Source organism: Streptomyces sp. SKN60 (assembly GCF_026236535.1).
In the GTDB taxonomy this organism is placed as follows: Bacteria; Actinomycetota; Actinomycetes; order Streptomycetales; family Streptomycetaceae; genus Streptomyces.
Genome location: NZ_JAHTMW010000031.1, coordinates 1 through 57,671, shown reverse-complemented (window position 1 = coordinate 57,671; position 57,671 = coordinate 1). Strand labels below are relative to the sequence as shown.

The window sequence follows — 57,671 nt, the reverse complement described above, 5'->3', positions numbered from 1 at the left end:
GGGTCACCCGGGCCACCGGAGCCTGCTCGCGCAGCCGGCGGAACTCCTCCGGCGGCTCGAACGTGTCCGGCGCCGGGAAGGGGAAGGCCGGCGGTGCCTCGTCGATCGACATCGGAATCCCTTCGGGGTGGTGCGCGGATCGGTGTGGTGCGCGGGGGTGGTGCAGGGAGATGCACGCGCAGGCAGCCCCTCCGCCGCGGGATCGCGGAGGCGCCGCCCGTGACGCGTGGGCTGTGAGAAGCGGCCTTACTTCTTGCGGCCGATCACGAGGATGTCGTTGGTGTCGAGCAGCTCGGCGGAGGTCTCCGCGAAGCCGGCCTCCGTCATCCAGGCACGGCAGTCGTCGACCCGGTACTCGGAGCCGCCGTGCGTGACGACCAGCATGGTGAGGCTGGTCAGCAGGTTGTTCAGCGGGCTGAGCTCGTCGTCCAGCATGGGGTCGTAGACGAGCAGGGTGCCGCCCGGCTTCAGGGCGTCGAACGCCGACTTGATGAGCTGCTTGCGGCGCTCCGGCGACCAGTCCTCCAGGACGTGCCCGATGATGACGACGTCCGCCTCCGGGACCGGGTCGGCGAAGAAGTCGCCGCCGTGGAAGGCGATCTTGTCCTTGAGGCCGAGGCCGCCGATGTGGTCCTCGTACGCCGGCTCGACGGCCGGCAGGTCGAACACGGTGGCCTTCAGGTGCGGGTGGGCGTCGATCAGCGTCGCGGCCAGGTTGCCCCGGGCGCCGCCGACGTCCGTGACGGTCTTGACCTTGCTCCAGTCGTACGCCTTGGCGAGCTCCGGGCCGACCGCCCAGTTGAGCGCGTCCATCATGGCGACGAAGTCCCGCATCTGCTCCTCGGAGCGGTACAGGTGCTTGAACATGTTGTCGTCGCCGTGGCCCTCGATCTGGGACTCACCGCTCTTCAGCGACTCGGTGAAGCCGCCCCAGGCGCCGTAGAGCACGCTGTTCGAGCGGCTGAGGAAGCGTCCCACGTACGTCCGCCGGCCCTTGACCAGGTGGGTGTCGGCCGCCTTGGTGTTGCCGTAACGCCCGTCCTCCCGCGCCAGCAGGCCCAGCTTGACCAGGGCGTTGAGGAACTCGCGGGCACCGCGCTCGTGGAGCCCGAGCTTGCCGCGGATCTCCTCCTCGGTGGCCGGCCCGCTGTCGCTCAGCACGGTGAACAGGTCGAGCTCGTTCGCGGTGAGCAGGATCTTCGCGCTGCCGAACGCCATGCCGAGCTGGATGATGCCGTTCAGGTCCAGTGATCCCTGCTCTTCACGGGTCTTGGTCATGCGCCGGTTCCTTTCAGGTGGTTCCGGTGGTGTCGAGGCCGCGCCCGGTCTGGTGAGCACGCCCGGTGAACTATCCGGACCGGACCTCAATCCGAACTGGATTCCCGATGGACCGGCGCTCGCGGCGCCGTGGCCCGCGTCTCGCGACCGGTGTTCGAGGGAGCGTCCCGGCCGCTCAAGTGACACTCCAGTCGCGATCTCCAAGCTGGGGTGCGGTGCCCGCGTGTGCGCGAGCGGGCCTGACGTGTCGACACCGGCGCACCGCCGGAAAGGACGGGAGTTGCCATGGAACTCGGCCTGAAGGACAAGGTCGTACTGATCACCGGCGGCAGCGGCGGCCTGGGCCGCCCGCTCGCCCGCGCCTTCGCCGACGAGGGCGCCAAGGTCGCGCTCACCTATCTCAGCCGGGTGGAGAACGCCAGGGCCGTGGCCGCCGAGATAGCGGAGGTCGGCGGCGAGGCGCTGCCGGTCCGCCTCGATCTGACCGACGCGGACTCCGTGCGCGCCGCGGTCGCGGAGGTACGGGACGCGTGGGGCGGCATCGACGCCCTGGTGGTCAACGCCTCGGCGTCCGGCGGCCCCAGCCCGCACGCGCCCGCCTTCGACGAGATCCCGGCCGAGCGGTGGCTGCCGCCGCTGCGCGCCGAGGTCGAGGGCGCCTTCCACACCGTGCAGGCGACCCTGCCGGCGATGAAGCCGCGCGGCGGCGGCCGGATCGTGTTCATGTCGGCGGCCATCGTGCAGCGCGGGCTGAAGGGCGCGGAGGGGTACGCGGCGAGCAAGTCGGCCCTGCACGGCCTGAGCCGCACCCTGGGCACCGAGCTGTTCGAGCACGGCATCCTCTCCAACTGCGTCGCGCCGGGCCCGGTGGTCACGGAGGGGCTCCTGGAGAAGCTGCCCGAGGAGGTACGCGACCGGGTCGCCGGCCTCGACGCCGAGGGGGCCCGCGCCGCGCTCAACAAGGCGATGCCCTTCCTGCACTTCTCCACGGTCGCGGACGTCGTCAACACCACGCTCTTCCTGGCCTCCCCGGCCAACGGCAACATCACCGGCAACGTCGTCTACGTCGACGGCGGGCACTGATGACGCCGGGGAGCCGGGAAGCGGCGTTCAGCCCGCTGCGCGAACTGCAGACCCTGCAGCCCTTCCAGTGGTCGGCCGGCCTGGTCGCCCGCGGCATGGCCGAACTGCGGATCGCCGACGCGCTCGGCGACGGCCGGCGCACCACGGAGCAGATCGCGGAGGCGATCCGCGCCCACGGGCCCAGCCTGGAGCGCTTCCTGCGGGTCTGCGAGCTGCACCGCCTGGTCACGCCGGCCGCCGACACCGCGGACGGAGATGTACGGCTCTGGGAGCTCACCCCGGCGGGGCACCTGCTCCGCTCCGACGTGCCGTCCCTGCGCGGCTTCAGCATCGCCGTCAACGCGCCCGGCATGACCCGCCCCTGGGAGCTGGTCGCCGACGTGGTCCGCACCGGCTGCCCGGCCACCCGGACCGTGTGGGGCATGGACCACTGGGAGTACTACGCCGCGCACCCCGACGAGGCCCGCAGCTACGCCGAGACCTGCGCCTCGCTCTCCGTCGAGGCCGCCGAGGCGCTGGTCGCCAGCGTCCCGCTCGCGGGGGAGCGGGAGATCGTGGACGTCGGCGGCAGCCCCGGCACCGTGCTCGCCCGGGTGCTCCGGGAGGTCCCCGAGGCGCACGGCGTGCTGCTCGACCTGCCGTGGGCGATCGGCTACGCCCGCGAGACCTTCGAGCAGGCCGGTCTGACCGGCCGGGTGGACCTGGTGCCCGGCGACTTCCGGGCCGAGGTCCCGGCCGGGGGCAGCCTCTATCTGCTCAAGAACGTGCTGTGCGACCTCGACGACGAGGCCGCCGCCCAGCTGCTCGCGCACTGCGCCAAGGCGGCGGAGCCGGGCAGCCGGCTCGTGCTGCTCGACTGGGAGTACACCGAGCACTCCTCCCACGTGCACGCCAACGACGTGGAGTTCATGGTGCTCACCGGCGGCCGGGCGCGCACCGAGGACGAGTACCGGCGGCTGCTCGCCGCCGCGGGCTTCGAGGACTGCCGCCGGCTGCCGCTGGCCGGCCACGAGCGGGCCCCCATCGCACTGATCGAATCCGTCCGGGCCTGACAGGGCACCGGTGAGTCAAGGTGGTTGAGGATGTCGGCTGAACTGACACAGGACAGGACCGGCGACCGGTCCGACGACCGGGCGGACGACCGGGTGGAGGCCTGCGAGGGCGCGCCCGTGATCGGCCCGCCGCCCGCGCAGGCGGTGGCGGAGCTCGGCTGGGGCATGTGGGCGAGCGCCGTGGTACAGGCCGCGGCCCAGCTGAAGCTCGCGGACGCGGTCGGCGACGAGCCGGCCACGGTCGAGGAGATCGCCGCCGCCGTCGGCGCGGACGTCCCCGCGCTGAAGCGCCTGATGCGGGCCCTGGTGGGCTTCCGCATCTTCCGGCAGGCGGCGCCCGGGAGTTACGCGCACACCCCGATGTCGCGGGCGATGCGCTCGGACGCGCCGGGCTCGGTCACGGACATCATGCTGACCGGCTCGCACTGGGGCTGGGAGATGTGGGGCAAGCTCGCCGAGAGCGTGCGTACGGGCGGCTGCGCCTTCCAGGAGACGTACGGCAAGGACCTGTTCACGTACTTCCACGAGGACGACAACGCGGCCGGCGAGACCTGCCTGAAGGGGTACGCGGCGCAGTCCCGGGCCATGAACCCGGGCGTGGTCGCGGCCCTCGACCTGGCGGGCGTGGACACCCTGTGCGACGTCGGCGGCGGCCACGGCAGCCTGCTGAAGTCGCTGCTCGAAGGCAATCCGAGCGTCAAGGGCGTGCTTTTCGACCGTCCGCACGCCATCTCGGCGGCGCTGCCCGAGCTGCGCGCGGGGGGTGCGCTGGGCGACCGGACCGAACTGGTGACCGGCGACTGCTTCGAGGGGGTGCCGGAGGCGGACGTGTACGTCATCCGCCAGGTGCTGCACATGTGGGACGACGACGCCTGCCACACGGTGCTCGCCAACTGCCTCAAGGCGGGCCGCCCGGGCGGCCGGGTGGTGCTCCTGGAGCAGCTGGTGGCCGATCCGCCGGAGACGCCCTGGGACGCCCTGATGGACCTGCACATGCTGCTCGTCATGGGCGGCTGGGAGCGTACGGCCGAGGAGTACGGGGCGATGTTCGAGCGCGCCGGACTCGAGTACGCCGGGGTCGTGCCGAGCGGCACTCCGCTGCGCCTGGTGGTCGGCCGAATACCCGGGTGACGGGGCGGCGGCTGGTGCGTACGCTCGTTACGCACCAGCCCGCAACCGCCCCCGCCCCAGGCTCACTTGGCGGCGGCCGCCCGCTTGGAGCCCTTGGCGGCGCTCTTGCCGGCCCGGAGCTTCACCGCCTCTTCGTGGGTGATCGGCGCGGCCGACCGGACGAAGTCGAGGACCGTTTCCAGCTCGCTCTCGGTGAACCGCTCGCACAGCTCGGCAAGGGAGCTGCCGAGCGATTCGAACAGTGGGAAGACCTTCGCCTCCAGGTTGGGCATCGGCGTGACGAGGACACGCCGACGGTCCTTCGGATCCCGATCGCGACGCACGTGGCCGGCCGCCTCCAGGCGGTCGATGACCCCGGTGATGGCTCCGGTGGTCACCCCGTTCTCCTCGGCCAGCTGCCCGGCCGCCATCGGGCCGCGGGCCACCAGCGCCCCGAGACAGTTCAGGTCGAGGACGCTCAGCCCGAGGCGGTCGGCGACCGCCTGGTGGAAGAGCACCGACTGGCTCACCAGACCTCGCAGCTCCTGATCCACGGCCGCGGCCAGTTGTGCGCGTTCCGCACGTTCCGCGCTTGACATACGTCCCGTCCTTCCAGTTACCTTGCCTCATCGTTATCTCAGCAACTAAGATAACGAGTCGAAGAGACTCCTGCCTAGTAAGCATCCGAGTTGCTGATTGTCTTGGTCAGTCTAGATCAAAGAGAGGTGCACCATGTCGAACCCGTCCGCGGCTGCCCCGCCCGTCGAGGGGGACCCGAAGCGCAAGGTCGCACTGATCGTGGTGCTCTTCGCCGCGTTCATGGACCTGCTCGACTCCACGATCGTCAACGTCGCCATCCCGTCGATCCAGGCCGACCTCACCACCGGATACGCCACCGTGCAGTGGGTGGTCGCCGGCTACCTGCTCTCCTTCGCCGTCCTGCTGATCCTCGGCGGCCGGCTCGGAGACATGTACGGCCGCAAGAAGCTCTTCCTGACCGGCGTCGCCGGCTTCACCGTCGCCTCCGCGCTGTGCGGCTTCGCCGGCAGCCCGGAGATGCTGGTCGCCGCCCGGGTGCTGCAGGGCGCCATGGCCGCGCTCATGGTGCCGCAGGTGCTCTCCATCATCACCGCCGCCTTCCCGCCCAAGGAGCGCGGCGCGGCCCTCGGCGCCTTCGGCGGCGTGGCCGGTCTCGCCACCGTCGGCGGACCGATCATCGGCGCCCTGCTCATCGACGCCGACCTGTTCGGCCAGGGCTGGCGCATGGTCTTCCTGATCAACCTGCCGGTCGGCATCCTGCTGTTCCTCGCGGCCTCCGCCGTCATCCGCGAGTCGCGCTCCACCGAGTCGATCAAGCTGGACGTCACGGGCACCCTGCTGCTCACCGTCGGGCTCCTGCTGCTGCTCGTCCCGCTCGTCCAGGGCCGCGAGCTCGACTGGCCGCTGTGGACCTTCGTCTCGATGATCGCCTCGGTGCCGGTGCTCGCGATCTTCTGGGCCCACCAGCGCCGCCTCGGCGACGCGGGCCGGCCCGGCCTGATCGTGCCCTCGATGTTCCGCAGCCGCTCCTTCACCGCCGGCATCGTCGCCAACACGGTGTTCTTCGCGGTCACCATCGGCCACTTCCTGATCTTCATCCTCTTCCTGCAGAACGGCCTCGGCTTCTCCGCCCTGCGGGCCGGCCTCACCGGAGTGCCCTGGTCCTTCGGCGTCAGCTTCGGAGCGGCCTTCTCCGCCACCGTCCTCACCGCCAAGCTGGGCCGCAAGGTCATGGTCATCGGCGCGGTCCTGCTCGCCACCGGCCTCGCCGGCATCGCCCTCACCATCCAGCTGCGCGGCGCCGAGATCGGCTCCTGGTCGCTGCTCCCGACGCTCCTCGTCGGCGGCCTCGGCATGGGCATGATCATCGCGCCGATCCTGGACTTCATCCTGACCGACGTCCCGCCGGAGCACGCCGGCGCCGGATCCGGCGTGGTCAACGCCTTCCAGCAGGTCGGCGGCGCCCTCGGCATCGCGGTCATCGGCGCCCTCTTCATCGGCTTCCTCGGCACCGGCGCCGACACCGCCGCCAAGGACGCCGGCGGCCAGCTGCGCACCGCACTCGTCCAGACCCACGTCTCCCCGGCCGACCAGGCCAGGCTGACGGAGACCTTCCAGACCTGCTTCACCGAGCGCACCAAGTCCAAGGACCCGACCGTCGAGCCCGCCAGCTGCGCGCCGCTGACCCAGGTCACCGACCCGCAGGCCGGCGCCGCCATCGGCGCGGCCGCCAAGGACGCCCGCCGCGAGGTCTTCTCCTCCGCCCTGCAGCGCACGATCCTCGCCCAGATCGGCCTGACCGCCCTGGTCCTGCTCCTGGTGCTGCTCCTGCCCAAGCAGGCCAAGCACCACGACGAGGCCTGGGAGGAGACCGCGGAGCCCGGCACCGAGCCCGCCGGCCCCGGCGTGGCGGAGCCCCGCACCGCCTGAGCCCGACCCGTACGACCCGAGCACAGCCCGTACGACCAGGGCTCGACCCCCGTACGACCCGAGCCCGACCCGTACGACCCGGACGGCCGCGAGCAGGCGGCGGCCGTCCGGGCGGACCGGGCCACCGGCCCGCACCGCACCGCCCCCCCCCCCGCCCCGCACCTGACCGAACGTCCCGAACGGAGAGGTACCCATGACACCCGCTCCCACCGAGCAGACGCCCGTTCTCATCGTCGGCGGCGCCGTGGTCGGCCTTTCGACCGCGCTGTTCCTGGCCCGCCGGGGCATCCGGCCGCTGCTCGTCGAGCGCCACCCCGACGCCCTCGGCCACCCGCGCGCCCGGATCCTCAACCCGCGCACCGTCGAGGTCTTCCGGGCCACCGGCCTGGAGGAGGAGATCTTCGCGGACCGCTCCCTCACCTCCGAGCTCAGCGAGAAGCTGATGGTCCGCGCCGAGACCCTGGCCGGCCCGGAGATGTTCTCCGCGCCCATGCAGGACGAGGCCCCCGAGCTCACCTCCGAGGTCACCCCCTGCACCTGGTGCTCCATCGACCAGGACAAGCTGGAGCGGGTCGTCGCCCGCCGCGCCGCCGAGCTCGGCGCGGAGCTGCGCTGGTCCACCGAGCTCGTCGGCTTCGAGCAGGACGCGGACGGTGTCACCGCAACCCTCCGTGACACCACGACCGGCGCCGAGTCGACCGTCCGCACCCAGTACCTGATCGGCGCCGACGGCGTCCGCAGCGCCGTGCGCGAGGCCGCCGGCATCGCCGTCGAGGGCCCCGGCACCCTGATCCACACCGTCAGCGTGGTCTTCAAGGCCGACCTCACCGAGCCGCTGCGCGGCCGCGACCTCGGCCTCGGCTACTTCGACCAGCCCGACACCGGCACCCTGCTCATGCCGCTCGACGGCTCCCGCTGGGTCTTCTACACCCCCTACCACCCCGAGCGCGGCGAGCGCATCGAGGACTTCGACGAGGCCCGCTGCGTCGAGGCCATCCGCGCCGCCATCGGCGTGCCCGACCTCGCCGTCGAGGGCCTGGAGGTCCAGGTCGAGAAGACCGGGCAGAAGATCCTCGGCTTCGAGATCTCCGCCGGGCTGGCCGAGCGCTACCGCGCGGGCCGGGTCCTCCTGGTCGGCGACGCCGCCCACACCATGCCGCCCACCGGCGCCTTCGGCGCCGCGACCGGCATCCAGGACGCCGACAACCTCGCCTGGAAGCTCGCCGCGGTCCTGCAGCGCACGGCCGGACCCGCGCTGCTCGACTCGTACGAGGCCGAGCGCCGCCCCGTCGCCCGCTTCACCATCGACTACGCGCTCGCCGAACTCCAGGAGCGCTCGCACGACCAGGACGACGACGGCCGGCCCAGCTACGCGGCGGCCATCCTCGGCCAGCTCTACCCGGCCGGCGCCCTGCTCCCGGAGGGCACCGACACCGGGGACGCCTCGGACGCCTCGGACGCCGAGGCGGCGCTGCCGCCCGCGCTCGACCCGCGCGTGCTCGGCCGGCCCGGCACCCGCGCCCCGCACACCACCGTGCGCTGCCGCGGCAAGGAACTGTCGACCCTCGACCTGTTCGGCGAGGCGCCGGTGCTCCTCACCGGCCCCGAGGGCAGCGGCTGGGAGCACGCCGCGGGACCGGCCGCGCAGCGGCTCGGCATCGATCTCGACGTCTACCGGATCGGCGGTGAGTTCGTCGCCGACCCGGCGGGGGACTGGGCCTCCCGTTACGGGGTGGACGCCGACGGCGCGGTGCTCGTGCGCCCCGACGGCTTTGTGGCCTGGCGCTCGCCCGGCGCCGCCGCCGAGCCCCAGGCCCGGCTCGAAGAGGTCCTGGCCCAGGTCCTCGACCGCGCCCCGGGCGCCTGAGCCGTAACCGACACACCCGTACCACGCGTACCACCGGCACCACCAGCAACAGATGCGTGAACCGCACGAACGGAAGGAATGACCGATGACCACTCAGGAGAAGACCTTCAGCGACGCGCTCGGCGCGACCACCACCGGACTGCTCAAGTTCGTCGGCGGCGCGTCCGAACTCACCCTCGCCGCCGAGCCCAAGGACAGCGACCACCTCTACCAGGGCAGCTTCTCCGGTCTCGTACCGGAGATCGACACCACCGGCGGCGTCGTCACCGTCCGCTACCCGCGCCGGCTGCACCCCTTCTCCGTCCGCCGGCACAGCGGCAGCCTCACCCTCCACCCCACCGTTGCCTGGGCGATCGAGGTCGACGGCGGCACCGGACGGCTCACCGCCGACCTGTCCGGCCTGGTCCTCACCCGGCTCGACCTCGGCAGCGGCGCCAGCCACGTCTCCGTCTCGCTGCCCCGGCCGCGCGGCACCGTGCGCATCCGGGTCGCCGGCGGCGTCAGCAACGTCAGCCTGCGCCGCCCCCAGGACGTCGCCGCCCGGATCGCCGTCCACGGCGGGGTCTCCCAGCTCACCTTCGACGCCCAGCACCTCGGCGCCGCCGGCGGCGGGGCCACCTTCGCCGGACCGACCTACGAGACCTCCGAGGACCGCTACGACATCGAGGTGCTCGGCGGCGCCAGCGCCCTGACCGTCGACCGGGCCTGACGGCCGTCGACCGGACCTGACGTCCCGTCACCACCCCACCCGTCGAGGGACCTGCCCGAGGGCCGTGAGCGCCCCGGGCTCGTCCCGCTGATCGGAGCAAGGAATGTATTCCAATCTCGCCATCTTCGATTTTCTCGTCTCGCTGATCCTCTTCCCGGTCTGGCTGTTGGCCGCGCTCACCGTCCGGCGGCTCGCCACCCGCCCGGACACGCGGCGGCTGCGCCGCGGGGCCCGGATCGCCGTCCCGTTCCTCCTGCTCGGTTTACTGCTCGCCGCCGGGCGGCTGCTGCTCTTCTCCCAGATGGCCGGCCTCAACTGGGCCCTGGTCGGTGACCGGCGCGCCATCACCACCCTGCTGCTGCTCCTGCCCGGCGTCCTCGCCACCCTGGTGCTCAGCCTGCCGAGGGTGTGGTCGGCGGCCCGCCGCAGCGGCCCCGAGGAGCCCACGGCCCTGGCCGCGCCGCGGATCGCCGTCCCGCCGCAGCTCGCGGCCTTCGGCGCGGCCGGCGGCTTCTTCGAGAAGTTCCTGCCGCCGGACCGTTCCGCCGCGCTCAACTACCTGGTCTACGGCCTGATCCTGGTGGCCTTCGCCGGCTGGCTGGTGTTCCGCAACCGCCGCCGGGCGGACCGGCTGACCGGCCGGACCACCGCCCCGCAGCGCACCCGCGGCCGGCGCGTCGCGGTCCGCCTCGGCACCACCGTCGTGATCCTCGGCGTGCTCGGCGCCCTGGTCACCCTCGAATCGCAGCGCAGCCGCTTCCCCGAGACCTTCTCCATGATGAAGGGCACGATGGACTACGGCGGCGGGACGACGTTCGCCGCCGACCACTCGGGCCACGGCGGAGACGCCGGACACGCCGACCACGCCGGGCACGGGTCCGCCGCCACCAACGCACTCGGCACCACGGGCACGCACGGCACCGGCCACGCGGCCGGCACGCCCGCCGCCAAGCCCGTCGGCGTGGACTCGCTCAAGGGCCCCAAGACCGGCACCCCGGACCGCCGGTTCACCCTCACCGCGCAGGAGGCCGAGCTCAAGCTGTCCTCGGGCCGCACGGTCGACGCCTGGACGTTCAACGGCCAGATCCCCGGCCCCGAACTGCGCATGAAGCAGGGCGAGCTCGTCGAGATCACCCTGGTCAACAAGCTCAAGGACACCCCGGTCAGCACCCACTGGCACGGCCTCGACGTCCCCAACGGCGAGGACGGCGTCGCCGGTGTCACCCAGGACGCCGTGGCCCCGGGCGGCACGTACACCTACCGGTTCCGCGTCAAGGAACGCGGCACCTTCTGGTACCACTCGCACCAGTCCTCCTCCGAGCAGGTGCAGCGCGGCCTCTTCGGCCCGATGATCATCGACCCGGCCGAGCAGACCCGCCCGGTCGACCAGGACGTCACCGTCCAGGCCCACTCCTGGGAGACCTCGCAGGGCGACACGCTCGCCCTCGGCACCTCCGACACCCTGGACCGCCGCACCGCCCGCCCTGGGCAGAAGATGCGCCTGCGGCTCGTCAACAGCGACATCCTGACCAGGACGTTCACCCTGACCGGCGTCCCGTACAAGGTCACCGCGATCGACGGCATGGACATCAACGAACCCGGTGAACTGACCGGCCGGCGCCTCGTGGTCGCCGGCGCCGGACGCCTCGACGTCGAGTTCACCATGCCGAACACCCCGGTCCGACTGGCCGCCGAGGACGCCCCGAACGCGGGCATCGCCTTCTCCGCCGACGGCCGGGGCAGCCTCGAACCGCGCTTCGACGGACCGGAGTTCGACAAGACCTCGTACGGCAAGCCGGCAGCCCAGCCGTTCGACGCGAACAGCCGCTTCGACCGCACCTTCGACCTGACCCTCGACGAGTGGCTGGGCTTCTACGACGGCGGCTTCGCGCTCCGCATGACCATCAACGGCAAGGTCTTCCCCGACGCCCCGATGCTCATGGTCAAGGAGGGCGAGACGATCCGCGTCCGCTTCCTCAACCGCGGCCAGGAGGACCACCCCATGCATCTGCACGGGCACCACGTCCTCGTCCTCAGCAAGGACGGCAAGCCGGTGACCGGCAGCCCGATCTGGCAGGACACCGTCCTGGTCCGCCCGGGCGAGGCCTGGGAGATCGCCTTCAAGGCCGACAACCCCGGCATCTGGATGGACCACTGCCACAACTTCACCCACGCCCAGCTCGGCATGGTCATGCACCTCGCCTACGAGAACGTCACCACCCCGTACACGGTCGGCGGCAAGAACGGCAACCGCCCCGACTAGTACGTCGGCGGGCCGGCGCCCCGGTGCCGGCCTCTCCGCGGGCGAGCCGGACCCGAGCGAGCCGGACCCGAGCGGGCTCCGAGGGCGGCCCGGTTTCCTTCCCCTTGAGAGGGAGACGGCTTCCGGCGCGTGCGCCGGGTCGCCCTCGGGCCGGGTTCGCAAGGACGCGCTCCTCCGGGCGCCCTCGGGAATCCGCCCGGGGCAGGACCGGCTCCCCGGGGGCCGGGGTGCGGCCCGGCCCCCGGCGCCGCGGGAACCTGCGACCCCTGCGCGACGGCCCGCCCCCTCGAACCGCGGCGCCCGGTACCTCCCCCGGCCGGGCGCCGCGCCCTTTCCTCCTCCCGCCCCGTCTCGTACGCGCTCCCGCGAGCGATCCTCGAGCCGTCCCCGAACCGGCGCGGCCAGATTCGGCGGGCGACCGTCCGAGACATCCGCGTCCGCAGGGAGGAACCCATGGCCGCCCCGATCAGACCGCCCGCCACCGGCGAGCGGGTCCAGGAGACCAGCACCGCCCCCGTCCCCGGCCCGGCGGCGACCCGCCCCGCCCGCCGCTCCGTCCTGCCCGGCCGGCCGCGCTGGTTCACCACGCTCTTCCTCACCGACGTCTGGGAGCGGTTCAGCTTCTACGGGATGACCGCGATCCTCGTCCTGTACGCGACGGAGGGCACCGCGCGCGGCGGCCTCGGCCTCGCCGCGGGCGACGCCGGCATCCTCTTCGGCGCCTACATGGCGGCCGTGTTCCTGTCCTCCCTGCCGGGCGGCTGGATCGGCGACCGCGTCCTCGGCGCCCAGCGGGCCGTCCTGTACGGCGGGGTCCTCATCGCCCTCGGCCATCTGACCATGGCCGTGCCCGTCACCGGCTCCGTCTACCCCGGACTGCTGCTCGTCGCCTGCGGCACCGGACTGCTCAAGCCCAACATGGCCGGGCTGCTCAGCGCGTTCTACGACCGCGAGGACCGAGCCGGGCGCGACGCCGGCTTCGCCCTCTTCTACATGAGCGTCCAGGTCAGCGCCCTGATCTCGCCGATCGTCGTGGGCCTGCTCGGCGAGGGCGTCAACTGGCACCTCGGCTTCGGCGTCGCCGCCCTCGGCATGGGGGCCGGGCTGCTCCAGTACGCCCGCGGCCTGCGGCACTTCGGCGAGGTCGGCCGTACGCCGGAGCGCGCCGCGACGCCCGCCGAACGCACCCGGGTGCTGCGGGTCGCGCTCGCCGCCGTCGCCGTGGTCGTCCTCGCGTACGGCACCGACATCGCCCTCGGCGCCTTCCGGCTGCCCCATGTCATGATCCTGGTCGGCCTGTTGGCCGTGGCGTCCCCGGCGATCTGCTTCTGGCGGCTGCTGCGCAACCCGGTCCTGACGGCCGTGGAGCGCATCCGGGTCCGTACGTACATCTGGCTGTTCCTGGTCTCGTCGGTGTTCTGGGCGCTGTTTCTGCAGGCCGGGTCCGCCTTCTCGCTGTTCGCCAAGCACGCCACCGACCGCGAGGTGTTCGGCCGCACGCTGCCCGCCAGCTGGTTCCAGTCGGCGATCCCGTTCTTCGTCCTGGTCCTCGCCCCGGTCTTCGCCTGGCTGTGGACCCGGGCCGGCGACCGGCTCTCGACGGCCACCAAGTACGCCGTCGGCATGGGCGCCGTGGCCGCCGCCTACCTGGTGATGGCCTCCGCCGCCGGGCTCGCCGCGGGCGGCGCCCAGGTGTCGCCGCTCTGGCTCCTCGTCGCCTTCCTGCTGCTCGCCGCCGGCGAGGTCTCCTTCGGCCCGGTCGGCATGAGCGCCTCCACGGCCATCGCCCCGGCGACCTTCGTCAGCCAGATGGTGGGCCTGTTCTGGCTCTCCGGCGCGCTCGGCGGCGGCATCGGCGCCAACGCCCTGAAGGCGTCCGGGGATCAGGTCCCCGGCCCCGGCTTCTTCCTCGGCCTCGCCGCCGCGGCCCTCGTCACGGGCACGGTCCTGCTGCTCCTGCGCCGTCCGCTCACCCGCCGCCTCGGCGTCTGAGCACCTTCGCCTTCGGGGCGCCTTCGCCCCCGCCGCGTCGCCTGCCTGGCTGGCGCGGGCGGGGGTTTCGCGCGCTCCCTCTCGGGAGTGGAACGGCGGGGCCAGTGGGACGCAGCGCGGCACGGCCGCGGGTGCGGGGGAGGGCGAGTCAGGAAGGTGTGGGTGCTTCCCCGTTCCCCGCGAGACGGAGGTTCGTACCCGCATGACCCCCCACCCCCACCCGAGGCCCGCGCACCGGCGCCGCCGCCGACCGGGCACCACCCGGGCCGCGGCCCTGGTCGCGTTCGGTCTTGCGGCCGCCCTCTTGCTGCCCGGCGCCGCGCTCGCGGCACCCGGAGACCTGGACCCCGCCTTCGGCACCGACGGGCGGGTCACGACGCCCGTGACCGGTTACGCGGAAGGCCACGACATCGCCCGGCAGCCCGACGGCAAACTGGTCGTCGCCGGCACCAGCGAGGCCGGATTCGTCCTCGCCCGCTACGACGAGGGCGGCGCCCTCGACCCCACCTTCGCCGGCGACGGCATCACCACCAGCGACTTCGGCGGCGGCACCCACTCCGCCAACGGCGTCGCCCTCCAGCCGGACGGCAAGATCGTCGTCGCCGGCACCACCGAAGTCCTCGGCGAGGAGGGCGGCGGCTGCTGCTTCTTCTCGGTGGCCCGCTACAACCCCGACGGTTCGCTCGACGCCGGATTCGGCGAAGCCGGGCTCGTCCGGGTCCAGGAGTTCGGCGGCTCCGCCGACGGCGCCGACGTCGCCCTGCTGCCCGACGGCCGGATCGTCGCCGCCGGAAAGGGCGGTGGCGGCGGCTTCGCGCTCGTCCGCCTCACCGAGGACGGCAGCCTCGACCCGAGCCTCGGCGGCGACGGCGCCGTCGTCGCCGGCTTCACCCCGGCCTCGCCGCAGGACGCCGGCGGCATCGCCCGCCGCATGGCCGTACAGCCCGACGGCAAGATCGTGTCCGTCGGCTACGTCGGCAGCACCGCCTTCGACATCGGCCTCGTCCGCTACAACCCCGACGGCAGCCTCGACACCGCGTTCAGCGGCGACGGCATGGTGACCGCCGACTTCGGCGGCACCGAGTTCGGCAACGACGTCGCCGTCCAGACCGACGGCAAGATCGTCGCCGCCGGCTCCGGCGGCGCCGGAGCCGCCCTGGTCCGCTACAACGCCGACGGCACCCCGGACACGGGCTTCGGCACCGCCGGCCGCACCTCGGTCGCCTTCCCCGGCGACGGCGGCTTCGCCAACGCCCTCGCCCTCCAGACCAACGGCAAGATCGTCGTCGCGGGCCGCGCCGACGACCCGAACAGCGCCGAGGCCAACGACTTCGGCGTCGCCCGCTTCCACCCCGACGGCACCCTCGACACCGGCTTCGCGGGCGACGGCTTCGCGGTCACCGGCTTCGGCGACTTCGACGAGGCCCGCGCCGTCCTCGTCCAGCCCGACGGCAAGACCGTCGCGGCCGGTTACGGCGCCGGCTACGCCCTGGCCCTCGCCCGCTACCAGGGCGGCGACGACACCCCGCCGCCCCCGCCGCCGACCCCGCAGGCCGACCTGGCGGTCACCGAGACCGGCCCCGCCACCGTCAGCATCGGCGACCGCGCCACGTACACCGTGACCGTCACCAACTCGGCGAGCTCCACCGCCACGGCCACCGGCGTCACCCTCACCGACACCCTCTCCGGCGCCGGCGTGACCCTGACCTCCGCCACCCCCTCCCAGGGCAGCTGCACCACCACCGCGACCGGCGCCACCTGCGCCCTCGGCTCGCTCGCCGCCGGCGCGAGCGCCACCGTCACCGTCACGGCCGAGCCCCGCACCACCGGCACCCTCACCCGGACGGCCACCGCGAGCGCCACCGAGCAGGACCCGGCCACCGGCAACAACACCGCCACCGGGACCACGTCGGTCAACAACGCCCGCGGCTGCACCATCGTCGGCACCAGCGGCACGGACACCCTCACCGGCACCTACGGCAACGACGTGATCTGCGCGCTCGGCGGCAACGACACCGTCCGCGCCGGCTACGGCGCCGACACCGTCCACGGCGGCTACGGCAACGACAACATCGACGGCGGCTTCGGCGACGACAGCCTGAACGGTGACCAGGGCAACGACACCCTGACCGGCTACTACGGCAACGACCGCCTCACCACCACCGACGGCGTCTCCGCCAACGACACCGCCAACGGCGGCTACGGCGTCGACTCCTGCACCACCGACCCCGGCGACATCCGCATCAGCTGCCCGTAACCCCTCTCGATCCAGCGGCACCCGGCCCCCGGCCCCCGGTCCTCGCTCTGCGGACCGGGGGCCGCGGCGCGTACGGGCCTCAGCCCCGCCGGGGCGTCGTCAGCAGCCACCGCCAGCGCGGCAGTTCCGTCACCAGCGTCGTCGCGGCCAGCACGGACACGACGACCGCCGCCCAGACCGGCCACGCGAGCCACGCCGACACCACGGCGGCCACCAGCTGGAGCAGCACCAGCAGAATCGTCACCGCGCCCGGCGCCGGCACCATCACCTGCGCCTTGTCGCCCGGCGTGGCGAAGACCGTGGGCAGGCCGATCAGCACGACGATCGAGACCACGGCCAAGAGCCACGACGTCCCGGCCAGCGCCCACGGCGTCGCCACCCAGGCGACGAGCTCGGTCGCGAACCGGAAGACGGAGGCGCGCCGGTCGTCCGGTCTCCCGTCAGATCTCTCATACGGTCGGTTCATCAGATCCCCCCCAGGGTCGCGGTCCGCAGCGGGAGATCATAAGGCGGCCGGAGCCGAAACGAGTGAGACGGTTCGTGTCGGTGTTGGGCCGAACGGGTGAGTAACGGGAGGATGGGCGCATGAGTAGGTACGAGAGGTACGACGTCACCGACGAGCAGTGGGAGGGCCTGGCGCAGGTCGTGCCCCTGCGCGGTCGGGACGAATGGCCGTCCAGGGTGGACCACCGCACGATCCCCGACCAGTACGGAGCCGCCGAGAACCGCCGCATGGTCGTGCTGCGGGTGCAGGTGTTCGCCGATGCCCGCGAGGTCGCCGAGTACCTCATCGCCCAGATCCCCGTGCTGCTCGATCTCACCAGCGCGGACACCGAGGTCGCCAAGCGCATCCTCGACTTCAGCAGCGGTGTCGTCTTCGGACTCGGCAGCGGCATGCACCGCGTCGACCGCAACGTCTTCCTGCTCGCCCCGGCCGGCACTGAGGTCGAGGGCGCCGCGGACGAGAACGCCGGGGACCTGGAGGCGGGGGCGGTCCCCCGTTCGTAGGAAGGTCGTTCAGCCGTAACGGTTCGGCGTACGGGCGGCTGCGTACGGTCCGGGCATGACCACCACCGGCGGCACCGCCCCCGACCGCACGTACCGCCCGCAGGCCCGGCCGTCCGGGTTCGTCCCCGCGCAGGGCCGCACCCGCGGCCCCGACCGGATCGTCAGGACCGCCCTCGCGGCCCCCGCCCCGGCCCCCGCCGCGGCCCCCGCCCGGCCCTTCGTCACCGAACTGCGGCTCTCCGCCTTCGGACCGCACCGCGGCACCCTGCTGCCGCTCGGCCCCGTCACCCTGCTGCGCGGGCCGAGCGGCAGCGGCAAGAGCACCGCCCTGGTCGCCTACGAGGCACTGGCACGGCTCGCCTCCGGCGCGGGTCTCGCCGAGGCTTTTCCGGACGCCGCGGACCACGTCCCCGAACGCTCCCGGCCCGACCGGCAGGGGCGGCGCGGCTTCCGCATCGGATGCACCGTCGACGGCCCCGCCGGACCCGTCGCCCTCGACCTCGCCGTCCAGGTCGAACCCGAACTGCGCATCGCCGGCGAACGCCTCACCAGCCGGGGCCGCACCCTCCTCGCCACCGCGCTCCGCGACCCCGGACGCGGCACCGTGCACGCCGAATGGCACACCGCCGGCAGCACGAAGGTCACCCGCGCCCCGCTCCCCGACGATCTCCTCGCCACCGCCCTCCTCCCGCTCCGCGTCGCCGGGCGCACCCCGGGCCAGCGCGATGTCCTCGCCGCCGCCGAGCAGGTCGTCGTCGGACTCCGCTCGGTCTTCCCCTGCGACCCGCGACCGCGCCGGATGCGCGAACCCGCACCGATCGGCGCGAGTCCCGGCCGGCTGCGCGGTGACTGCCGCAACCTCGCCGAAGTGCTGCACCGCACCGCCACCGAATGCCCCCGCCGGCACGCCCGGCTCGCCGCGTTCGCCGCCGCCGGCTGCGCGGGCCCGGTCACCGGTCTCGGATTACGGGAGTCGGTGGACGGCTCCCTCGTCCAGGCCGTCCTGGAGCGCACCGCCCGCGGGACGGCCCCCGCCACCCCGTTCGGCCGCCTCGGCGACGGCGAACTGCGCTACCTCGCCCTCGGGCTCGTCCTGCTCACCGGGCCCGCGGTGCTCACGGTCGACCCGGTCGACGAGGTCCCGCAGGCCATGCAGACCCTCACCGTCCTCGCCGACGGCCTCGACCGCGGACTCGACGCCCGGCAGGTGCGCGCCCTGCTCGCCCTGGCCGGCGAGATCTGCGGGTCCGGCCATCTGCGCCTCGTGGCGACGTCTTCGGCGACAGCTTCGGGTTCGGCATCGGCTTCGGCTCCGGCTTCGGAGGCACCGGTGGGGCCGGAGGTGCCCGGGGTGACGGTGGTAGACCTGGGGCGTGACCGAACATGATGTGCCCGGACTCCAGCGCCGCCTCGCGGAGTTCGCCGCCGCCCGCGACTGGCAGCCCTACCACACGCCGAAGAACCTGGCCGCGGCGCTGAGCGTCGAGGCCGCCGAACTCCTGGAGATCTTCCAGTGGTCGACCCCCGAGGAGGCCGCCCGGGTGATGACCGACCCGGACAGCGCGCACCGGGTCCGCGACGAGGTCGCCGACGTCCTCGCCTATCTGCTGCAGTTCTGCGAGGTGTTGGGGATCGATCCGCTGGAGGCCCTCTCGGCCAAGATCGACCGCAACGAGCTCCGCTTCCCGCCGCGCCGGGGCCCGTCAGGGCCCGCCGGCGGGACCGATCGTCACTCTTCGGAGTGATCGGGTTTTCCCCAACGAGATTCCTGTCCACAGATTTCCGAATTCCCCTGGTGTTTGGGCTCAGGCCGTCTCACGCTGGGTAATGGAATGAATGAGCGGTAAGTCCGGGGAACGGGGGCGGCGTTGATGGAAGCGGAGAGGTTGATCGCGACGGGGCGGCACGCGCTGGCCGAAAGCCGGGTGGCGCTGGACATCGTGGCGGAGGCCTGGCAGGCCCAGACCCTCGCCCAGGCGATAGGGAGTCATCTCGCGCTCTGCGGGCCGATGGAGCTGCGGAGCGAGGCGCGGGGACTGAGTGAGATAGGGGGCGGACGCGCAGTGGTGGAGCACCCGGCCCTCCGCACCGGCGGGCCGCGCGCCGCGCAGCTCACCACCCTCGGGGACGCCCGCGCGGCCCTGACCGCGCTCGGCGCGCTTCTGGGCGAGGTCGGCATCGCCCTGGTCGGGGTGGCCTGTGCCACCGACGAGGAGGGGCTCTACTGGCAGTGCATCGAGGCCATCGACGCGGCCGACGAGGCGGGCGACCGGGTCCGCGCCATGCTCCGCCGCCTCGCGGTGCGGGAGCGCGAACGTGAGCGGGACCGCCCGCCCGACCCGGCCCGCGGCCGGGCGGGCCCGGGCCCGCGCTGAGCGCCCCCGGCCGTCAGGCCGGCGTGTCCTCGGGCCGGCCGGCCGAGGACTGGAGGTCGGCGTCGAGTTGGGAGAGGTCGGCGGTCAGCGCCGCCATCAGTTCCTCCATCTGCTGCAGCAGCCCCTTCGGGGCGCCACCCGACGGCCCCTGCGACGGCAGGGGCTGCTCCGGCGCGGCTTCCTGGGACATGGCGGCCTCCTCGGCCCGGGGCCCCTCCCTACGGAGAGGGCCACAAGAGAGCGACGCACCGGCAACATCCGCCGGCACGCGGGCCGGGCGGTCCGGCTCCGCCCGAGCCAACGACGCCCGCCCGGCCCCGGTCACTGGCCCGGCCGGACGCCGCCCGTCAAGTGGACGGATATTCACCCGACCGTGCCGACGGAGATCATCCGCTGACGAATCGGTTGACGGAGGGAGGGGGAGGCCCCCGGCGGGGCCCGGGAGGTACCGTGCTGGTGGGAGCCGTGGTCCGGGCGGTTTCCGAGCTGGGACGACGCCGCTGGGGTGAGCCGATGAGACCCGAACGCACGCTGGCCGCCGCCCTCGCCGAGGGCACGCTCGTCCTCGACGGCGGGCTCTCCAACCAGCTGGAGGCGCAGGGCTGCGATTTGTCCGACGCGCTGTGGTCGGCGCGGCTGCTCGCCGACGCGCCGCAGCAGATAGAGGCGGCGCACGCGGCCTATGTACGGGCCGGAGCCCAGGTGCTCATCACCTCCAGCTACCAGGCCACCTTCGAGGGCTTCGCCCGGCGCGGCCTCGGGCACGCCGAGACGGCGCGGCTGCTCGAACGCAGCGTCGCGCTCGCCCGGGAGGCGGGTGAGCGGACGGACCGCGAGGTGTGGGTGGCGGCCTCCGTCGGGCCGTACGGGGCGATGCTCGCCGACGGCAGCGAGTACCGCGGGCGGTACGGGCTCTCGATCGCCGAGCTGGAGCGCTTCCACCGCCCCCGCGTCGAGGTCCTCGCCGAGGCCGGGGCCGACCTGCTGGCCCTGGAGACGGTGCCGGACGTGGACGAGGCCGAGGCCCTGCTGCGGGCCGCCGGCCGGTGCGGGGTGCCCGTGTGGCTCTCGTACACGGTCAGCGGGGTGCACACCCGGGCCGGGCAGCGGCTGGAGACCGCCTTCGGTCTCGCCGAGGGGATCGACCAGGTGGTGGCGGTCGGCGTGAACTGCTGCGACCCGGACGACGCCGGGCCCGCCGCGGAGATCGCCGCCGCGGCGACCGGCAAGCCGGTGGTCGTCTACCCCAACAGCGGCGAGCGCTGGGACGCCGGCACCCGTCGCTGGCACGGCGGCGCCACCTTCACCACCGCCACGACCTCCGCCTGGCGCGCCGCCGGCGCCCGCCTCGTCGGCGGCTGCTGCCGGGTCGGCCCCACCGCGATCGCCGCCCTGGCCGCCGAGCTCGCGACGGAGCCGTAGCAGGGACAGCGGCGACGGGGACCCGGCGGGCACGAAATACGTTGTGACGGGGCGGCGCGAAAGGTCATCCTTGAACGCATGTTCCTGACGATCAGCACCACCGGCACCGCCGAGAAACCCGCCACTGACCTGGGCTTTCTGCTGCACAAGCATCCCGGGAAGGCGCAGTCCTTCTCGACCTCGCACGGCACCGCGCACGTCCTCTACCCCGAGGCCGGCGCGGAGCGGTGCACGGCCGCGCTGCTGCTCGACGTGGACCCCGTGGCGCTGGTGCGCCGCGGCAAGGGGAAGGGCCGGGGCGGCGCCCCGGACGCGGCCCTCGCGCAGTACGTGAACGACCGCCCGTACGCCGCCTCCTCGCTGCTCGCCGTCGCGCTCGCCAAGGTCTTCAAGAGCGCCCTGCACGGCAGCTGCGCCGCCCTGCCGGAGCGGGCCGCCGAACCGCTGCCGCTGCGCATCGAGGTGCCGGCGCTGCCCGCCCGGGGCGGCGCGGAGCTGGTGACCCGGCTGTTCGGGCCGCTCGGCTGGACGCGCGTGACCGCCGAACCGGTCGCGCTCGACCCGGAGTTCCCGGCCTGGGGCGACTCCCGCTACGTACGGCTCGTCCTGGAGGGCGAGCTGCGGCTCGCCGACGCCCTCAACCAGCTGTACGTGCTGCTCCCGGTGCTCGACGACGCCAAGCACTACTGGGTCGCGCCGGACGAGGTGGACAAGCTGCTGCGCGCCGGTGACGGCTGGCTCGCCGACCACCCCGACCGCGCCCTCATCACCAGCCGCTATCTGTCCCGCCGTTGGGGCCTGACCCGGGCGGCCACCGAGCGCCTGGAACTGGTCCGGCTCGCCGAGGCGGACGGCCTGGACGTCGAGGACGTCGACAACGCGGTCGACGAGACCACCGACACCGACGAGAAGCCCGTGCCGCTCGCCGAGCAGCGCCGCGCGGCGATCCTCGGCGCGCTGCGCGCCGCCGACGCCGCCCGCGTGCTCGACCTCGGCTGCGGCCAGGGCCAGCTGGTGCAGGCGCTGCTCAAGGACGTGCGGTTCACCGAGGTCGTCGGCGTGGACGTGTCCGCCCGCGCCCTCTCGGTCGCCGCGCGCCGGCTGCGCCTGGAGCGGATGGGCGAGCGGCAGGCCGCCCGCGTGAAGCTGCTCCAGGGCTCCCTCACGTACACCGACAAGCGGCTGACCGGCTACGACGCGGCCGTGCTCAGCGAGGTGATCGAGCACCTCGACCTGCCCCGGCTGCCCGCCCTCGAATACGCGGTGTTCGGCGCCGCCCGGCCCCGCACGGTGGTCGTGACCACCCCGAACGTCGAGTACAACGTGCGCTGGGAGTCGCTGCCCGCCGGGCACGTCCGGCACAGCGACCACCGCTTCGAGTGGAACCGGGCCGAGTTCCGGGAGTGGGCGGCGGCCGTGGGGGAGCGGTACGGCTACGAGGTCGCGCTCCTGCCCGTGGGCCCGGACGACCCGGAGGTCGGCCCGCCCACGCAGATGGCCGTCCTCACCCGTGACGACAACGACAACACCGCGCGCAACGCCGACATCACGAAGGAGGACGCGGCATGACCGACGACGACACCACCGCCAGCAGCAATCCGAAGACCGGGCGTGTCCTGCCCGTCACCGATCTCTCCCTCGTGGTCCTGGTCGGAGCGACCGGCTCCGGCAAGTCGACCTTCGCGCGGCGCCACTTCAAGCCGACCGAGATCGTCTCCTCCGACTTCTGCCGCGGGCTCGTCGCCGACGACGAGAACGACCAGAGCGCCAGCAAGGACGCCTTCGACGTCCTCCACTTCATCGCCGGAAAGCGGCTCGCCGCCGGACGCCTGACCGTCGTCGACGCCACCAATGTGCAGCGCGAGGCGCGCCGGCAGCTCGTGCAGCTCGCCCGCGAGCACGACGTGCTGCCGATCGCGATCGTCCTCGACCTGCCCGAGAACGTGTGCGCCGCGCGCAACGCGGCCCGCCCCGACCGTGCGGACATGCCCGGCCACGTCATCCAGCGGCACCGTCGCGAGCTGCGCCGCTCGCTGAAGGGCCTGGAGCGCGAGGGCTTCCGCAAGGTGCACGTGCTGCGCAGCGTGGCGGAGGTGGACGCGGCCGAGGTCGTCCTGGAGAAGCGGTTCAACGATCTGCGGCACCTCACCGGCCCGTTCGACATCATCGGCGACGTGCACGGCTGCCGCTCCGAGCTGGAGACGCTGCTCGCGAAGCTGGGCTATGTGGACGGGCACCACCCGGAGGGCCGGACCGCTGTCTTCGTCGGCGACCTGGTCGACCGCGGCCCCGACAGCCCGGGCGTGCTGCGCCGCGTGATGGGCATGGTGGCGGCCGGGGACGCGCTGTGCGTGCCCGGAAACCACGAGAACAAGCTCGGGCGCTGGCTGCACGGCCGCAAGGTGCAGCAGACGCACGGACTCGCCGAGACGATCGAGCAGCTGGAGCGCGAGCCGGAGGAGTTCAGGGCCGAGGTCGCGGCCTTCGTCGACGGCCTGGTCAGCCACTACCTCCTCGACGGGGGCCGGCTGGTGGTCTGCCACGCCGGTCTGCCGGAGAAGTACCACGGCCGCACCTCGGGGCGGGTGCGTTCGCACGCGCTGTACGGGGACACCACCGGCGAGACCGACGAGTTCGGGCTGCCGGTGCGCTACCCGTGGGCCGAGGACTACCGGGGCCGGGCGACCGTGGTCTACGGCCACACCCCGGTGCCGAACACCTCGTGGATCAACAACACGATCTGCCTCGACACGGGTGCCGTGTTCGGCGGGAAGATGACCGCGCTGCGCTGGCCGGAGCGCGAGCTCGTCGACGTACCGGCGGAGCGGGTCTGGTACGAGCCGGCCAAGCCGCTCGCGCCCGAGGCGCCCGGCGGGCACCAGGGCCGGCCGCTGGACCTCGCCGACGTGCACGGCCGCCGGATCGTGGAGACGCGCCTGATGGGCAATGTCGCCGTGCGCGAGGAGAACGCGGCGGCCGCCCTGGAGGTGATGAGCCGCTTCGCGATCGACCCGCGGCTGCTCACGTACCTCCCGCCGACCATGGCGCCGACCGCCACGTCCAGGGCAGAAGGCTTCCTGGAGCACCCGGCGGAGGCGTTCGCGCAGTACGCGGCCGACGGGGTCGGGCGGGTCGTGTGCGAGGAGAAGCACATGGGGTCGCGGGCCGTCGTGCTCGTCTGCAAGGACGCGGCGGTGGCGGCGGAACGATTCGGCGTGGCCGCCGGCGACGGGGTGACCGGCGTCGTGCACACCCGCACCGGCCGGCCCTTCTTCGACGACCGGGCGACCACCGAGCAGGTGCTCGCGCGGCTGCGGGCGGCCGTCGGCGCCACCGGGCTGTGGGAGGAGCTCGACACGGACTGGCTGCTGCTCGACGGCGAGCTGATGCCGTGGTCGCTGAAGTCGGCCGGACTGCTGCGCTCGCAGTACGCGGCGGTCGGCGCGGCCTCCCGGGCGGTCTTCCCCGGCGCGCTGGGGGCGCTCGAACAGGCGGCCGCACGCGGGGTGCCGGGCGTGGACGCGCTGCTCGGCCGGCAGCGGGAGAGGGCGGCGGACGCGGCGGCGTTCACCGACGCGTACCGGCGCTACTGCTGGCCGACCGAGGGCCTGGAGGGCGTGCGGTTCGCACCGTTCCAGGTGCTCGCGGCGCAGGGGCGCTCGCTGGCCGCCGTACCGCACGACGAGCAGTTGGCCTGGCTCGACCGGCTGGTCGAGCACGACCCGACCGGCCTGCTCCAGGTCACCCGGCGGCTCGTGGTCGACCCGGCCGACGAGGCCTCCGTACGGGCCGGTGTCGACTGGTGGCTGGAACTGACCGCGGCCGGCGGCGAGGGCATGGTCGTCAAGCCGCTCGCGGCCATGGCCACCGGCAAGGACGGGCGGCCGGTGCAGCCGGGCGTCAAGGTCCGCGGCCGGGAGTACCTGCGGATCATCTACGGCCCGGAGTACACCCGTCCGGACAACCTGGAGCGGCTGCGGAACCGGTTCCTCGGCCACAAGCGCTCGCTCGCCCTGCGCGAGTACGCGCTCGGTCTTGAGGCGCTCGACCGGCTGGCCGCGGGGGAGCCGCTGTGGCGGGTCCACGAGGCCGTGTTCGCGGTCCTCGCCCTGGAGTCGGAGCCGGTCGACCCGCGGCTCTGAGCCGGTCGGCCCACGGTTCCGAGCCGGTCGGGCCGCGGTTCCGAGCCGGCCGGACCCGGGCTCCGCGGACCCCTTCGTTCCGAAGGGGTCCGCGGCCGGTCACAGGCAGGACACAGGGGGCGCAAGGGGGCGGAAATCAGCGCTCCCTTGCGCCCCTCGTGTCCGCCCCCACCCGCGTTGACGTGATTCTTCGGGTGGGCCTAGCGTTCTTCACCCCACGGAGTGACGCAGCGTCAACAATGTGACTCTGGTTGCTCGTTGATGTGGGAACAAGCACGCGAATGCGCGAAGTCGTGCGGGGGTGTGAGCGACCGTTGAGTCTTTTCGGCCAGGACCGGTCCTTCCTGCACGCCCTCCCCGCGGCCGACCGCCGCGCGCTGCTCGCGGAGGGCGCCCCGCGCACCTACGAACCCGGTGACGTGATGATCCGGGAGCGGGACACCACCGCGTTCGTCCTCGCCCTGCTCTCCGGCTGGTCGGTCGTCTCGGTCGGCACCGAACGCGGCGCCCGGCTGATCCTGGCGCTGCGCGGGGCCGGCGAGGTGGTCGGCGACCTCGCGGCCGTCGACCGCCGGCCGCGCAGCGCCACCGTCACCGCGCTCGGCCGGGTCGAGGCCGTCGCGATCTCCGGCGACCGGTTCCGGCGCTTCCTCGCCGCCCGGCCGCACGCCACCTCGCTGATCATGCGCCAGCTCGCCACCCGACTGCGCAGCGCCGACGTCGAGCGCCGCTCGCTGGCCTCCGAAACCGTCCTCCAGCGGCTCGCCGCCCGGCTCGTCGAACTCGCCGAACGGGCGGGCCGGCGCGCCGAGTCCGGCACCGTACTCGAACTGCCGCTGCCCCAGCACGATCTGGCGGCGGCCATCGGGGCGACCCGCGAAGCCGTGGCCAAGGCGCTGCGGCTGCTGCGCGAGCAAGGGGTCGTCCGCACCGCCCAACGCACCGTGGTCGTCGTCGACATGTCCCTGCTCGTGCTGCTCGCGCAGGGGCGCGCACACCCCGGCGCACATTCGTCGGACAAACAACCCCCGGCTGTGTAAACGGCTACATCGCCCTGGTGCGAAAGCAGCCACGCTGGACCCGTGACCACCACCAAGGCCAGGGCGCGGGGCGGCAAGGGCCCTTGACCTCCGCACGACGGAACCGCCTGAACGACATCAGAGGAGTCCGAGTGACCAGTACGGGAGCCAGCACGGGAGCGGATGTGGGGGCGAGCGCGGGTGCCCTCCACCGGCTCGTCGTCTTCGGGGACGTCGTCGGCTCCGGGCGCCTCGGCATGGACGAGAAACGGCTCGTCCGGGCCGCCATGTACGAGGCCTTCGGAGAGGCGTACGCCTCCGTCGGCGTCGAGCCCGGCACCGTGCACCAGGAGGACCGCGGCGACGGCATCCTCGCCGCGCTCCGCCCGGACGTGCCCCCGGCCCTCATGGTCGGACGCTGGATCGCCACCCTGCACGCCGTCCTGCGCGCGTACAACGCCCTCCACGGAGGCGGGGGAGCGGGGAGCGGGAGCGGCGGCGGGAGCGGGGGTGGGGGCCGGAGGCTGCGGCTGCGGGTCGGCATGAACGCCGGGCTCGTCCTCGACGACGGGCGCGGCCTGGTCGGGCGGGCCGTGGACCTGGCCTGCCGGCTGTGCGACAGCGCGCCCGCCCGCCAGGTGATGACGGAGGCCCCTGAGGTCGATCTGCTGATCGTCGTCTCGGACTCGCTCTACCGGAACGTGGTGATCGAGGGCGGCCGTTTCGTCGAGCCGGACCGCTACCGGCGGGCCCCGGTGGTGGCCAAGGAGACCCACGAGGACGCCTGGTTCCACGTGCCGGGCCTGCCCGAGCCGCCCGCCCTGGCCGGCGCCCCGCGCGCCGCCGCGCCGGGACCGCGGCCGGACGGGTCACCACAGACCGGCGGTGGGCCGTCGCGGGGGGACGGCTCACCGCCCGGCACCGCCGAGCCCAGGCCCAAGGCCCCTGCTGGAAGCAGGACGTTCACGGCGGGCCGCGACATCCAGGTGATCGAGGCCACCACGATCCACGGCCCGATCACCGGCATCCGCAACGAGACGCGGGACGGGGAGCGGGACGGTACGAGGGGCGGGGAGCCGGGCGGGTCGGCGCGTCCGGGGGCGCGCGACGGGGGCTCGCGCGGGCGCACGGGTGACGACGTGCCGGAGGAGGAGTGGGAGCCGGACTGGGACGACGAGGACCCGGACGCCGACGACTCGTACGCCGGCGTCCCTGAGGAGCGGCGCGAGCACACGTACGGCGAGGGCGGCGGCCACCAGGACGGCGGGCGGGAGGAGCGGGCATGAGCGACGACGACCTCGACCACGGCGGCGGTGCGGCACCCGACGCGGAGCCCAAGGCCGACGAGGCCCAGGGAGGCACCCCTGGGACGCCGTCGACGACCGGCGACGGCCCGTCCGGCGACGCGGCCCGGGAGCCGAATCCCTTCGACCGGGCCGACCGCAGCCCGCTCGGCGGCGCGGGCACCACCGGCGGCGCCGGGACCGCGCGCGCCGCGCGCCGCTCCCTGGGGCAGGGCTCGCCGGGCGACCACCGCACGGCCGCCGGCCGCGACGCCCACGTCCACTACGGCGACCGGTACGAGCTGCTGCTCGGCGACCGTCCGCACTTCGTGCAGGGCGCGGTCCCGGCCGAGACCCTCGACCACCTCGACGACGTGTACTGCGAGACGGACGGCTACCAGCGCATGAAGGACCGGCTGCGCAGCCACCGCGTCCTGGTGCTGTGCGGCGAGCCGGGCAGCGGCCGCACCGCCACCGCCCTCGCGCTGCTCGCCGAGCAGACCGGGCGGCGGGTCCACCGGCTCGACCCCCGGCACGGGGTCGACGAGATCACCGCCGACGCCCTCCACGAGAAGGCCGGCCACCTCCTCGAACACCGCCCGGACGATGTCGTCCGCGCCGAGGACGGGCGCCGCCACGGCCGGGGCGGCGAGCGCGGCGAACCGGCCCGGCGCCCTCCGGTGCGCCTGTCCGAGCTGCACCTCGACCGCTTCGCCGACCTGCTCCGCGGCGTCGACGGCTACGCGGTGGTCGTCCTCGGCAACGGCGACCTGGCCGACCGGCTGCTGCGCGGCCGGTACGGGATGTACTGCGCGCCGCCGCCCGCCGCCGACGTCCTCCACCGCCATCTGCGGCTGCTGCTGCGCGGCGCGCCCGAGGAGGCCACGGCCGAGGCCCGGGCCCTCGCGGTCCGCGCCGACGTCGTCGACGCCCTCGGCCTGGAGGAGCTGCGGCCGCGCGAGGCCGCCCAGCTCGCCGACCACCTCGCCGGACACCGCCGCGGCACCCTCACCGACGAGCAACTCCTCGCGGAGTGCGCCTCCTTCGTACGGGCCCAGGCCCGCGACTGGTTCGCGGGTGCGGACCGGCCCGGCACCCTGCCCGAGGCCCTGCCGCTGCTCAACGCCGCCGCCTTTCGGATCGCCGTGGCCGTCTTCGACGGCTCCGCCTACAGCATCGCCACCGAGGCCGCCGAGCTCCTCGCCTGGGAGCTCGCCGTCACCCTCGACCCCGAACACCCGGCGGGACGGCGCCTGTTCGGCACCCACGCCGAGCACCGGCCGGTGCTCGCCCGGTCCGTCCTGGAGGACGGCGAGCTCGACCTCGGCCGGGCCAAGGTGCCGGTGCGCGCCGTCCGCTTCCAGGGCACGGCGCTCGCCACCGCCGTCCTCGCCGAGGTCTGGCACGGCTACCACAACGTGCGCGGACCGGTCGCCCGCTGGCTGCGCGGCCTGTGCGACGACCCCCGCCCCGAGGTGTGGGTGCGGGCCTCCATCGCGGCCGGAGTGCTCTGTTCCTGGGACTGGATCCACGGCTACCACGAACTGGTCGCGCCGCTCGCCGGCACCGACGACCCGGTGGCCCGGATGGCGGCGGCGACCGCCCTCGCCGAGGCGGCCCGCGACCCCGAGGTGCGGCCCGCCGTCGCCGCCACCCTCAAGGACTGGGCCGCCTCGGACGACCCGCAGCTGCGCGACACCGCGCTGCTCACCCATGGCTACGAGTACGCGGCCGGCGGCCTGCGCGGCTCGCTCGACGCCGTCGCCCGCGTCGTCCGCGAGCAGGAGCCGACCGACTTCGACGTCCTCGTGCCGGCCTCGTTCAGCGTCACCCGGCTGCTCGCCTCCGGCGACCCCGATCCGGTCCTTCGCCGGATGCGGCGCTGGCTCGCCGACGGGCGGCAGAACCTGGCCAACCTCGTGCACCTGACCGTGATCCGCAGCCTCACCACCCGCACCACCTATCTGTGGGGCCTGCGGGACGTCCCCGAACTCGACGAGCACGCCGCCCGGCCGCTGATGGTCGCGCTGCTCGCGACCCGGCCCGACCTCGCCCCGGTCCTCGGCGGGCTGCTGCGGCACAGCCTCGTCACCGCGAGGGCGGGCGAGGCCGCCCTCGACGGCCTGGGCAGCCTGCTGCGCCGAGCCGCCAAGGACCCCACCGCCCTCGACCTCGTCTGCGGGCTGCTGCCCCTGATCTCCGTCGAGCGCCGCGACCGGGACCGGCTCCGCGGGCTTCTCAACGACCTGGTACGGGACCGGGACCGGCCCCTGGACAAGAGCGCGGCGCGCCGCATGTGGGACGCCGTCGCGGAAGGAGCGCACCGATGAACGGGCCGCAGGAGGAGGGGCAGGTCCGCCGCGAGCCGGACGGCCTGCGCGAGCGCCGCGAGCGGCGGGCGGACCCCGCCCAGGAGCGGAAGTCGCCGGCACCGGCGGCGGGCGGAGCCGAGGCGGGGGACGGCTCGGGCACCGGGCCGCTCGGACCGCTGCTGCGCGAGAGCGCGCCCCCGTACCGCCGCACCAGCGGACAGATCGCGGCGGTCCTGCTCTACCGCAACGGCGGGCACCGGATCGTGTGGCCGGACCGGACGGACGACGTCGACAAGCCGCTGCTCCGCCCCCCGTACACCGTCTTCGAGGTGCAACTGGGCCGCAACATCACCGAGTTCGCGCTGCGGCTGCCCGCCGCCGGCGACGGCTCCTGGTTCGACGTCCGGGTCCGGATCCAGTGGACGGTCGAGGACCCCTACCTCGTGGTCCGCGAACAGGCGTGGAACGTGGCCGAGCTGCTGCACGACGACCTGCTCGACGGGCTGCGCTCGCTGTCCCGCCGCTTCCGGCTCACCGAGGCCCAGCGCGCCGACGAGGCCGTCCGGGACGAACTGGCCTCCGGCCGGCTCGTCATCGGCCGGGACATCGGACTGCGCACCCAGGTCTACGTCTTCTTCGACCTGGCCGAGCAGACCAGGATCGAGGTGGCCCGGGGCGACCAGGCCGGCGTCGCCAGCGGCTCCGACGCCCGGGTCGCCGAGCGCGAACTGCGCCAGGAGGCGTGGGACCGCAAGCGGATCGAGGCCCGCGCCGAGGCGCTGATGGCCGTCTTCCGGAGCGGTGACCTGGCCCAGATCGCCCACCACATGGCGAGCAACCCCGATCGGGAATGGGAGATCCGCACCCAGCTCCAGCGCGAGAAGCGCGAGGGCCAGGCGGACCTGCTCACCGTCTTCACCAAGCTCCTCGACGCGGGCGTGCTCGAACGCCACGAGATCGACGAGCAGGCCTTCCAGGTCCTGCAGCATCTGCGCGGCTCCACCGGCGCCATCCTCGGCGGCGTTGCCTCCCAGGTCCTGGACGGCGACCGCGGCTCCGGCCGGCGCGCCCTGGAGCCCGCCCGGCCCGAGCCCGCCGCGCCCCACTGGGACGACGAGCCCGCGCCGGAGGCGGCGCCCCAGGACCGGCGGATCTACGAGCCGACCGACGTCCGGCCCGCGTCCGGGCCCGATCCGTACGACGACCCGTACGACGCCCGCGACCGCGACCGCCACGACGCTCCCCGCTCCCAGCCGAGCGACGCGTTCGACGACTGGGACGACGAATGAGCACCCCGACCGGGGGCACCGCCCCCACGCCCGTACCCGAGCCCGCACCCGTACCCGCACCCGCGGCGACCCCGGCCCGCCCCGCCCGTCCCGCCGAGGCGCCGGAGCCGGGCGAACTGCGGCGGATGGCCGAGCAGTTGCTGACCACCGTCCGCGAGGACATCGGCCGTGCCGACACCAAGGCCGCGATCCTGCTGTCCGGCGCGCTCGCCTTCCTCGCGATCGTCTTCTCCCGCGACCACGGCCCGCTGCCCGGCGGCGCCGGCCGCGTCCTGCTCGTCGCCGCCGGAGCGCTGTGGACCGCCGGCGTGCTGATGCTGGTCTCCGTCGTGCTGCCCCGCACCCGGCCCGGCGCCGAACGCACCCTGCTCCGCACGCTCGTCTCCGGCACCTCGGCGGACGCCCTGCGCACCCGCCTGGAGGCCGCAGGACCGGACGCCACCGGCTGGCTCCTGGACCAGGCGAGCGTCCACGGCCTCGTCCTCGCCGCCAAGTACCGATGGCTGCGGCTGGGCGTCGCCGCCCTCGTGCTCGGCGCCCTCCTGGCCCTCCTCAGCGAACTGTGGTGACACGCCCATGAAGGTGACCGTGCAGTCGAAGCCGTGGCGCACCCCGCCGCAGAACCACCGCCCGAGCGCCCGCCCGAGCACCCGCCGAGACATCGGACGGGCCGTCGGGCGGAGCCTCAGGACCGGCGGGACGCTGCTCGCCGCCGCGCTGCTCGTCGTCGCCGGGCCGCTCGCCGGCCCGGCCGGCGCTCTGCCCGCGCGCGCGGCGGCGGCCGACCCCGCCGAGGGCGCCGACCCGATCGACTTCGTCGTCCTCGTCGACCAGTCGGAGAGCCTGGCCGACCAGGACCTGGCCCGGGAGACCGAGGCCGCCGCGCTGATCGGCCAGGGCGAGATCTCCGAACGCTCCCGGGCCGCCGTCATCGGCTTCGGCAGCTCCGAGAAGGCCGGCCAGTCGCCGGTCAACGAGGTCTGCCCGCTCGCCGTCGTCGACGCCGCCGGACGCCAGCGGCTCAGCGACTGCGTCAAGCAGCTCAACCGCCGCGACCGGGCCCGGCTCGGCCCCGGCACCGACTTCCCGGCGGCCGTCCGACAGGCCGTCACCCGGCTCACCGAGAACGGCGGCACGGCAGGCGACGGCGGCCCGGCGAAGAACCCGGGGGCGCCCGCGGCACCGAAGACCCCCAAGGTGGTCTTCCTGCTGACCGACGGCCGGCTCGACGTCAGCGACAGCCCCGAGTACGGCACGGACGCGCCCAGCCGCCAGTCCAACGGCGAGAAGCGGCTGGCCGAGGAGCTGGCCCGGGCCCGCGCGGCCGGGGTGCAGATCTGGCCGCTGGGCTTCGGCGGCGAGATCGACCGGGCGGCGCTCACCGCGATGGCCGAGGGCGGCTACCGCGGCGCCTGCTCCGAGGTGCCCGGCTCCGCGCCCCGGATGCGAGTGGTCGCCGGCTCCGGCCAGATCGACAAGGCGCTCCAGGAGACCTTCGCCGCCGCACGCTGCGCCAGCATCGTGGACGGCACCGCCGGCAAGCCGCCCGCCGACCTCTTCGTGACCATCCCGCCGATCGCCACCGACGGCTCCCTCACCGTGGCCAAGCACGACCCGAAGGTGCGGGTCACCTACTTCGACCCGCGGAACCGGCCGGTGCCCACCCGCGGCGACTTCGACGGCTCGGCCTTCGAGGTCAGCGGTGCCGACGGGCCGGTCGAGGCGCTGCGCGTGCGCAACCCGCTGCCCGGCCGCTGGCGGGTGCACATCGAGGCCCCGGAGGGGCACCGGGACCGCGAGGTCGCCGTACGGGCCATCTGGCAGGGCAGGCTGCGGTCCGCCGTGGTCCTCGACCCGGTCGCGCCGCGCGCCGGCCAGGAGGCCGTGGTCGAGGTGCGGATGCAGACCCGGCGCGGCGTCGTCATCACCGACCCGCGCCAGCTGCAGGGCGTCACCGTGAGCGCCCGGATCACCGGCGACGGCGGCTTCGCCCCGGTCACCGTCCGCCTCGCCGACGACGGAAAGGCACCCGACCGCACGGCCGGGGACGTCCGCTTCACCGGCCGGCTCACCGTGCCGGCCACCGCCACCGGCGACCTGGAGATCGTCGCGGACATGGCCGCGCCGGGCGTCACCTCCGACCGGCGCCCCTTCCACACCACCGTCACCCAGGGCACCCCGCTCCTGGAGGCCCAGGTCTCCGTCGACCGGGTCACCGTGCACCCCGGCGACACCGTGCACGGCTGGGTCGACCTCACCAACCACGACAGCGCCCCGCACACCCTCCGCCTCGCCCTGGAGGACGAACCGGGCGGAACAGGGGCCAACTCCGGGCCCGGTTCCGGCCTTGCGCTCGCCCCGGCGACCGTCGTCGCCCAGCCCGGCCCGGCGACCCGCGCCGAGTTCACCCTCACCGTCGGCAAGGACGCCCCGCTGGGGGCGCTCGGCGGCCGGCTCGTCGTCCTGGACACCGGGCGCGGCGACAGCAAGCTCGACGCCGTCTTCCTCGACGTCCGCGTCGAGGCGCCGCCCACCTGGTGGGACCGCTGGTGGCCGTACGTCGTCGGCGGCGCGATCGCGCTCGTCCTGCTCGCCGCCGTGGCCGCCGTACGCATCGCCGTCGGCCGGCGGACGAAGGACCTGACCGGGGTGCGGATCGAACTCCTCAGGGACGGGGTCGTCCTGCACACGCTGGTCGTGCACGCCGGACAGAGCCCGGGCGGGGAGTACGAGTTCGGCATCGACCAGCCGCGCGGCGCCGCGCCCACCCTGCGGCGCGGGTCCCGGGGCGGCGGGGCGCACCGGCTGCGCCGGACCGGCGCGGGCGAGCTGCTGTTCCGCCCGCACCGGGGCCGGGAGACGTCGATCCGTGCCGGCCAGCCGGTCGCCGTGGACGAGTGCGAGCTGGTCGTACGGGACCGCCGCCCGGCAGCCCGCGGCCGCATACCCGCCGGCCGGCTGCTCCCCGGAGCCCGCCGCGGCGGTACGGGCCGGCCGGGCAGGACCGGTCGCACCGGGCGGCCCGGCCGGACCGGCGGCTCCGCCCCGGCCGGGGACGCCCTGCCGCCCACCACGGGCGGCCCGCACGGCCCCGGACCCGACGCCCCGAACGCGCCCACCACGACGCCCGCCTGGGACCCGGACTTCTGACCCACCGGACCGGCCCACCGGACCGGCCCACCGGACCCACGCCCTACACCCACGACCGACGCCCCACGCACGTACGAACGAAAGGTCCTCAGGGGCCCCAGGGGAGACGACATGAAGATCTACCAGCCCATGCTGTTCGTGGGCCTCGGCGGCACCGGCGGCCGCATCGGCAGCGAGCTCGAACGCAGCCTGCGCCGCGAGCTGTGCGGCCCCGACGGCACCGAACTCGTCGACGGCGGACGGCGGCTGCCGTTCCAGCTGCCCGACTGCCTGCAGTTCGTGTACGCGGACTTCAGCGAGGCCGAGCTGACCCGCCAGCCCCAGTTCCGGGCCAAGGGCGCCGAGGGCGCCGCGTACTCCCGTACCTCCCGGATGGTCCGCGACCTGCTGCCCACCGACTACGACTCCTCGCCCGAGGTCACCCGCATGCTGCGGGTCGCCCTGCACGAGGAGACCAAGCTGTGGCTGCCGCCGCAGGCCCGGCAGCCGCGCGTCGCGCCGCTGCACAGCGGCGCGGGCCAACTGCCCACGGTGGGCCGGGCCGCGCTGTTCGCGACCATGCGCTCCGGTCTCGAACCCGTGCTGCGGCAGCTGCGCGAGGCGATCGGCGCGATCGGCAACTCGGCCGGCGACCTCCAGCGGGTCGGCGGCAGCCGGATCCGCGGCTGCGACGTCTTCGTCGCCTTCTCCGTCGCCGGCGGCACCGGCGCCGGCATCTACTACGACTTCCTCCACCTCATCGGCCACGAGTTCCGCAAGGGCAAGGTGCCCGGCGTCAAGATCTATCCGCTGGTCGTCATGCCCTCCGCGTTCCCGCCCGAGGGCGGCGGCGGCCGGGAGGCCGAACTCAACGCCGCCCGCGCCCTCGTGGACCTGTCGCGGCTCGTCGACGACCAGAACGTGCCGGACGCCCTCGACGACGTCGGCGACGTCGAGCAGCGCGGCCGGATCAGCGTCCACTACCCCGTCGACGGGGTGGTCGCGCTGCGCCCCTCCACCGTGCAGACCGCGTTCCTGTTCTCCAAGCCCGCCGTCATCGGCACCGAGGACCTGCGCCGCTCCATCACCGCCATGGTGATGTCCCTGATCGGCACCGAGCTCAGCGAGGAGACCGGCGCCGCCGCCCGCGCCGAGGACGACTACCAGTCCTTCGCGGCCAGCTTCATCAACAAGAGCGTCGAGCGCTCCACCCCGGCCCGCACCGGCATCGGCTACCGCGGCATGTCCACCAGCCTGGCCGCCTCCCTCACCGTGCCCGTCGACGACCTCGCCGAGATCGTCGCCGGCCGGCTGCTCGCCCAGGCCGTCCGCGGCCTCGGCGAGAAGGCCCGCCGCACCACGCCCCAGGACAAGACCCAGGTCCAGGAGCTGTTCACCCGCTCAGGCGTCGGCCCGCTGTGGAGCCGCGAGGCCCCCGACGTGGCGCTGCCCGAGCAGCTCCCCAAGGGCAGGGGCGCGATCACCCAGGAGCTGCGCAACCGGCTCGGCGACATGGAGGACGCCCTGCGCCGCCTGGAGTCGGACCTGTCCCGCGACGTGCCCCGGCTCACCGAGGACTTCAAGCCGGGCACGGCGGTGCGCGAACTCCTCGGCATCGTCAGCCCGTTCCACGTCGAGATGATCCTCAACGGGCACCCCGGCCACCCGGACCGGGTCGCCGCCGCCGGCTTCACCGGCATGCTCGACAACCGGCGCAACGAGGCCGAACGGCCCCCGGACGTGCAGGCCCTCGCCCCCGCCATCCCGCACGTGCGGCGCGGCGCCGGCGGCCTCGTACCGGCCCGCTGGAGCGATCCCGACGTGCAGGACGCCCTCGCCCGCCAGGACGCCTGGTACCAGTGGCGGGCCCGGTCGCTGTGGCACCGGGCCTGGCAGGCCGGCGAGGCCCAGTGGCGGCCCGCGCTCACCAAGGTGCTGCACGAGCTCGGCGAGCTCGCCAAGGGGTTGCGTGCCCACGAGCAGGACGAGGGCAAGCTGTTCGCCGACCGGCGCCGCGAGCTCTACCGCGACGACCGCACCGGCGTCTCCTACCTCCTGCCGCCGCAGAACAGCCTGCGCGCCTTCTACGACGACGTCCTCGACCGGCTCGTGCAGAGCGAGGGCCTGCCCGAGAACACCGACGCGGCCGGGCTGCTCGAACGGCTCGTCCGGCCCGAGGAGTGGCGCGGCGCCCTGGACGCGGTGCGCCGCTCGCCCGGCGCCGCCGTCAAGGAGATCAAGCAGGTCGTCGAGCGGCGGGTGAAGCGGCTGTTCGGCGAGGCCAACGACGACCGGTTCGCCCGCCCGCTGCTGCCCTCCATGGGCCTGCTGCTCCGCGCGGCGGCCGGCGACGAGTCCGCCGAGTCGAAGGTCGACGGACGCTGGCTCGACCAGTTCCGGGCCGCGCTCGCCGGGCTCCTGCCGGTCGGCTTCACCCCGGACGGCGGCGGCCCGCTGAAGATCCTCATCGTGCACCCGGCCAGCGAGTCCGACGGCCGGGCCTCCGACTATCTGCGCCAGGAGCTCAACCTGCCGCCGCGCGCCGCCCAGGAGTACCGGGCCGTCGACACCGAGTCCATCACCGTGGTGCTGTTCCGCAGCGGCATGAACCTCACCGACATCTCCGAGGTGCGCTCGGTCCTCACCCTCTGGGCGGAGGCCCGCGACAGCGGCGGCCAGGAGGACTTCCTGCACTGGCGGCAGCGGCTCGGCCACCAGGACGACTGGCTGGTCTCCACCGAGGAGGACCGCCGGCGGATACTGCACCGCCTGCTCTGCACGATGTGGAACGGACACATCCACACCGAGGGCCCGGACGGTTCGCCGCACCGCGTGCGGATCCGGCTCCAGGAGGGCGAGGGCGCGACCATGTCGCTGCGCCTGGAGGACTTCGACGGCGCGCTGTCCAGCTGGGCGGGGCTGCTGCGGGCCTACGAGCGGTGGGCGCTGCTCGACGAGGGGCAGATCATCGAGGAGTTCTGCGGACGCCTGATGCAGGCCCTGCCCAAGGGCCTCGCGCACACCCCGGCGGGCCCCTCGCCGCTCTTCGTCCGCTTCGTCGAGGAGATCGCGCCGCGCCAGCGGCGGCTGCTCGAGGAGATGGCGCAGGAGTACGGGCCCGAGGACGCCGAATGGCTGGCGCCGCTGCGGGACTTCTGGGAGGTCACCTACCCGGCCGCCCTGGACATGCGTTTCGCGGGCGCGGGCCGGCCCACCCGGCCGACCCTCCGCGCGCTGTACGAGCGCCACGCCCCGTCCGCCGCTCCCGCGCCCGACCCGCTGCCGCCCGCTCCCGCGCCCGTACGGGAGACCGAGCAGGGGCCGGTCCGGGAGCCCGTGCGAGAGCCCGTACGGGAGGCCGTGCCCGAGTTCGGAGGCGGCGGCTACCCGTGGGACCAGGAGGACGGTGAGGAGGAGTGAGCACGAGCGTCGTCCCCGGCCGGCCGGCCCCCGGCCACGCCGTCTGCCTCGACCTGCGCGCCGAGGCGTACGACCCGGCCGACCGGTACGCACCCGAGGAGGCGGTCCGCCGCGCCCTCGCCGTCCCGCAGCCCCCCGACGAGCGCCGCTTCCTGGTCGTCGACGACGCCGACCGGCTCGTCGCCCACCAGCTCCTGCACGAGCGCCTCTCCTCCTACGGCCCGGCCCGGGTGGTCTGCCTGGCTGTCGGCGCACCCGGCGAGCGGACCCTGCGCCGCACCCGCACCCCGTGGCCGCCCGACGGCGGAGTGCTGTGGCTGCTCGACGGCTTCCGCGGCCCGGACGCCGCCGCGCTGCGCCCGCTGGTCGACGTGCTCGCCACCCCCGAGGTGTTCGACGCGGTCCTCCGGGCCCTCGCGCGCGTGGCGGGCGGGGTCGCCGTGCCCGCCGCGCGGGTCGTGGAGCACGACCTCAGCGACGAGGCCCGCGCCCGGGCCTGGCGGCAGGCCGTCGAAGCCCTCACCGGCCCCGACGTCCCGGTCGCCGGCACGGTCGGCACCGTCCCCGGCGAACTCTCCCTGCTCCTCGACGAGTCGGTGCCCCGCTCGCTCTCCGCCCACGACTGGCTGCCCGCCCAGGGCCGGGCCGGAGCCGAGGAGCGGGCCTGCCGGGACGCCCTCGACGACGCCCTCGACGGCTACGAGCGGGTGCGCGGCCCCGCCGGACTGCTCACCCGGGCCGGCCGCGGCCTCGACCTGCCCGGGGACATCGAGCGGGCCGCGTTCGCGCTGCGCCGCTTCCGCGCCACCGTCGCCGACGCCTTCGCCCTCGCGGGCGGCAGCCGGCCCACCGTCGAGGAGCGCGGACTCCTCGCCGAACGGGGCGTCCACCTCCCGGAGATGCCCCGGGAGATCAGCCGCACCGGCATCGTGCCCGCGCTGCGCGACCACACCCACGGACTCATCGACAGCGGACTGCCGCTGCGTTCGGTCGCGGCCCGGCTCGCCGCCCTGTCCACCCGCACCGCGCCGGCCGGCAGCGCCGCCCGGCTGGCCGCGCTCGACGCCGTCTGCGGCCCGGACCGGCTCGACCGGCTCACCGCGCAGGAGCCGTTCCGGGCGGGCGGCCCGCGGTCCGTCGCCGCGGCCGTGACCGGCGTCCTCGCCCTGCTCGCCGGGGTGTGGCCGGGCCTCGGCTGGGGCCTGGGTCCCGCCGTCGGCCTGCTCGCCGCCGTGCTCGCCCTGCTCATGCTGCGCCGCCGCCCCAACCGCTCGCCCGACGGACGCCTCGACGGCGGCGGCGCCACCGGCTCGGCGCCCCGGCTGTTCGGCGGCCTGATCGGCGGTGTCGCCGGGGCCGTCCTCGGCCAGGCCCTCGATCCGCCCGTCTGGGCCGCGGCGACCGCCCTCGCCGTCTCCGTCGCCGCGGTCGTGCTGCTCGCCCTGCGCGACTGGACCCACGGCGTCGACGACTGGTGGCAGCGCGCCGACCCCGAGGACGCGGACCGCGCCCTGCGGGAGGTCCGTCACCTGCTCGTCACGGCCGCCGTGCACGACTGGCTCTTCGCCGACGTACGGCACCACTGCTCGGACGGCGCCGGCGCGGTGGCCCGGCTGCTGCGCGCCCTCGCCGCGACGGCCGACGCCTACCAGGGACCCGGCGTGCCCGGCGCGTACGAGGGCCCCGGCACGAGCCCGGAGCCCGAGGGGTACGGGCGGGGCGCATGGGACTGGGACGACTGGACGGACGGCGGCGGCCAGGCCCCGGGCCGGGCATCGAACCAGGCCCCGGCCCCGGGCCCGGGCGGCGGCGCCGGGCGGGCCGAAGCGGCCGGCTGGTCCGACCCGGTCGACTGGTCCGACCGGGCGTGGTCCGACGCCGTCTCCGACGCGTGGACGGACCGCGCGGCCCCGGCCGACGCCGGCTGGTCCGACGCGGTCCCGGACCCGCGCCCCGCGGCCGCGCCCCCCGAACCGCCCGCGCCGCCGGAGCCCGTCCGGCCCGAGCCGGTACGCGAGCCCGAACGCGGGTCCGTACGCGAGACCGACCCCGACCCCGACCCCGACTCCGGGCCCGCCGCCGCGCCGCGCTGGCTGGAGCGGCGGTACGGGGACGGCGGGCCGGCCCTCGTCGACACCCTCCACGGCGATCTGTCCGACGGGGTCGCCGGGCTGCTCCGCGGCTGCTGGGCCGGCATCGAACGCGACCCCGGCAACGCGGCCCGACTGTCCCTGGACAAGCCCATGACCGCCCTCCTCGACGAGACCCGCTCCCGCCTGGAGCGGGACGCCGCCGCGTCCCCGCCGCCCGGCCGGGAGCGCGGCGACCGGCCCGACGCCGCGCGGCTCACCGGAGTCGCCCCGGACGGCGTGGCCCGGCTCCTCGCCGCCGACGACGACCCGGGCCTGACCGTCCCGCTGTGCGGGCCCGAGCACCTGCGGCTGCTCTCCCACGAACCCGGCGCCGTACGCCGGGTCCGGTTCGTGCCCGAGACCATGCGCCGCGGCACGACCGGCGACGACATCTGGCGCGGCACCACCGAGGACGTGGTGTGGACGGACGCCGGCCGGCACGCGGGCGTACTGCGCCTCGTACCGCTGCGCGCGGACGTCGTGCACACGGTCCTGGCAGAGGAGGACGGAGCACCATGACCGCCGACCCGCCCACCCCCGGGTTCCCACCCGAACCGCCGCCCGAAGGTCCCGACGAGGAGCTGGAGTTCCTCACCCCGCGCGAGGAACCGGTCCGCTTCTCCGTGCGGTACGGCGAGGACGCCCGCCCGCCCGGCCGGCCGCACCTGCGGACCCGGGCCGTCACGCTCGGCGCGGGCTGGCCCGTCGTCCAGTTCCGGCTGCCCGCCTCCGCCCAGGCCGACCCCCGCGCGTACACCCTCCTCGAACGGGAGGTGTCGGCCGCCGTCGTCCTCGAACGGCGCTACGGCGGCGAGAAGTTCGCCGAGCTGTTCACCCGGATCGTCGGTTACGACCTCGACTGCGCCGAGCCGTTCGTGCTCTACCGGCGCGCCGCCGGGGCGCCGCTCGCCGAGTGGCTGCCCCGGCTCGGCGCCGAGGAACAGCAGCGGATCGTGGGCCAGCTCGCCCTGGCCGTACGGCTCCTGGACGACGCCGGGCTCGTCCACCGGGCGCTCGCCCCCGACTCCGTACGGTGGGACGGCAGCCATGTGCGGCTCGCCGAACCGCACGCGGCGCTGCGCGCCGGGGAGCCCCGCGAGCCCTTCGGCACCGCCCCCTGGGCCTCGCCCGAGCAGCGCGCCGGGCACGGCACCGCCGACCCCCGCGACGACCTGTGGTCGCTCGCCCGGCTCGCCTATCTGCTCCTTTCCGGGCACCCGAGCCCGCCCGGCCGCCCCGACCGGGCCGACGGGCCACCGGAGGACCTGGGCGACTACCGGCGGCTCGCGGCGCTCGCGCAGAGCGGCCTGTTCGCGCCCGCGGCCGGCGGACGGCCCGCGCCCGCCGAGCTGCTCCGGCTGCTGCGGCTGCCCGACCCTCTCGCCCACGCCGTCGCCACCGCCGACCCGCTCGCCGCCGGCCGGGCCCGCTACGACGCCGAGATCGCCCGCCGCCGGGAGCCGTGGCGCCGCGACACCGACCCGGACGATCCGGGCGACGCATATGGCCCGTACGACCCGTACGACCCGTACGACCGCTACGAACCGGGCGATCCGGCGGGGCGGGCCGAACAGGGCGCCCCGCCCCGGCGCGGCCTGCGCGCGCTGCTCTTCGGCGAGCAGCCGGCCCGCCCGCCCGTCACCCTCACCCCCGACTCCGCTCACAACCCCGGTCACGGCCCCGGTGCCGCGACCGGCCTGGACGATCCGGGCGTCGATCCCGGCGCACCGCCCGCCCGGACCTGCCCGCACTGCCTGCTGCCCGTGGTCTACGACGAGAGCCTGCTCGTCACCATCGACGCCAAGGGCAACCGCATCCCGCTCGACCTGTCCAGGGAACACCGCCCCGGCCGCCGCAACGACCTGCTGCGCACCGCCTACCACCTGTGCCCGCACGGCGGCGAGGGCGACGAGGCACACGAACTGCCCGTCCCCTACCTCACCAACGGGCGCCCGCTGTCGATCGCCTTCGTCGGCAGCTCCGCCGTCGGCAAGACCCATCTGATGGCCGCGATGCTCGGCGAGGTCGAACTCGGCGGCCTGGAGCCGTACGGACTCAAATGCCTGCCGCTCAACCCGGAGGCGCACCGCACCTTCCTGCGCGAACGGGTGCAGAGCCTCCAGCAGGGGCGGCAGCTCGGCCGCACCGGGCAGCAGACCTTCGCCCGCTTCGCCGACGGCCTGCTCGTCTCCGCGCCCGGCCGCACCCCGCGCCCGGTGGTCTTCTTCGACCTCGCGGGCGAGGACCTGGCCCAGGACGGGCCGGTGACCAGCTTCCTGATGGGCGTGGACGCCTTCGTGTTCGTCGTCGACCCGCTGCGCGCGCTGCGGATGCCCTCGCTCGACCCGCTGCGCCAGCGGTACGGGCTCTCCCGCCGCGACCTCGGCGACGAGGCCTTCACCACCGTCCTCAACCGGCTGCCCCGGTCCGCCGACGGCCGGATCGCCGCGCCCGCCGCGCTCGCCGTCAACAAGAGCGACCTGATGCGCTTCGAACCGGCCGTGGACCGCTGGCTGGGCCGGGCGCTGCCGGGCCGGCACGACCCGGGGGCGGAGACGGCCGAGAGCCGCGACGCCTACGCCTTCCTGGACCACCACGCCAGCCCGGCCTGGCTGCGCCCGTTCGACGACTGCGCGCGCTGCACCCTGCACTTCGTCGCCGCGACCGGCGGGCAGGCGCGCGGCGACCGCTTCCCGCACGGGGCCCGGCCCCGGCGGGTGCTCGCGCCCCTGCTGTCCGTCTTCGCCGCGTGCGGGCTGATCCGAGGGAGGGACTGACCGATGGCACCGACGGATGCGAGGGCATCGAGGGGACCGGGCGGATCACCGGGCGGGCCGCCGGGCGGCGGTGGTGGGGGCGGTGCGGACGAGCTGCTCGACCAGATCGTCTTCCGCTGGGACGGCATGAACGCCGGTGGCACCACCGGCTTCGGCCCGGTCGCCTGGTCCGGCGGCGGGATCGACGTGGACGAACTCTTCCATGTCGCCGGCCCCATGCTGCGGGCCAGCGGCGAGGAGGTCCGGCCCGCGCTGATCCGGCTGCAGAGCGAGACCGACGCGATGCTGATCCGCCGGATCCCCTGGACCGACCCCGGCGGCGGCGCCTCCACCGTCTGCCACGCCCTGGTCGGCCCGGCCGGCCTGCTCGACCCGATGACCTGTCTCGGCCTGCACGCGTGGCGGTGGCGGGGCTCCCAGGTGGACCTCGGCCGGGTGCGCGGCGAGGCGCTCGACCGGATACCGGAGAGCGTGCTCGTCGAGTCGCGGGACGCGGGACTCCGCGCCCTCGACGCGGATCTGGCCCGGGCCGAGGTCGAACTCGGCGGCGCGGTGGCGGAGTTGCTGCGGCGTCCGGGCGGCCGCTTCATGTTCCTCGACGAGGACGCCGACCGGGCGCTGCCGGTGCTGTGGGGCCTGTACGGCATGTTCGGCGACCTCCTCGCCCGCCGCTGGTCCTTCGCCACCCACGACACGGCCGAGAGCACCCACCTCAACTTCGTGTTCGTCGGCCGCTGGGCGGGCGCGGCCGGCCCCAACACCGACCGGCACCGGAGCGATCCGCGCGAACGCCTCGGCGACGCGGCCGACTCGATCGCCGGCCGGCTGGTCGCCCACCACCTCCGCGGGGTCGCGGCGGGCGACGGCGACTACGCCGTCTGCTCCCGGCTCGCCGAAGCCCGCCGCCACCTCCCCGACGCTTCCTTCCTGGCCTGCGCCCGCGCCGCCCTGGCCGCCCTCGACCGGGACAAGGCGCGCGGGCCGCGCACCGAGGACCGGCCGAGACGCGCGCCGGCGGACCCGCCCGTACGGAGGACCGAGCCGGTACGGCGGACCGAGCCCGCCCGGCTCGGGGACGCGGAGCTGCTGGCCGTGCTGCGCGACCCCGGGTACTCGTACGCCGACACCCAGGTCCTCGTCCGCAAGGCGGCACGGCGCTTCCCCGGCTGGACACCCGCGCAGCAGTGCGCGTTCCGGGACCTGGTGATCGACGAGGAGTACTTCCTCGCCCGGCCCGTCGCCGAGGAGTGGATCCCGGCCGCGGAGCGCGGCGCCGACGCGGCCGCGCTGCACGACTGGGCGGTGGGCCCGCTCCTCGACCACCGGGGCGACCCCGGCGCCGCCGACCGGCTCGGCGCCCTGCTGCTGCGCTTCGCGACCCGCACCGAGCCGGAGGGCCGGGCCGTGCTCCGCGAGATCGTGGCCCTCGAACGCCCCGGACTGCCCGAGCGTGTGTGGCGCGAGCTGGTACGGGCGGCGATCCCGCCCCCGGTTCATGCGACCCCGCACCCGGAACAGCCACAGCCCAAGCCCCCACCCCGCCCGCAGAACCGTCCGGAGAGCCGCCCGCAGACCCGTCCGGAGAGCCGTCCCCGGACTCGTCCGGAGAGCCGTCCGAAGTCCGAAGCGCCCCGCTCGGCCTCGACCCGCACCACCGTCCCCGTACGCACCGCCGCCGCCCCGCACGCGAAGGACGGGTGGCTCGCCTTCGCGTTCCTCGGCGCGGCCCTGGTGCTGCTCGTGATCCTGGTGGTGGTCGTCATCGCGGCCTCGTGACACGCGGAGTACCACGCGCGAGCCGCCCCGCTCCGCCAGGATGGGCGCATGGGATTCCATGTCGATTCCGAGACCGGGCGGCTGCGCCGCGTCATCCTGCACCGCCCCGATCTGGAGCTGAAGCGGCTCACCCCGACCAACAAGGACGCCCTCCTCTTCGACGACGTGCTGTGGGTGCGCCGGGCCCGCCAGGAGCACGACGGCTTCGCGGACGTGCTGCGCGACCGCGGGGTGGAGGTGCACCTGTTCGGGGACCTCCTGCGCGAGGTCCTCGACGTGCCCGCGGCCCGCAAGCTCGTCCTCGACCGGGTCTTCGACGAGAAGGAGTACGGCCCGCTCGCCGCCGACCATCTGCGCGCCGCGTTCGACGCGCTCGACACCGGCGGCCTGGTGGAGGCGCTGGTCGGCGGGATGACCAAGCGGGAGTTCCTGGCGGCGCACCGCGAACCGACCTCGGTGCGCTTCCACGCCCTGGACCTCGACGACTTCGTGCTCGGCCCGCTGCCGAACCACATCTTCACCCGGGACACCTCGGCCTGGATCTACGACGGGGTGTCGATCAACGCGATGCGCTGGCCGGCCCGGCAGCGCGAGACGGTGCACTTCGAGGCGATCTACAAGCACCATCCGTTGTTCACCGGCCCGGAGGCGGGGCCGTTCCACCACTGGTCGGAGGGCCAGGCGGACTATCCGTCGACGATCGAGGGCGGCGACGTCCTGGTCATCGGCAACGGCGCCGTGCTCATCGGCATGAGCGAGCGCACCACCCCGCAGGCCGTGGAGATGCTGGCCCGCGGCATGTTCGCGGCGGGCTCGGCGCGCGCCATCATCGCCCTCGACATGCCGAAGCGCCGGGCCTTCATGCACCTGGACACGGTGATGACGATGGTGGACGCCGACACCTTCACCCAGTACGCGGGCCTCGGCATGCTCCGCTCGTACACCATCGAGCCGGGCGACGAGGGCCAGTCCCTGCGGGTCACCGACCACCCGCCGGAGCAGATGCACAGCGCCATCGCGGCGGCGCTCGGCCTGCAGGACATCCGGGTGCTCACCGCGACCCAGGACGTGCACGCGGCGGAGCGCGAGCAGTGGGACGACGGGTGCAACGTGCTCGCCGTGGAGCCGGGCGTGGTCGTGGCGTACGAGCGCAACGTCACCACCAACACGCATCTGCGCAAGCAGGGCATCGAGGTGATCGAGATCCCGGGCAGCGAACTGGGCCGGGGGAGGGGCGGCCCGCGCTGCATGAGCTGCCCGGTGGAGCGGGACGCGGTCTAGACGCGGTCTAGCGGGACAGGGGCGTCCAGGGCAGGGCCATCCAGGACAGGGGGCTGTATAAGAATGCTGAATTACGTATACACTTCCAGGGTCCTCGTCCCTCGACGTCCCCGACCGTAACCCAGGAGCGCCCCATGGCCACCGACCTCATCGGCCGCCACTTCCTCAAGGAGCTGGACTTCACCGCCGAGGAGTTCCGCGGCCTGGTGGCGCTCGCCGCCGAGCTCAAGGCGGCCAAGAAGGCGGGCGCCGAGGTGCAGCGGCTGCGTGGCCGGAACGTCGCCCTGATCTTCGAGAAGACCTCCACCCGCACCCGCTGCGCCTTCGAGGTCGCCGCCGCCGACCAGGGTGCCGCCACCACCTACCTCGACCCGTCCGGTTCGCAGATCGGGCACAAGGAGTCCATGAAGGACACCGCCCGGGTGCTCGGCCGGATGTTCGACGGCATCGAGTACCGGGGCGACAGCCAGGCCGCCGTCGAGGAGCTCGCCACCTATGCCGGGGTCCCGGTCTTCAACGGGCTCACCGACGACTGGCACCCCACCCAGATGCTCGCCGACGTCCTCACCATGACCGAGCACTGCGCCAAGCCGCTCGACGCCATGACCTTCGCCTACCTCGGCGACGCCCGCTTCAACATGGGCAACTCCTACCTGATCACCGGCGCCCTGCTCGGCATGGACGTCCGGCTCGTCGCGCCCAAGGAGTACTGGCCGGCCGAGTCCTTCGTCGCCGAGGCGCGCCGCCTCGCGGAGACCAGCGGCGCGAAGATCACCCTCACCGAGGACGTCACCGAGGGCGTGCGCGGCGCCGACTTCGTCGCCACCGACGTGTGGGTCTCGATGGGCGAGCCCAAGGAGGTCTGGGACGAGCGGATCGCCGCCCTCGGCCCGTACGCCGTGACCATGGACGTGCTGCGCGCCACCGGCAACCCGGACGTCAAGTTCCTGCACTGCCTGCCGGCCTTCCACGACCTCGGCACCGCCGTCGGCCGGGACATCCACGCCCGCCACGGACTGACCGAACTGGAGGTCTCCGACGAGGTCTTCGAGTCGGCGCACTCGGTCGTCTTCGACGAGGCGGAGAACCGGATGCACACCATCAAGGCCGTCATGGTGGCGACCATGGGCGACCCCGTCGCCTAAGACGCGCCGACAGCCCCCGCCCCCCGTCGCCACCTGGCCGATCGCGCGCTTGAAGTCCGGGCAGTCGACGATCGGTTCGTGCGCGCAGACGGCCGCGTGCCGCAGGCTGTCCCGCAGCCTCGTCAGGCGGCCGATCTGCTCGTCCAGGTCCTCGGCCCGCGCGGCCATCCGCTCCCGCAGTTCCCCGTCGGACGGCCGCGCCGCCAGGAAGCGCCCGATCTCGGCGACCGACAGACCTGCGCTGCGCGCGCAGGTGATGAGCCCGAGGCGCTCCAGGACCTCCGGGCGGTAGGTGCGCCGCAGGCCGTTGCGGCCTTCGGGGGCGATGAGCCCCTTCTTCTCGTAGAAGCGCAGCGCCGAGGCGGCGAGCCCGGAGCGCCGGGCGACCTCGCCGATGTCGAGCAGCGGAATGGCGTCGTGCACGGAGTCCTCCCCGCGAGGGTGTGCGTTGCGGCCTTGACTTGAAGCGCGATTCAAGTCGCAGCCTAGTCGGCATGAAGATCCATCACCTGAACTGCGGGTCGGTCCGCACGATCGACGCCACCTACGACGGCCCCGCTCCCGCGCCCGCCGTCAACCACTGCCTGCTCGTGGAGATCGACCGTGGCGGCCTTGTCCTGGTCGAGACCGGGCTCGGGCTCGGTGACGTCCGCGACCCCGAGGGCACGCTCGGCGCCGACTGGGTCGCGATGGCCGCGCCCGTGCTCGACGAGGCGGAGACGGCGGTCCGGCAGGTGGCCCGCCTCGGGTACGACCCCGCCGATGTGCGCCACATCCTCGTGACCCACCTGGACGTGGACCACTGCGGCGGCCTGCCCGATTTCCCTGACGCCCGGGTCCACGTGCTCGCCGACGAGCTCGCCGCCGCACGCGCCGAGGCCCCGAGCCGCCGCTACCGCCCGTCCCGCTGGGCCCACGAGCCCCACTGGGTCGCGTACGACACCGACGCCCCCACCCGCACCCAGGCCGCCGAGGACTGGTTCGGCTTCGCCTCGTACCGGCCGTACGGGCTGCCGCCGGAGTTCCGGCTGGTCCCGCTCGGCGGACACACCGCCGGACACACCGGGATCGCCGTGCACCGGGGCGACCGCTGGCTGCTGCACTGCGGCGACGCGTACTACTACCACCGTGAGCTTGGGGAGACGAAGGAGGCCCACCCGCTCCTCGACGTCGTCCAGACGAGCTCCGAGGTCCATCGCGACCTGCGGCTCGGCACCCAGGCCCGGCTGCGCGAGCTGGTCCGCGAGCACGCGGACGAGGTCGAGGTCTTCTCGGCGCACGACCCCTGGGAGTTCGCCCGCTTCAGTCCGACGGCCGGCGCTGCGTCGGCACCGCAGGGAGCGTGAACCAGACCGCCTTGCCGTGCGGGGTGGGGCGGTGTCCGCAGTCGCTGCTCAGCGCGCGGATGAGCAGCAGCCCGCGGCCGTGCTCCTGCCAGGGGTCGACCGGCACGGCCGGATCGGGGCAGCTCAGGTCGCCGGGCGCGGCCGGGCCGCCGTCGTGGACCTCGATCTGGCAGCCGCCGCCGGGGGCCGGCAGCAGCTCCACGACCAGCTCGATCGGCTCGTCGCCGGGGGTGTGCTCGACGGCGTTGGCGACGAGTTCGGCGGTCAGCAGCTCGGCCGTGTCGCTGTCGGCGGCGGCCTGTGCGGGGCCTTCGATGGCGGTGAGGGCGGTACGGACGAGGGCGCGGGCGATCGGTACGGCGGCCGTGGTGTGCGGCAGCCGCACCCGCCAGGAGAGTTCGGACACTTCGGACACGGTGGGGGTTCCGTTCGGGCGGTTCGTGGGGCGGACGGGTGTGCGTGGGGGTGACGTCCTGGTTTCAACCTTACGGAGTCAAAAATCTGGATACAGAGGCGGTCGCCCGCTTTGGTGTGGACCAGCGTCTGGGACGTTCGGCAGGGTCAAGGGGCGCGCCGAGGGTCGATCGGCGCGTGCTATCGCGTACTCGTGACGACAGTCACACACGAGTGATACCCTCCTGGAGGTGATGCCGTACCGGTACGTGCACACAACAGGGAGGTCCTCCCGAATGAGCCCCTTCACCGGCTCCGCGACCCGGACCGAACGCTGGCGGCACCTGCGCCTGACCGTCGACGACGGGGTCGCCACGATCACCCTCACCCGCCCCGAGAAGCTGAACGCGCTCACCTTCGGCGCCTACGCCGATCTGCGCGACCTGCTCGCCGAACTCTCCCGGGAGCGCGCCGTCCGCGCCCTCGTCCTCGGCGGCGAGGGACGCGGCTTCTGCTCCGGCGGCGACGTCGACGAGATCATCGGCGCCACCCTCTCCATGGACACCGCCCAGCTCCTCGACTTCAACCGGATGACCGGGCAGACCGTCCGCGCGCTGCGCGAGTGCCCCTTCCCGGTCATCGCCGCCGTCCACGGCGTCGCCGCCGGCGCCGGGGCCGTCCTCGCCCTCGCCGCCGACTTCCGGGTCGCCGACCCCACCGCCCGCTTCGCCTTCCTCTTCACCCGGGTCGGCCTCTCCGGCGGCGACATGGGCGCCGCCTACCTCCTTCCCCGGGTCGTCGGCCTCGGCCACGCCACCCGCCTCCTCATGCTCGGCGACCCCGTCGGCGCCGCCGAGGCCGAACGCATCGGCCTGATCAGCGAACTCACCGAGGAGGGCGCCGCCGACCAGCGCGCCGCGCTGCTCGCCCGGCGCCTCGCCGAGGGCCCCGCCCTCGCCCACGCCCAGACGAAGGCGCTGCTCACCGCCGAGCTCGACATGCCGCTCGCCGCCTCCGTCGAGATGGACGCCGCCACCCAGGCGCTGCTCATGCACGGCGAGGACTACGCCGAGTTCCACGCCGCCTTCACCGAGAAACGCCCCGCGAAGTGGCGGGGACGGTGACCCCCGTGCCGTCCCCCCGGCCCCTCCGCGTCGCCGTCATCGGCGGCGGCCCCGGCGGCCTCTACGCCGCCGCGCTGCTCAAGCGCGGCGACCCGGCCCGCGAGGTCACCGTCTGGGAACGCAACGCCCCCGACGACACCTTCGGCTTCGGCGTGGTCCTCTCCGACGAGACCCTCGGCGGGATCGAGGACGCCGACCCGGCCGTCCACGACCGGCTGCGCCGCGAGCTCGTCCACTGGGACGACGTCCATGTCGTCCACCGCGGCCGGCTGCTCACCTCCACCGGCCACGGCTTCGCCGCCCTCGGCCGCCGCCGTCTCCTGGAGCTGCTCCACGCCCGCTGCGCCGAGCTCGGCGTACGGCTCCGCTTCCGCGCCGAGGCCCCGCCCGCCGCCGAACTCGCCGCCTCGTACGACCTGGTCGTCGCCGCCGACGGCGTGCACAGCCGCACCCGCGAGGCGCACGCGGACGTCTTCCGGCCCACCCTCACCACCCACCGCTGCCGCTACATCTGGCTCGCCGCCGACTTCGCCCTCGACGCCTTCCGCTTCGAGATCACCGAGACCGAGCACGGCGTGATGCAGCTCCACGCCTACCCGTACTCCGCCGACAGCTCGACCGTCATCGTCGAGATGCGCGAGGAGGTCTGGCGGGCCGCCGGCTTCGACGAGATCGAAGAGACCGAGGGGGAGGGCGAGGCAGGAGCCGAGTCCGCCGCCCGCTGTGCCAAGATCTTCGCCGAGGCCCTGCACGGACGCGCGCTGCGCTCCAACAAGTCCGCCTGGACCGCCTTCCGCACCGTCGTCAACGCCCGCTGGTCGCACGGCAACACGGTCCTCCTCGGCGACGCCGCCCACACCGCGCACTTCTCCATCGGCTCCGGCACCAAGCTCGCCGTCGAGGACGCCGTCGCCCTCGCCGCCGCCGTCGACCGGCATCCCGACCTCGCGGACGCGCTGGCGGCGTACGAGGCCGAGCGCCGCCCGGTCGTCGAGTCCACCCAGCGGGCCGCCGCGGCGAGCCTGCGCTGGTTCGAGGAGATCGCCGGCCAACTCGACCGGCCGCCCCGCCAGTTCGCGTTCAACCTGCTCACCCGCAGCCGCCGGGTCACCCACGACAACCTGCGGCTGCGCGACCCCGCGTTCACCGCCGCCGTCGAGACCGAGTTCGGCTGCCCGCCCGGCACCCCGCCGATGTTCACCCCCTTCCGGCTCGGCGGCCTCACCCTGCGCAACAGGGTCGTCGTGTCGCCCATGGACCTGTACGTCGCCGAGGACGGCGTTCCCGGTGACTTCCACCTCGTCCACCTCGGCGCCCGCGCCCTCGGTGGCGCCGGCCTGGTCATGACCGAGATGGTCTGCGTGAGCGAGCGGGGCCGGATCACCCCCGGCTGCACCGGCCTGTGGACCGACGCACAGGCCGACGCCTGGGCCCGGATCACCGCCTTCGTGCACGCGCAGGCCCCCGGCACCGCGATCGGCGTCCAGCTCGGCCACTCCGGCCGCAAGGGCTCCACCCGCCGCATGTGGGAGGGCATCGACCAGCCCCTGCCGGACGGCAACTGGCCCCTGGTCGCCGCCTCCCCGCTCCCGTACCGCCCCGGCGTCAACCAGACCCCGCAGACCCTCGACCGGGCCGGACTCGCCGCCGTGCGCGAGGAGTTCACCGCCGCCGCCCGGCGGGCCGCCCGGGCCGGCTTCGACCTGCTCGAACTGCACTGCGCCCACGGCTATCTGCTCTCCGGCTTCCTCTCCCCGCTCACCAACCACCGCACCGACGCCTACGGCGGCGACCTCGCCGGCCGGCTGCGTTTCCCCCTGGAGGTCTTCGACGCGGTACGGGAGGTGTGGCCGGCCGACCGGCCGCTCACCGTCCGGATCTCCGCCACCGACTGGGCCGAGGGCGGCACCACCGCCGAGGACGCCGTCGAGATCGCCCGCGCCTTCGCCGCGCACGGCGCCGCCGCCCTGGACGTCTCCACCGGACAGGTGGTCCCCGAGGAGCGCCCCGAGTTCGGGCGCTCGTACCAGACCCCGTACGCCGACCGGATCCGCAGCGCCCTCGGCGTCCCGGTGATCGCGGTCGGCGCGATCTCCTCCTGGGACGACGTGAACTCCCTCCTCCTGGCCGGCCGCGCCGACCTCTGCGCCCTCGCCCGCCCCCACCTCTACGACCCGCACTGGACCCTGCACGCCGCCGCCGAACAGGGCTACGAGGGCCCGGCGGCGCCGTGGCCCGCGCCGTACCGGGCGGGCAGCCGCCGCCCGCCGACGGGTCGCAAGGACGTCTGACGTCTGAGGTTCGCTCGGCGAGGCGGTGATCGACTTGATAGGCAAGTCGGTGCTTGCCTATCGTGGAGTCGTGGCGGACGATGACGACGAACTCTTCAAGGCGCTGGCCGACCCCACCCGCCGGATCGTCCTCGACGAGCTGGCGGAGCGGGACGGACAGTCCCTCTTCGAGATCTGCGCGCGCCTCGCGACCCGGCACGGCCTGGGCATCTCCCGGCAGGGAGTCAGCCAGCACCTCGCCGTCCTGGAGGCCGCGGGCCTGGTCACCACCCGGCGCGAGGGCCGCTACAAGTTCCACGACCTGAACACCGAGCCGCTGCGACGCATCGCGACCCGGTGGCTCGCACCCCCCGACTCCCCTCCCCGCACCCCTCCCCACACTCCGGAGCGCACCCCATGAGGATCAACCTGACCAGCGTCTTCGTCGACGAGCAGGACAAGGCCCTGCGCTTCTACACCGAGGTGCTCGGCTTCGTGAAGAAGACCGAGGTCCCGCTCGGCGAGCACAGCTGGCTCACCGTCGTCTCGCCGGAGGACCCCGACGGCGTCGAACTGGTCCTGGAGCCCAACCAGCACCCCGCCGCCAAGGCCTACCAGGACGCGCTCGCCGCCGACGGCATCCCGGTGAACTCCTTCGCCGTCGACGACGTGCACGCCGAGTTCGCGCGGCTGAGCGCGCTGGGCGTCCGCTTCACCCAGGAACCGGTCGACATGGGCCCGGTCACCACCGCGATCCTCGACGACACCTGCGGCAACCTGCTCCAGATCGCCGAGTACAAGGACTGACCGACGAGGGAGGCGGCCGGCATGACCGAACCGCTACCGCTCTACTACGTCGACCGCTCCGACGTCCGCCCGGGCGGCCTCGACGAGCTGCGCGCCGGGATGCGCGAGCTGGCCGCGTTCGTCGAGGAGCGCGAGCCGAGGCTGCTCGCGTACCACTTCTACCTCGACGAGTCCGCCGCCACGATGAGCGTGGTGGCCGTCCACCCCGACTCGGCGTCCCTGGAGCTCCACCTGGAGCTCGGCGGCCCGAAGTTCCGCGCCCTCGGCGCGCACCTCCGGCTGCGCACCATCGACGTGTACGGCCGCCCGAGCCCGGCGGTCGTGACCCGGCTCCGCGCGAAGGCGGAGCTGCTGGGCGGACCCGAGGCCACGCTCACCCTGCACACCCACGAGGCGGGCTTCAGCCGCCTGGCCGGCTAGCCGGGCTCGTACGCACGGACCCGCCGCCGGCCGTACGGGCCTGCCACCTGTCGTACGGACCTGGCATCGGCCGTACGGACCCGGCACCTGCCCCCCCCGTACGTCACACCGGCACCCAGGCCGGCCACCACGGCGGCACATTGCTCGCCGGGCACAGCCCCGAGTCGCCCGGGTAGCCGGCCGGTGTGCCCTGGACGGCCAGGTACGCCCAGCCGAGCAGCAGGACCACGGCGAGCACGGCCACCAGCTGGGCCGAGGCGCGCACCCGCCGGGACGCCCGCAGGGAGACCCGGCGGGCCAGGACCGCCGCCACCAGGGCGGCCGCCACGGTCACTCCGGACAGCACCACGAACTCGACGACGTGGACGAGCCGGTGCGCGGGCTCCCAGGCCGCGTCGCAGTAGGCCCGGGCCCGCGCCGCGAGCGCGCTCGCGCCGAAGGCGCCGGCCAGGCCCACCGGCACCGTCGCCGACCAGGACAGCTTCTGCCACCGCGAGACCGCGCGCGGCGGGGTGTGTGCGCTCATGCCCCCTGGGGACGGGCGCCGGGCCCGGACGGTTGCACGAATTCCGCACCCCGCGCGTGCAGCAGTTCGTGCAGGGCGAGGAAGACCTGCGCCGAGCGGGTGCCGGGCCAGTTCTCCGGGAGGAGCTCCAGCGGAAGGACCGGGTCGGCGTACGGCAGCCGCCGCCACGAGTCGAGGGCGAGCAGATACGCCCGGTAGGCGTCCTCCGGCGTGGCCGGCGGCCCGGCCCGCAGCACCGGCTCGTGCACGTCCAGGAACTCCTCGTGCAGCTTGGCGATGGACGGCAGGTCCCACCACCGGGACACCGCCTCCGCCGTCGCCGCGAAGCCCAGGTGGTCGCCGCGGAACAGCTCCACGTACGGTGCGAGGTCGAGCCGCTCCAGGGTGTGCCGGGTCTCCTCGTGCAGCCGGGCCGGCGCGATCCACACGCCCGGCGCCGCCGTACCGAAGCCGAGCCGGGCGAGCCGCGAGCGCAGCAGATGCCGCTTGTGCCGCTCGGCCTCCGGGACCGAGAACACCGCGAGCACCCAGCCGTCGGACAGGCGCGGCTCGTCGCGGGCGTAGATCCGCCGGTCGCCGTCGTCGAGCAGCATCCGGGCGTCGTCCGAGAGCGCGTACCCGGCCGCGCCCTCCGCGGTACGCCGCGGGATCAGCAGCTCGCGCCGCTTGAGCCGGGACACCGAGGAACGCACGCTCGGCGCGTCCACGCCCAGCACGCCGAGCAGCCTGATCAGCTCCGCCACCGCGAGCGGCGCGCCGTCCGGCGACCGGCCGTACGCGCCGTAGAGCGAGACGATCAGGGATCGGGGGGTGTGCTGCTCGGCCACGTGATCACTTTAGGGGTCCGGATCCGGCCTCGTCGTCCCGGAGCCGGAAGCGCTGCAATTTGCCCGTCGCCGTGCGCGGCAGGGCGTCCAGGAAGACGATCTCGCGGGGCGACTTGTACGGGGCGAGCCGGGCCCGGACGAAGGCGCGCAGCGCCGCCGCCGTCGAGCCGTCGCGCGGCACCCCGTCCCGTACCACCGCGTACGCCACGACGACCTGCCCGCGCACCTCGTCCGGCCGGCCGACCACCGCCGTCTCGACCACGTCGGGGTGGGCGAGCAGCGCCTCCTCGACCTGCGGTCCGGCGATGTTGTAGCCGGCCGAGATGATCATGTCGTCGGCGCGCGAGACATAGCGGAAGTAGCCGTCGGGTTCGCGGACGTAGGTGTCGCCGGTGACGTTCCAGCCCTCCCGCACGTACTCCGTCTGGCGCGGGTCGGCGAGATAGCGGCAGCCGACCGGGCCGCGCACCGCGAGCAGCCCCTCCTCGCCGTCCGGCAGCTCGCGCCCGTCGTCGCCGACGATCCGGGCCTGCCAGCCGGGGACCGGCCGGCCGGTGGTGCCGGGGCGGATCGCGCCGTCGGCGGCGGAGATGAAGATGTGCAGGAGCTCGGTGGCGCCGATGCCGTTGATCAGCTTCAGACCGGTCCGCTTCCGCCAGGCCTCCCAGGTGCCGGCCGGCAGGTTCTCGCCGGCGGACACGCAGCGGCGCAGCGAGCTCAGGTCGGGGCCCGGGCCCTCGCCGGGGTCCTGGGCGGGTCCGCCCCCGTGGCCGGGTTTGTCGAGCTCGTCGAGCATCACCCGGTAGGCGGTGGGGGCGGTGAAGAGGACCGACACCCGGTGCCGGCCGATGGCGGCGAGCAGCTGCTGCGGCCCGGCCTGTTCGAGGAGGACCGCGCACGCCCCGGCCCGCAGGGGGAAGACGACGAGCCCGCCCAGGCCGAAGGTGAAGCCGAGCGGCGGGGAGCCGGCGAAGACGTCGTCCGGCTCCGGGCGCAGGACGTGCGCGGAGAAGGTGTCGGCGGTGGCCAGCACGTCCCGGTGGAAGTGCATGCAGCCCTTGGGGCGCCCGGTGGTGCCGGAGGTGAAGGCGATCAGCGCCACGTCGTCGGCGGCGGTGTCCACCGCCTCGTAACGGTCCGGCTTGCCGATCGCGAGACTGAGCAGGTCGTCGGCCCCGTCCCCGCCGAACGGGGTGATCCGGAGCCCCGGCACCTCGGCCTTCACCAGCTCGTCGACCGCCCGGACGTCGCACAGCGCGTGCGTGCAGCGGGCCATCTCGCACATCACGGCCAGCTCGCGGGCGCGCTGCTGGGCGAGCACGGTGACGGCGATCGCGCCCGCCTTCATCACGGCGAGCCAGCAGGCGGCGAGCCAGGGGGTGGTGGGGCCGCGCAGGAGCACCCGGTTGCCGGGGCGGACGCCGAGGTCGTCGGCGAGGACATGGGCGATCCGGTCCACCCGCTCGCGCAGCTGCCCGTACGTCCACACCCCGCCCTCGCCGTCCCGGAACACCTCGCGGTCGGCGCCGAATCGTTCCACCGTGCGGTCGAGGAGCTCGGTGCCGCAGTTGAGGCGGTCGGGGTAGGCGAGGGAGGGCAGCTCGAAGAGGAGGCGCGGCCACTGTTCCGGGGGCGGCAGATGGTCGCGGGCGAAGGTGTCCAGGTGCGCCGAGGGCGTCAGCTCCATGCGTCCGTCCCCCTGTCGGTGGGATCGTCGGAGGGTGCCGTTTCGTGGTGCCGTTGCGTGGTGCCGGGCGGTGCGGAGGGCGGCCGACCGGGGTCGACCGCCGCTTTACGAGCGTATCGTGATGGTGACGACAGTCAACGGTTCGCGATATGGAGAGGCCCCCATGGCCGCATTCTCGCTCGATCCCGAACAGTCCACCTGGTGTGCCGAGCTGCGCGCGCTCGCCGCCGAGCAGCTGCGACCGATCGCCGAGAAGGGCGAGCCGGGCCGCGTCAACCGCCCTCTCGTCGCCGCGCTCGGCGCCCACGGCCTGATCGCCCGGCTCTTCGACTCCGGCGCGCTCGACCTGTGCCTGATGCGCGAGTCCCTGGCCCGGGCCTGCACGGAGGCCGAGACCGCCCTCGCCCTCCAGGGCCTCGGCGCCCACCCGATCGCCGCCTTCGGCACGGACGCTCAGCGCTCCCGCTGGCTCCCCGAGGTCACCGCCGGGCGCGCCGTCGCCGCCTTCGCCCTCTCCGAGCCCGGCGCGGGCTCCGACGCGGCCGCGCTGGCCCTGGAGGCCGTACCGAACGCGGAGGGCGGGGGCTGGCGGCTGTACGGGGAGAAGTGCTGGATCTCGAACGCGCCCGAGGCGGACGTGATGACCGTGTTCGCCCGAACGGGCGAAGGCGGGGACGGGGAGGGGCGGCGCGGTTCCCGCGGGGTCACGGCCTTCCTGGTCCCCGGCGACCGGCCGGGGCTCGGCGGCGAGGCGCTCGACATGCTCGCCCCGCACGCGCTCGGCAGCCTGGTCTTCGACGGCGTACGGGTCGGGCCCGAGGACGTCCTCGGCGAGCCCGGGCAGGGCTTCCGGGTCGCGATGCACACCCTCAACCTGTTCCGGCCGAGCGTCGGCGCCTTCGCCGTCGGCATGGCCCAGGCCGCCCTCGACGCCACCCTCGCCCACACCGCCGCCCGCCCCGCCTTCGGCGGCGTCCTCGCCGACCTCCAGACCGTCGCCCACCAGGTCGCCGACATGGCCACCCGCACCGAGGCCGCGCGGCTCCTCGTCTACGCGGCGGCCGAGGCGTACGACCACGGCGCCCCGGACGTCCCCCGCCGCGCCGCCATGGCCAAGCTCCTCGCCACCGAGACCGCCCAGTACGTCGTCGACACCGCCGTCCAACTCCACGGCGCCCGCGCCCTCCAACGCGGCCACCTCCTCGAACACCTCTACCGCGAGGTCCGCGCCCCCCGCATCTATGAGGGCGCCACAGAGGTCCAGCGCACGATCATCGCGAAGGAGCTGTACCGGGCGGCGGGCGCGAAGTCCCACCCTCCGGCGCCATCCGCGCCGAACGCCGCAGCCCCCGGGGGCCGCCCGCCGGTGGGCGCCGGGGCCTCGGGCCGTGGCCGGGCGTCCGCGCCGCCTGCGGCTCCCGCTTCGAGCCCGGGCCCAGCCGCTGCTCCGGCGTCCGTGCCGGCCTCGGACCGTGCTGCCGGCCTGAGTCGAGCTGCTGCCCCAGCTCCGGCCCCTGCCCGGGCCCCCGGCCGGGCCGGGGCGGCGGCCCCGGAGGGCCGCTCGCCGGCGGAGGCGGCGAGTTAGGCCAGCGGCGCCCTCCAGCTGATCGCCACCTCGTGGGTGGAGGACGAGCCGTTGGCGTCGTTGTAGGAAGCGGCCGGCGCGCACCCCGCCAGCTTC

43 protein-coding genes and 2 pseudogenes (1 of these 45 running past the window's edge) are annotated in these 57,671 nt (G+C 74.5%); 35 read left to right on the top strand and 10 right to left on the bottom strand.

Annotation, left to right across the window (positions count from 1 at the left end):
• Both KV205_RS33625 and KV205_RS33620 read right to left on the bottom strand, forming a co-directional pair.
• On the bottom strand, positions 1–112 hold the 5' portion of the coding sequence (locus KV205_RS33625) for a cytochrome P450 (protein WP_265868728.1). Its footprint begins 1,091 nt before the window's first position; only the first 112 of its 1,203 coding nucleotides appear in the window; its start codon is at positions 110–112; its stop codon lies off the left edge, out of view.
• A gap of 134 nt (positions 113–246) precedes the next feature.
• Positions 247–1,278 carry a methyltransferase gene (locus KV205_RS33620; RefSeq protein ID WP_265868727.1) on the bottom strand — a complete coding sequence of 344 codons (1,032 nt, stop codon included), beginning with the start codon at positions 1,276–1,278 and terminating at the stop codon, positions 247–249.
• A 285-nt stretch (positions 1,279–1,563) separates the two neighbouring features.
• On the opposite strand from KV205_RS33620, the gene KV205_RS33615 reads away from it, so the two are divergent.
• From KV205_RS33615 to KV205_RS33605, 3 genes are read left to right on the top strand one after another with little or no spacing between them, the layout of a single operon-like run.
• Positions 1,564–2,361, top strand: coding sequence for an SDR family NAD(P)-dependent oxidoreductase (locus KV205_RS33615; protein WP_265868726.1), 798 nt, complete (start codon positions 1,564–1,566; stop codon positions 2,359–2,361).
• Positions 2,361–3,413, top strand: coding sequence for a methyltransferase (locus KV205_RS33610; protein WP_265868725.1), 1,053 nt, complete (start codon positions 2,361–2,363; stop codon positions 3,411–3,413). The genes KV205_RS33615 and KV205_RS33610 overlap by 1 nt, the downstream gene beginning before the upstream one ends.
• Before the next feature lie 30 nt (positions 3,414–3,443).
• Entirely contained in the window at positions 3,444–4,544 is a 1,101-nt protein-coding gene (locus KV205_RS33605) for a methyltransferase (protein WP_265868724.1), read from the top strand.
• A gap of 62 nt (positions 4,545–4,606) precedes the next feature.
• Here KV205_RS33605 and KV205_RS33600 read toward each other — a convergent pair whose 3' ends face one another.
• Positions 4,607–5,122, bottom strand: coding sequence for a MarR family winged helix-turn-helix transcriptional regulator (locus KV205_RS33600; protein ID WP_265868722.1), 516 nt, complete (start codon positions 5,120–5,122; stop codon positions 4,607–4,609).
• A 133-nt stretch (positions 5,123–5,255) separates the two neighbouring features.
• Between KV205_RS33600 and KV205_RS33595 the strand changes: the two genes are divergently transcribed.
• From KV205_RS33595 to KV205_RS33570, 6 genes are all read left to right on the top strand, one after another.
• Complete coding sequence (locus tag KV205_RS33595) at positions 5,256–6,992, top strand: MFS transporter (RefSeq protein ID WP_265868721.1); 1,737 nt, start codon at positions 5,256–5,258, stop codon at positions 6,990–6,992.
• A 193-nt stretch (positions 6,993–7,185) separates the two neighbouring features.
• Entirely contained in the window at positions 7,186–8,859 is a 1,674-nt protein-coding gene (locus KV205_RS33590; RefSeq protein ID WP_265868719.1) for an FAD-dependent monooxygenase, read from the top strand.
• An 85-nt stretch (positions 8,860–8,944) separates the two neighbouring features.
• Positions 8,945–9,568 carry a hypothetical protein gene (locus KV205_RS33585; protein ID WP_265868718.1) on the top strand — a complete coding sequence of 208 codons (624 nt, stop codon included), beginning with the start codon at positions 8,945–8,947 and terminating at the stop codon, positions 9,566–9,568.
• Positions 9,569–9,671: 103 nt separating this feature from the next.
• Positions 9,672–11,831, top strand: a complete 2,160-nt coding sequence (locus tag KV205_RS33580; protein ID WP_265868717.1) for a multicopper oxidase family protein — start codon at positions 9,672–9,674, stop codon at positions 11,829–11,831.
• A gap of 453 nt (positions 11,832–12,284) precedes the next feature.
• Complete coding sequence (locus KV205_RS33575; protein ID WP_265868716.1) at positions 12,285–13,823, top strand: peptide MFS transporter; 1,539 nt, start codon at positions 12,285–12,287, stop codon at positions 13,821–13,823.
• 202 nt (positions 13,824–14,025) lie between these two features.
• Positions 14,026–16,080, top strand: a complete 2,055-nt coding sequence (locus tag KV205_RS33570; RefSeq protein WP_265868714.1) for a CARDB domain-containing protein — start codon at positions 14,026–14,028, stop codon at positions 16,078–16,080.
• 79 nt (positions 16,081–16,159) lie between these two features.
• Here the strand turns inward: KV205_RS33570 and KV205_RS33565 are convergent, their stop codons facing one another.
• Entirely contained in the window at positions 16,160–16,546 is a 387-nt protein-coding gene (locus KV205_RS33565; RefSeq protein WP_265868713.1) for a hypothetical protein, read from the bottom strand.
• A 119-nt stretch (positions 16,547–16,665) separates the two neighbouring features.
• On the opposite strand from KV205_RS33565, the gene KV205_RS33560 reads away from it, so the two are divergent.
• The 4 genes from KV205_RS33560 (at position 16,666) to KV205_RS33545 (ending at position 19,463) form a co-directional block, all read left to right on the top strand.
• A complete protein-coding gene (locus KV205_RS33560; protein ID WP_265868712.1) occupies positions 16,666–17,088 on the top strand; it encodes a cell division protein SepF in 423 nt (140 codons plus the stop codon).
• A gap of 55 nt (positions 17,089–17,143) precedes the next feature.
• Entirely contained in the window at positions 17,144–18,475 is a 1,332-nt protein-coding gene (locus tag KV205_RS33555; protein WP_265868711.1) for an ATP-binding protein, read from the top strand.
• The gene (locus KV205_RS33550; RefSeq protein ID WP_265868710.1) at positions 18,462–18,833 is read left to right on the top strand and encodes a nucleotide pyrophosphohydrolase; all 372 of its coding nucleotides are present in this window, start codon (positions 18,462–18,464) and stop codon (positions 18,831–18,833) included. The genes KV205_RS33555 and KV205_RS33550 overlap by 14 nt, the downstream gene beginning before the upstream one ends.
• 126 nt (positions 18,834–18,959) lie before the next feature.
• Entirely contained in the window at positions 18,960–19,463 is a 504-nt protein-coding gene (locus tag KV205_RS33545) for a DUF6099 family protein (protein ID WP_265868709.1), read from the top strand.
• Between the two features lie 13 nt (positions 19,464–19,476).
• Here the strand turns inward: KV205_RS33545 and KV205_RS33540 are convergent, their stop codons facing one another.
• Entirely contained in the window at positions 19,477–19,653 is a 177-nt protein-coding gene (locus KV205_RS33540; RefSeq protein WP_265868708.1) for a hypothetical protein, read from the bottom strand.
• Positions 19,654–19,976: 323 nt separating this feature from the next.
• Between KV205_RS33540 and mmuM the strand changes: the two genes are divergently transcribed.
• The 15 genes from mmuM to argF all read left to right on the top strand — a co-directional run bounded on the left by mmuM (position 19,977) and on the right by argF (position 46,590).
• Positions 19,977–20,885, top strand: a complete 909-nt coding sequence (gene mmuM, locus KV205_RS33535; protein WP_265868707.1) for a homocysteine S-methyltransferase — start codon at positions 19,977–19,979, stop codon at positions 20,883–20,885.
• 78 nt (positions 20,886–20,963) lie between these two features.
• Positions 20,964–22,454, top strand: a complete 1,491-nt coding sequence (locus KV205_RS33530) for a 3' terminal RNA ribose 2'-O-methyltransferase Hen1 (protein WP_265868706.1) — start codon at positions 20,964–20,966, stop codon at positions 22,452–22,454.
• Complete coding sequence (locus KV205_RS33525) at positions 22,451–25,027, top strand: polynucleotide kinase-phosphatase (RefSeq protein WP_265868705.1); 2,577 nt, start codon at positions 22,451–22,453, stop codon at positions 25,025–25,027. Before KV205_RS33530 ends, KV205_RS33525 begins: the two co-directional genes overlap by 4 nt.
• Before the next feature lie 314 nt (positions 25,028–25,341).
• Entirely contained in the window at positions 25,342–26,067 is a 726-nt protein-coding gene (locus KV205_RS33520; RefSeq protein WP_265868703.1) for a Crp/Fnr family transcriptional regulator, read from the top strand.
• Positions 26,068–26,198: 131 nt separating this feature from the next.
• Positions 26,199–27,332, top strand: coding sequence for a hypothetical protein (locus KV205_RS33515; RefSeq protein WP_265868702.1), 1,134 nt, complete (start codon positions 26,199–26,201; stop codon positions 27,330–27,332).
• The gene (locus KV205_RS33510) at positions 27,329–29,659 is read left to right on the top strand and encodes a hypothetical protein (protein ID WP_265868701.1); all 2,331 of its coding nucleotides are present in this window, start codon (positions 27,329–27,331) and stop codon (positions 29,657–29,659) included. Before KV205_RS33515 ends, KV205_RS33510 begins: the two co-directional genes overlap by 4 nt.
• Positions 29,656–30,930, top strand: a complete 1,275-nt coding sequence (locus KV205_RS33505; protein ID WP_265868700.1) for a hypothetical protein — start codon at positions 29,656–29,658, stop codon at positions 30,928–30,930. Before KV205_RS33510 ends, KV205_RS33505 begins: the two co-directional genes overlap by 4 nt.
• Positions 30,927–31,499, top strand: a complete 573-nt coding sequence (locus KV205_RS33500; RefSeq protein ID WP_265868699.1) for a Pycsar system effector family protein — start codon at positions 30,927–30,929, stop codon at positions 31,497–31,499. The genes KV205_RS33505 and KV205_RS33500 overlap by 4 nt, the downstream gene beginning before the upstream one ends.
• 7 nt (positions 31,500–31,506) lie before the next feature.
• Positions 31,507–34,080: a vWA domain-containing protein gene (locus KV205_RS33495; RefSeq protein WP_265868697.1), complete on the top strand. Its 2,574-nt coding sequence runs from the start codon at positions 31,507–31,509 to the stop codon at positions 34,078–34,080.
• Between the two features lie 111 nt (positions 34,081–34,191).
• Positions 34,192–37,479 carry a tubulin-like doman-containing protein gene (locus KV205_RS33490; protein ID WP_265868696.1) on the top strand — a complete coding sequence of 1,096 codons (3,288 nt, stop codon included), beginning with the start codon at positions 34,192–34,194 and terminating at the stop codon, positions 37,477–37,479.
• Positions 37,476–40,130, top strand: a complete 2,655-nt coding sequence (locus KV205_RS33485) for a hypothetical protein (protein WP_265868694.1) — start codon at positions 37,476–37,478, stop codon at positions 40,128–40,130. Before KV205_RS33490 ends, KV205_RS33485 begins: the two co-directional genes overlap by 4 nt.
• Complete coding sequence (locus KV205_RS33480) at positions 40,127–42,388, top strand: hypothetical protein (protein WP_265868693.1); 2,262 nt, start codon at positions 40,127–40,129, stop codon at positions 42,386–42,388. The genes KV205_RS33485 and KV205_RS33480 overlap by 4 nt, the downstream gene beginning before the upstream one ends.
• Positions 42,389–42,391: 3 nt before the next feature.
• The gene (locus tag KV205_RS33475) at positions 42,392–44,164 is read left to right on the top strand and encodes a hypothetical protein (RefSeq protein ID WP_265868692.1); all 1,773 of its coding nucleotides are present in this window, start codon (positions 42,392–42,394) and stop codon (positions 44,162–44,164) included.
• 48 nt (positions 44,165–44,212) lie between these two features.
• Complete coding sequence (locus KV205_RS33470) at positions 44,213–45,445, top strand: arginine deiminase (protein WP_265868691.1); 1,233 nt, start codon at positions 44,213–44,215, stop codon at positions 45,443–45,445.
• Positions 45,446–45,579: 134 nt separating this feature from the next.
• Positions 45,580–46,590, top strand: coding sequence for an ornithine carbamoyltransferase (gene argF / locus KV205_RS33465; RefSeq protein WP_265868690.1), 1,011 nt, complete (start codon positions 45,580–45,582; stop codon positions 46,588–46,590).
• Positions 46,591–46,698: 108 nt separating this feature from the next.
• Here argF and KV205_RS33460 read toward each other — a convergent pair.
• Positions 46,699–47,013 (bottom strand): annotated as a pseudogene (locus tag KV205_RS33460) (MerR family transcriptional regulator); the annotation flags it as partial.
• A gap of 71 nt (positions 47,014–47,084) precedes the next feature.
• Between KV205_RS33460 and KV205_RS33455 the strand changes: the two are divergent.
• The gene (locus KV205_RS33455) at positions 47,085–47,936 is read left to right on the top strand and encodes an MBL fold metallo-hydrolase (protein ID WP_265868688.1); all 852 of its coding nucleotides are present in this window, start codon (positions 47,085–47,087) and stop codon (positions 47,934–47,936) included.
• Here KV205_RS33455 and KV205_RS33450 read toward each other — a convergent pair.
• The gene (locus KV205_RS33450; RefSeq protein ID WP_265868687.1) at positions 47,893–48,351 is read right to left on the bottom strand and encodes an ATP-binding protein; all 459 of its coding nucleotides are present in this window, start codon (positions 48,349–48,351) and stop codon (positions 47,893–47,895) included. The two genes, KV205_RS33455 and KV205_RS33450, sit on opposite strands and share 44 nt — an antisense overlap.
• 274 nt (positions 48,352–48,625) lie before the next feature.
• On the opposite strand from KV205_RS33450, the gene KV205_RS33445 reads away from it, so the two are divergent.
• The 5 genes from KV205_RS33445 to KV205_RS33425 all read left to right on the top strand — a co-directional run bounded on the left by KV205_RS33445 (position 48,626) and on the right by KV205_RS33425 (position 52,950).
• A complete protein-coding gene (locus tag KV205_RS33445; RefSeq protein ID WP_265868686.1) occupies positions 48,626–49,453 on the top strand; it encodes an enoyl-CoA hydratase family protein in 828 nt (275 codons plus the stop codon).
• A complete protein-coding gene (locus tag KV205_RS33440; protein WP_265868685.1) occupies positions 49,450–51,744 on the top strand; it encodes a bifunctional salicylyl-CoA 5-hydroxylase/oxidoreductase in 2,295 nt (764 codons plus the stop codon). The genes KV205_RS33445 and KV205_RS33440 overlap by 4 nt, the downstream gene beginning before the upstream one ends.
• A 70-nt stretch (positions 51,745–51,814) precedes the next feature.
• Positions 51,815–52,144, top strand: a complete 330-nt coding sequence (locus tag KV205_RS33435; RefSeq protein ID WP_265868684.1) for a helix-turn-helix transcriptional regulator — start codon at positions 51,815–51,817, stop codon at positions 52,142–52,144.
• The gene (locus tag KV205_RS33430) at positions 52,141–52,530 is read left to right on the top strand and encodes a VOC family protein (RefSeq protein ID WP_265868683.1); all 390 of its coding nucleotides are present in this window, start codon (positions 52,141–52,143) and stop codon (positions 52,528–52,530) included. The genes KV205_RS33435 and KV205_RS33430 overlap by 4 nt, the downstream gene beginning before the upstream one ends.
• 21 nt (positions 52,531–52,551) lie before the next feature.
• A complete protein-coding gene (locus tag KV205_RS33425) occupies positions 52,552–52,950 on the top strand; it encodes a hypothetical protein (protein WP_265868682.1) in 399 nt (132 codons plus the stop codon).
• Between the two features lie 103 nt (positions 52,951–53,053).
• Here KV205_RS33425 and KV205_RS33420 read toward each other — a convergent pair whose 3' ends face one another.
• Genes KV205_RS33420 through KV205_RS33410 form a run of 3 tightly spaced genes read right to left on the bottom strand, consistent with a single transcriptional unit; the run spans position 53,054 to position 55,990 of the window.
• Positions 53,054–53,476: a hypothetical protein gene (locus tag KV205_RS33420; protein ID WP_265868681.1), complete on the bottom strand. Its 423-nt coding sequence runs from the start codon at positions 53,474–53,476 to the stop codon at positions 53,054–53,056.
• Positions 53,473–54,303, bottom strand: a complete 831-nt coding sequence (locus tag KV205_RS33415) for a PaaX family transcriptional regulator C-terminal domain-containing protein (protein ID WP_265868680.1) — start codon at positions 54,301–54,303, stop codon at positions 53,473–53,475. The genes KV205_RS33420 and KV205_RS33415 overlap by 4 nt, the downstream gene beginning before the upstream one ends.
• Before the next feature lie 4 nt (positions 54,304–54,307).
• Positions 54,308–55,990, bottom strand: a complete 1,683-nt coding sequence (locus KV205_RS33410; RefSeq protein ID WP_265868678.1) for an AMP-binding protein — start codon at positions 55,988–55,990, stop codon at positions 54,308–54,310.
• 163 nt (positions 55,991–56,153) lie between these two features.
• Between KV205_RS33410 and KV205_RS33405 the strand changes: the two are divergent.
• Positions 56,154–57,284: pseudogene (locus tag KV205_RS33405) on the top strand (acyl-CoA dehydrogenase family protein); the annotation flags it as partial.
• Positions 57,285–57,671 lie beyond the last annotated feature (387 nt).

What these genes read in the sequence shown, in the direction of transcription:
- KV205_RS33530 (WP_265868706.1), top strand. Translation starts at nt 20,964, where the DNA reads ATGTTCCTGACGATCAGCACCACCGGCACCGCCGAGAAACCCGCCACT.
- KV205_RS33480 (WP_265868693.1), top strand. Translation starts at nt 40,127, where the DNA reads ATGACCGCCGACCCGCCCACCCCCGGGTTCCCACCCGAACCGCCGCCC.
- KV205_RS33560 (WP_265868712.1), top strand. Translation starts at nt 16,666, where the DNA reads ATGAGTAGGTACGAGAGGTACGACGTCACCGACGAGCAGTGGGAGGGC.
- KV205_RS33490 (WP_265868696.1), top strand. Translation starts at nt 34,192, where the DNA reads ATGAAGATCTACCAGCCCATGCTGTTCGTGGGCCTCGGCGGCACCGGC.
- mmuM (WP_265868707.1), top strand. Translation starts at nt 19,977, where the DNA reads ATGAGACCCGAACGCACGCTGGCCGCCGCCCTCGCCGAGGGCACGCTC.
- KV205_RS33525 (WP_265868705.1), top strand. Translation starts at nt 22,451, where the DNA reads ATGACCGACGACGACACCACCGCCAGCAGCAATCCGAAGACCGGGCGT.
- KV205_RS33620 (WP_265868727.1), bottom strand. Translation starts at nt 1,278, where the DNA reads ATGACCAAGACCCGTGAAGAGCAGGGATCACTGGACCTGAACGGCATC.
- KV205_RS33510 (WP_265868701.1), top strand. Translation starts at nt 27,329, where the DNA reads ATGAGCGACGACGACCTCGACCACGGCGGCGGTGCGGCACCCGACGCG.
- KV205_RS33585 (WP_265868718.1), top strand. Translation starts at nt 8,945, where the DNA reads ATGACCACTCAGGAGAAGACCTTCAGCGACGCGCTCGGCGCGACCACC.
- KV205_RS33495 (WP_265868697.1), top strand. Translation starts at nt 31,507, where the DNA reads ATGAAGGTGACCGTGCAGTCGAAGCCGTGGCGCACCCCGCCGCAGAAC.
- KV205_RS33610 (WP_265868725.1), top strand. Translation starts at nt 2,361, where the DNA reads ATGACGCCGGGGAGCCGGGAAGCGGCGTTCAGCCCGCTGCGCGAACTG.
- KV205_RS33565 (WP_265868713.1), bottom strand. Translation starts at nt 16,546, where the DNA reads ATGAACCGACCGTATGAGAGATCTGACGGGAGACCGGACGACCGGCGC.
- KV205_RS33600 (WP_265868722.1), bottom strand. Translation starts at nt 5,122, where the DNA reads ATGTCAAGCGCGGAACGTGCGGAACGCGCACAACTGGCCGCGGCCGTG.
- KV205_RS33590 (WP_265868719.1), top strand. Translation starts at nt 7,186, where the DNA reads ATGACACCCGCTCCCACCGAGCAGACGCCCGTTCTCATCGTCGGCGGC.
- KV205_RS33430 (WP_265868683.1), top strand. Translation starts at nt 52,141, where the DNA reads ATGAGGATCAACCTGACCAGCGTCTTCGTCGACGAGCAGGACAAGGCC.
- KV205_RS33470 (WP_265868691.1), top strand. Translation starts at nt 44,213, where the DNA reads ATGGGATTCCATGTCGATTCCGAGACCGGGCGGCTGCGCCGCGTCATC.
- KV205_RS33420 (WP_265868681.1), bottom strand. Translation starts at nt 53,476, where the DNA reads ATGAGCGCACACACCCCGCCGCGCGCGGTCTCGCGGTGGCAGAAGCTG.
- KV205_RS33595 (WP_265868721.1), top strand. Translation starts at nt 5,256, where the DNA reads ATGTCGAACCCGTCCGCGGCTGCCCCGCCCGTCGAGGGGGACCCGAAG.
- KV205_RS33605 (WP_265868724.1), top strand. Translation starts at nt 3,444, where the DNA reads ATGTCGGCTGAACTGACACAGGACAGGACCGGCGACCGGTCCGACGAC.
- KV205_RS33540 (WP_265868708.1), bottom strand. Translation starts at nt 19,653, where the DNA reads ATGTCCCAGGAAGCCGCGCCGGAGCAGCCCCTGCCGTCGCAGGGGCCG.
- KV205_RS33500 (WP_265868699.1), top strand. Translation starts at nt 30,927, where the DNA reads ATGAGCACCCCGACCGGGGGCACCGCCCCCACGCCCGTACCCGAGCCC.
- KV205_RS33410 (WP_265868678.1), bottom strand. Translation starts at nt 55,990, where the DNA reads ATGGAGCTGACGCCCTCGGCGCACCTGGACACCTTCGCCCGCGACCAT.
- KV205_RS33505 (WP_265868700.1), top strand. Translation starts at nt 29,656, where the DNA reads ATGAACGGGCCGCAGGAGGAGGGGCAGGTCCGCCGCGAGCCGGACGGC.
- KV205_RS33570 (WP_265868714.1), top strand. Translation starts at nt 14,026, where the DNA reads ATGACCCCCCACCCCCACCCGAGGCCCGCGCACCGGCGCCGCCGCCGA.
- KV205_RS33425 (WP_265868682.1), top strand. Translation starts at nt 52,552, where the DNA reads ATGACCGAACCGCTACCGCTCTACTACGTCGACCGCTCCGACGTCCGC.
- KV205_RS33615 (WP_265868726.1), top strand. Translation starts at nt 1,564, where the DNA reads ATGGAACTCGGCCTGAAGGACAAGGTCGTACTGATCACCGGCGGCAGC.
- KV205_RS33555 (WP_265868711.1), top strand. Translation starts at nt 17,144, where the DNA reads ATGACCACCACCGGCGGCACCGCCCCCGACCGCACGTACCGCCCGCAG.
- KV205_RS33575 (WP_265868716.1), top strand. Translation starts at nt 12,285, where the DNA reads ATGGCCGCCCCGATCAGACCGCCCGCCACCGGCGAGCGGGTCCAGGAG.
- KV205_RS33475 (WP_265868692.1), top strand. Translation starts at nt 42,392, where the DNA reads ATGGCACCGACGGATGCGAGGGCATCGAGGGGACCGGGCGGATCACCG.
- KV205_RS33545 (WP_265868709.1), top strand. Translation starts at nt 18,960, where the DNA reads ATGGAAGCGGAGAGGTTGATCGCGACGGGGCGGCACGCGCTGGCCGAA.
- KV205_RS33455 (WP_265868688.1), top strand. Translation starts at nt 47,085, where the DNA reads ATGAAGATCCATCACCTGAACTGCGGGTCGGTCCGCACGATCGACGCC.
- KV205_RS33580 (WP_265868717.1), top strand. Translation starts at nt 9,672, where the DNA reads ATGTATTCCAATCTCGCCATCTTCGATTTTCTCGTCTCGCTGATCCTC.
- KV205_RS33445 (WP_265868686.1), top strand. Translation starts at nt 48,626, where the DNA reads ATGAGCCCCTTCACCGGCTCCGCGACCCGGACCGAACGCTGGCGGCAC.
- argF (WP_265868690.1), top strand. Translation starts at nt 45,580, where the DNA reads ATGGCCACCGACCTCATCGGCCGCCACTTCCTCAAGGAGCTGGACTTC.